Genomic DNA, 46,951 nt, shown 5'->3' on the forward strand with positions numbered 1-46,951 from the left:
ATGCCCGCGAAGAGGCCGGCACAGCCAGCCCAAATCCCTATCTCCGGCACGGCTATTGCTACACCCTGGGCAACACACCGTTTTTATGACGGTCAGCCACGCGAGAGAGCACGATGCCCCAGGCCGCCCACGTATCCCTAGTCCCCGATCCGCAGGGGCAATCCCTGGTCGAGCAGGAAAGCCGCCAGGGTGTCGAACAAGCCTTCGCCCTGTTCAATCAGGTGTCCAGCCAGCTGAGCCAGTCCTACAGCCTGCTCGAAGCCCGAGTCAGTGAACTCAAGGGCGAGCTGGCGGTGGTCAGCGCCCAGCGCATCGATGAGCTGAGCGAAAAGGAACGCCTGGCCAACCGCCTGCAGAACCTGCTGGACCTGCTGCCCGGCGGGGTGATCGTGATCGATGGCCAGGGCCTGGTGCGCGAAGCCAACCCGGCCGCCTGTGAGCTGCTCGGCGAGCCGCTGGTCGGCCAGCTGTGGCGCCAAGTGATCGCCCGCAGCTTTGCCCCGCGCAAGGATGACGGTCACGAAGTCTCGCTACGTGATGGCCGCCGCCTGTCCATTGCCACTCGCTCATTGGATGCAGAGCCCGGCCAGCTGGTGTTGCTCAACGACCTGACCGAAACCCGTCGCCTGCAAGACCAGCTGGCCCGACACGAGCGCCTGTCGTCGCTGGGGCGCATGGTCGCTTCGCTGGCGCACCAGATTCGCACGCCACTGTCGGCGGCGATGCTCTACGCCAGCCACCTGGCTGATCCAGAACAAGAGCTGGGCGCGGAAACCCGCCAGCGCTTTGCCGGCACCTTGAAGGAGCGCTTGCACGAGCTGGAACACCAGGTACGTGACATGCTGGTGTTCGCCCGTGGCGAGCTGCCGTTGAGTGATCGGGTCACGCCAAAAGCCTTGTTCCAGGCCCTGCAGCAGGCTGCCCAGGCGCATGTGCAAGGGCACGCCGTGCGCTGGCAGTGCGACAGCCACCTGGGTGAGCTGCTATGCAACCGCGACACCCTGATTGGTGCATTGCTCAACCTGATCGAAAATGCACTGCAAGCCAGCGATGGTCCGGCGCGACTGAAGGTGCACCTGTTCCGCCGCGAGCGCAGCCTGCACCTGTGTGTAAGCGACGCCGGCAGTGGCATCGATGCCGAGCTGCTCGGCCGCCTGGGCGAGCCGTTCCTCACCACCAAGGCCACTGGCACCGGCCTGGGCCTGGCCGTGGTCAAGGCCGTGGTGCGCGCGCACCAGGGTACGCTGCGCCTGCGCTCGAAGGTTGGCCGTGGTACCTGTGTGCGAGTGGAGCTGCCGTTGATCGACGGGCAGCTGGCGGAGGGCATGTAATGGCGATCAAGGTGCTGCTGGTCGAGGACGACCGCGTACTGCGCCAGGCGCTGGGCGATACCCTGGAAATCGGCGGCTTCGCCTACCAGGCGGTGGGCAGTGCCGAAGAAGCGCTGGAAGCGGTGCTGGAGGAGGCCTTCAGCCTGGTAGTCAGCGATGTGAACATGCCAGGCATGGATGGGCACCAACTGCTGGCCCAGCTGCGCCGCCAGCATCCGCAATTGCCCGTGTTGCTCATGACTGCGCATGCCGCGGTGGAGCGTGCCGTCGAGGCGATGCGCCAAGGGGCCGCCGACTATCTGGTCAAGCCATTCGAGCCCAAGGCATTGCTCAGCCTGGTCGAGCGGCATGCCGCCGGGCGCGTGGCTGAAGAGGAAGGCCCGGTGGCCTGCGAACCGGCCAGTCGACAGTTGCTGGAATTGGCCGCACGGGTGGCGCGCAGTGACTCGACCGTGCTGATTTCCGGCGAATCCGGCACCGGCAAGGAAGTGCTTGCGCGCTTCATTCACCAGCAGTCGCCGCGGGCGGCGCAGCCTTTCGTGGCGATCAATTGTGCTGCCATCCCCGACAACATGCTCGAGGCCACGCTGTTCGGCCACGAGAAGGGTGCCTTTACCGGTGCCATCGCTGCCCAGGCCGGCAAGTTCGAGCAGGCCGAAGGTGGCACCTTGCTGCTCGACGAAATCTCGGAAATGCCAATGGCCTTGCAGGCCAAGCTGCTGCGGGTGTTGCAGGAGCGCGAGGTGGAGCGCGTAGGCGGGCGCAAGCCGATCAGCCTGGATATCCGCGTGCTGGCCACCACCAACCGTGACTTGGCTGGCGAAGTGGCGGCCGGGCGTTTCCGTGAGGATCTTTATTACCGCCTGTCGGTGTTCCCCCTGGCCTGGCGCCCGCTGCGCGAACGCCCGGGTGACATTCTGCAACTGGCCGAGCGCCTGTTGGCGCGTCACGTGGCCAAGATGAAGCACGCCCCGGTGCAGCTGTCGCCCCAGGCCCGGGCCTGCCTGCAGGCGTATGCCTGGCCGGGCAATGTACGCGAACTGGACAACGCCCTGCAGCGGGCGCTGATCCTGCAGCAGGGAGGGGTGATCGAGGCGGCGGATTTTTGTCTGGCAGGCGCCATTCCATTGTCAGCTGGCATCGAGCCATCGCCAGAGGTGGTAGCCGAGGCTGGCGGGCTGGGCGATGACATGCGTCGTCATGAGTACCAGATGATCATCGACACCCTGCGCGCCGAGCGCGGCCGCCGCAAAGAGGCGGCCGAACGCCTGGGGATAAGCCCGCGTACCCTGCGCTACAAGCTGGCGCAGATGCGCGATGCCGGGTTTGACGTCGAGGCCAGCCTGTTCGGCTGACGGGCAATATATACCGCTGCTGGCGCGGTCCCCGTGTGGGAGCGGGCGTGCCCGCGAAGAATTCGACGCGGTGGCGGGCACCGGCTGCGCCGGTGTTCGCGGGCACGCCCGCTCCCACAGGGATCGCGTTGCTCGCCAAGGCTGGCACCTTTGTTGCTTTAGGTTGGCTATCCGCCGCATCACTGTCAAAAAAATGCGGCCGCAGGAGAGAGAAGGGTCATGAGCCAAGGTGTTGAATTCAATCGTCTGATGTTGGACATGCGGGCCATGCAGGCCGATGCCATGTCGCTGCCCAAGGTGGCTGCCGCCCCCGAGTTGGCACCGGGGCAGAGTACCTTTGCCGACATGCTCGGCCAGGCCATCGGCAAGGTGCATGAGACGCAGCAGGCTTCGACCCAGTTGGCCAACGCTTTCGAGATCGGCAAGAGTGGTGTCGACCTCACCGACGTGATGATCGCTTCGCAAAAGGCCAGTGTGTCGATGCAAGCACTGACCCAGGTACGCAACAAGCTGGTCCAGGCGTACCAGGACATCATGCAGATGCCGGTTTGAGGACGGACGTAAACCATGGCTGAAGCAGTCGTCGACAACCCCCCTGCCAAAAGCGGCCCGCCCGCGGCCAAGCCGCCGCTGTTCGGCATGGCGTTTCTGGAAAACATCGCGCAGATGCCCATGCTGCGTCAGATCGGCCTTCTGGTCGGCCTGGCCGCCAGCGTGGCGATCGGCTTTGCCGTGGTGCTGTGGTCGCAACAACCCGATTACCGTCCGCTGTACGGTAGCCTGGCGGGCATGGACACCAAGCAGGTCATGGATACCCTGGCCGCTGCCGACATCCCTTACAACGTCGAGCCCAATTCCGGCGCTCTGCTGGTCAAGGCCGACGACCTCTCCCGTGCGCGCCTGAAACTGGCGGCCGCTGGCGTGGCACCGAGCGATGGCAATGTCGGCTTCGAGCTGCTCGACAAGGAGCAGGGCCTGGGCACCAGCCAGTTCATGGAAGCCACCCGTTACCGTCGCAGCCTGGAAGGCGAGCTGGCGCGTACCGTGTCCAGCCTGAACAACGTCAAGGGTGCGCGCGTGCACCTGGCCATCCCGAAAAGCTCGGTGTTCGTGCGTGACGAACGCAAGCCCAGTGCTTCGGTACTGGTCGAGCTGTACCCGGGCCGTGCCCTGGAAGCCGGGCAGGTGATGGCCATCGTCAATCTGGTTGCCACCAGCGTGCCGGAACTGGACAAGTCCCAGGTCACCGTGGTCGACCAGAAGGGCAACCTGCTGTCCGAGCAGATCCAGGACACCGCCCTGACCCAGGCAGGCAAACAGTTCGACTACAGCCGCCGGGTGGAAAGCATGCTCACCCAGCGGGTGCACAACATCCTGCAGCCGGTGCTGGGCAATGACCGCTACAAGGCCGAAGTGTCCGCCGACCTCGACTTCAGCGCGGTCGAATCCACCTCCGAGCAGTTCAACCCAGACCAGCCGGCGCTGCGCAGCGAGCAGTCGGTCGACGAACAACGTGCCAGCAGCCAGGGCCCGCAAGGTGTGCCCGGCGCGCTGAGCAACCAGCCGCCAGGCCCGGCCTCGGCACCGCAGACCACCGGTGGTGCCGCTACCCCGGCCGCGGCCATACAGCCTGGCCAGCCGCTGGTGGATGCCAACGGCCAGCAGATCATGGACCCGGCCACCGGCCAGCCGATGCTCGCGCCGTACCCGTCGGACAAGCGCCAGCAAAGCACCAAGAACTTCGAGCTGGACCGTTCCATCAGCCACACCCGCCAGCAGCAGGGGCGCATGACCCGCCTGTCGGTGGCGGTGGTGGTGGACGACCAGGTCAAGATCGACCCGGCCACCGGCGACGCCACTCGTGCGCCATGGGGCGCCGAGGACCTGGCACGCTTCACTCGCCTGGTACAGGACGCGGTCGGCTTCGATGCCAGCCGTGGCGACAGCGTGACGGTGATCAACGTACCGTTCGCCGCTGACCGTGGCGAAGAGATCGCCGACATCGCCTTCTACCAGCAGCCGTGGTTCTGGGACATCGTCAAGCAAGTGCTGGGCGTGGTGTTCATCCTGGTGCTGGTGTTCGGTGTGCTGCGGCCGGTACTGAACAACATTACAGGGGGCGGCAAGCAGGCTGCCTCGGATAGCGACATGGAGCTGGGCGGCATGATGGGTCTGGATGGCGAACTGGCCAACGACCGCGTCAGCCTGGGTGGCCCGACAAGCATTCTGCTGCCTAGCCCGAACGAGGGTTACGAGGCACAGCTCAACGCAATCAAAGGCCTGGTGGCCGAAGACCCGGGCCGGGTTGCCCAGGTCGTGAAAGAGTGGATCAACGCCGATGAGTGATAACCGAGCCGTTACCGCCAAGCTGAGCCGCGTCGACAAGGCAGCGATCCTCCTGCTTTCGCTGGGCGAGACCGATGCCGCCCAGGTGCTGCGGCACATGGGGCCCAAGGAAGTGCAGCGGGTGGGTGTGGCCATGGCGCAGATGGGCAATGTGCACCGTGAACAGGTCGAGCAGGTGATGAGCGAGTTCGTCGAAATCGTCGGCGACCAGACCAGCCTGGGCGTGGGCTCCGATGCCTATATCCGCAAGATGCTCAACCAGGCCCTGGGCGAGGACAAGGCCAACGGCCTGGTCGACCGCATCCTGCTCGGTGGCAACACCAGCGGCCTGGACAGCCTGAAGTGGATGGAGCCGCGCGCCGTTGCCGACGTGATCCGCTACGAGCACCCGCAGATCCAGGCCATCGTGGTTGCCTACCTCGACCCCGACCAGGCCGGCGAAGTGCTGAGCAACTTCGACCACAAGGTGCGCCTGGACATCGTCCTTCGCGTGTCGTCGCTGAACACCGTGCAGCCGGCGGCGTTGAAGGAGCTGAACCAGATCCTCGAGAAGCAGTTCTCGGGCAACTCCAACGCGGCGCGTACCACCTTGGGCGGCATCAAGCGCGCCGCCGACATCATGAACTTCCTCGACAGCTCGGTGGAAGGTGCACTGATGGACGCGATCCGCGAGATCGACAGCGACCTGTCGGAGCAGATCGAAGACCTGATGTTCGTCTTCAACAACCTGGCCGACGTCGACGACCGTGGCATCCAGGCGCTGCTGCGCGAAGTCTCGTCCGACGTGCTGGTGGTGTCGCTCAAGGGCGCCGACGAGCGGGTCAAGGACAAGATCTTCAAGAACATGTCCAAACGTGCGTCGGAGCTGTTGCGCGACGACCTGGAGGCCAAGGGGCCGGTGCGGGTCAGCGACGTGGAGACGGCGCAGAAGGAAATCCTCACCATCGCCCGCCGCATGGCCGAGGCCGGCGAGATCGTGCTCGGCGGCAAGGGTGCCGAGGAAATGATCTGATCCACCAGGGCAGGCAAATGAATTTTGCGGCCTGGTGCGGTACTTGTGGGAGCTGGCTTGCCGGCGATGAGGCCGGCCCAGGCACCGCTGCTGTATGGCAAGGGCTTCGCCCTTGATCGCCGGCAAGCCAGCTCCCACAGGGCCCCGCATTTGTCGAACAGGCTTGTTGAGTACCTGAAAACATGTCCACCAAAGAACATCACCCCAGCGACCTGATCCGCGCCCGCGACCTCGAGGGCGTGGACGTATGGGCGCTGCCCAGCTTCGACCCGGAGCCTGAGCCCGAACCGGAGCCGGAACCCGAGGTAGTCGAGGAAGAAGTCGAGGAAGTGCCGCTGGAAGAAGTCCAGCCGCTGACCCTGGAAGAACTCGAGGCCATCCGCCAGGAGGCCTACAACGAAGGCTTCGCCACCGGTGAGCGCGAGGGCTTCCATAGCACCCAGCTCAAGGTCCGCCAGGAAGCCGAAGAGGCACTGAAGACCAAGCTGGAAAGCCTCGATCGGCTGATGACCAACCTGATGGAGCCGATCGCCGAGCAGGACACGCAGATCGAGAAGGCCCTGGTCCACCTGGTGGCGCACATGACCCGCCAGGTGATCGGTCGTGAACTGCGCGGCGATTCCAGCCAGATCACTCAGGTACTGCGCGAAGCGCTCAAGCTGCTGCCCATGGGCGCGGACAATATCCGCATCCACCTCAACCCGCAGGATTTCGAGCTGGTCAAGGCCCTGCGCGAACGCCATGAGGAAAGCTGGCGGCTGCTCGAGGACAGCGCACTGCTACCAGGCGGCTGCCGTATCGAGACCGCGCACAGCCGCATCGACGCAACCATGGAAACCCGCATCGATAAAGCCGTGACACAACTGTTCGACCAGTTGCACGACCATTCGCTGCACCCGGCAGCGCCGGACATGACGATAGACCTGAATAGCCTGCCAGAGCACGCCGTGGGTAGCCCGGATGCATCTTGAGCGCACCAGTTTCGGCAAGCGCCTGGGTAGTTACGCCGAGGCCATCGAGCTGCCGGCCCAGCCCGTCGTCGAAGGCCGCCTGCTGCGCATGGTCGGCCTCACCCTGGAAGCCGAAGGCCTGCGCGCTGCAGTCGGCAGCCGCTGTCTGGTAATCAACGACGACAGCTACCACCCGGTGCAGGTGGAGGCCGAAGTCATGGGCTTTGCCGGGCCCAAGGTATTCCTCATGCCGGTCGGCAGCATCGTTGGCATCGCCCCCGGTGCCCGGGTGGTGCCGCTGGATGACAGCGGCCGCCTGCCCATGGGCATGAGCATGCTCGGCCGCGTGCTCGACGGCGCCGGCCGCGCGCTGGATGGCAAGGGCGGGATGAAGGCCGAGGACTGGGTGCCGATGGACGGCCCGGTGATCAACCCGTTGAATCGCGACCCCATCAGCAAGCCGCTGGATGTGGGTATTCGCAGCATCAATGGCCTGCTCACCGTCGGGCGCGGCCAGCGCCTGGGCCTGTTCGCCGGTACCGGTGTGGGCAAGTCGGTGTTGCTGGGCATGATGACCCGCTTCACCGAAGCCGAGATCATCGTCGTCGGCCTGATCGGTGAGCGGGGCCGCGAGGTCAAGGAGTTCATCGAGCATATCCTTGGTGAAGAAGGCCTCAAGCGCTCGGTGGTGGTCGCTTCGCCCGCCGACGATGCGCCGCTGATGCGCTTGCGTGCTGCCATGTATTGCACACGTATTGCTGAGTACTTCCGCGACAAGGGCAAGAACGTGCTGTTGCTGATGGATTCGCTGACCCGTTTCGCCCAGGCCCAGCGTGAAATTGCCCTGGCCATCGGCGAGCCGCCGGCCACCCGGGGTTACCCGCCGTCGGTGTTCGCCAAGCTGCCCAAGCTGGTGGAGCGGGCCGGTAACGGCGAGCCTGGTGGTGGTTCGATCACCGCGTTCTATACCGTGTTGTCCGAGGGTGACGACCAGCAGGACCCGATTGCCGACTCGGCGCGTGGTGTGCTCGATGGCCACTTCGTGCTGTCGAGGCGGCTGGCCGAGGAAGGCCACTACCCGGCCATCGACATCGAGGCCTCGATCAGCCGGGTCATGCCCCAGGTGGTCGATGCCGACCATTTGCGCCAGGCGCAAAAGTTCAAGCAGTTGTGGTCGCGCCTGTCGCAAAGCCGCGACCTGATCAGCGTGGGTGCCTATGTGGCCGGTGGCGACCCGGAAACCGACCTGGCCATTGCCCTGCAATCGAAGCTGCTGGAGTTTCTGCGCCAGGGCCTGCGCGAGAGCGTGGACATGGCGCAAAGCCGCGAACAGTTGGGGGCGATCTTTGCGCCCCCGGCGGGCGGTTGATAGGCCATGGCGCTGCCCGGACGTGCCGCGCGCCTGGCGCCGGTGGTGGACATGGCCGAAGAGGCCGAGCGCCAGGCCGCCCAGCGCCTTGGGCAGTTCCAGCAGCAGGTGGCTACGGCCCAGGCCAAGCTGGCCGAGCTCGAGCGGTTTCGCGAGGATTACCAGCTGCAATGGATCAATCGTGGCGGGCAGGGGGTAAACGGTAGCTGGCTGGTCAATTACCAGCGCTTCCTCGGGCAGCTGGAAACGGCCATGACTCAGCAGCGCCAGAGCCTGGTCTGGCACCAGAACAACCTCAACAACGCGCGCGGCACATGGCAGCAGGCCTATGCCCGTGTCGAAGGCTTGCGCAAGCTGGTGCAGCGCTACCAGGAGGAAGCTCGGCGGGCCGAAGACAAGCGTGAGCAGCGCTTGCTCGACGAGCTGTCACAACGCCTGCCGCGGCAGAATCACCTATAGCCTGTACTGGCCTCTTCGCGAATTCGCGGAGATCCTGTGGGAGCGGGTTTACCCGCGAAGAGGCCGGGACGGGCAGCCCCCATGCTTGCCACCCCCGCCATCGCCTGCTAAACCTGTAAGGAGTTGCATCCGCCATCATCGAAGGAATCGCTAGCATGGCAGTCGAGACTGATTTTTCGCAGGACGGGAAAAAGCTGACGATAAAGATCAAGGGGCGCTTCGATTTCGGCAAGCACCAGGAATTTCGTGATGCCTACGAACGCCAGCCCAGCCGGCCCGACTCGGTGGTCGTCGACCTGAAGGACACTACCTACCTCGACAGTTCCGCGCTCGGCATGCTGCTGTTGCTGCGTGACCATGCGGGCGGCGATGAGTCGGATGTGCGTGTGGTGCATGCCAGCTCCGACGTGCGCAAGATCCTCGCCATCTCCAATTTCGAAAAACTCTTCGATATCAGTTGAGCGCCGATATGCCGGCCGAACAGGCGTTGACCGTGCTGGTTGCCGAAGACGGTGCCGCCGACCGCCTGCTGCTGGCGCAGATCGTGCGCCGTCAGGGTCATCAGGTATTCACCGCGGAAAACGGCGAGCAGGCGGTGGCGCTGTTCATCGAGCGGCGCCCGCAACTGGTGCTGCTGGATGCGTTGATGCCGGTGATGGATGGCTTCGAGGCGGCACGGCAGATCAAGGCGCTGGCGGGCGAAGCGCTGGTGCCGATCATTTTCCTGACTTCATTGAACGAGGAGGAAGGCCTGGTGCGCTGCCTGGAGGCCGGGGGCGACGACTTCATGGCCAAGCCCTACAGTGCGGTGATCCTCGGCGCCAAGATCCGCGCCATGGACCGCCTGCGACGGCTGCAGGCCACCGTGCTGGAGCAGCGCGACCAGATTGCCCGGCACCACCACCACCTGCTCAATGAGCAGCGGGTGGCCAAGGCAGTATTCGACAAGGTGGCCCACTCCGGCTGCCTGGCCGCGCCCAACATTCGCTATCTGCAATCGCCCTATGCGCTGTTCAATGGCGACCTGATGCTGGCCGCGTTCACCCCGTCCGGCGACATGCGGGTGCTGCTCGGCGATTTCACCGGCCACGGCCTGCCGGCGGCGGTGGGCGCCATGCCGCTGGCCGAAGTGTTCTACGGCATGACTGCCAAGGGCTACGGCATGGCGCAGATCCTGCGCGAGATGAACGCCAAGCTCAAACGTATCCTGCCGGTGGACATGTTCTGTTGTGCGCTGCTGCTCAACCTCAGCATGCAGCGCGGTTCGGTGGAAGTGTGGAACGGCGGCATGCCCGATGGTTATCGCCTGGCAGTGGACGGTCAAGTGCTGTCGGCGCTGACTTCGCGCCACCTGCCGCTGGGTATACTGGATGCCGAGCGTTTCGATGACAGTACCGAAGTGTTGCCGCTGGCGCCGGGCGAGCGCCTGCTGTTGCTGTCGGACGGCGTGCTGGACACCGCCGACGACCGGGAACGCCTGTTCGGTGTGCAGCGCCTGCTCAGGGTGCTGGCCGACAACCGTGACCCGGTGCGGTTGTTCGACGAAGTGATGCAGGCCCTGGAGCGCTTTGGCGGGCGTCCGCGCGATGACATCAGCCTGTGCGACATTCGTATGTTCAGCGCCGAGGAGCGGGTGCCAGCGCCGATGATCTACTCTGATAGCGGCCGCTCCAGCCCGCTGGACTGGTCGCTGGGGTTCGAGGTTCGTGGCCAGAGCCTCAAGCGCTTCAATCCGGTGCCGTACCTGGTGCAGTTGTTGCAGGAGATTCACGGCCTGCGCGCGCGTACCGGCAACCTGCACAGCGTGCTCAGCGAGCTGTATTCCAATGCCTTGGAGCACGGCGTACTGGGGCTGGACTCGCAGCTCAAGTGTGATGTGCAGGGCTTTGCCGACTATTATCAGGAACGCGCCCGGCGCCTTGGAGTGCTGACCGACGGTTACGTACGCATCGATTTCCAGGTTGAACCGCATGCCGGCGGTGGGCGTCTGATGATCGAGGTGCGTGACAGTGGTGCTGGGTTCGATGTGCAGCGGGTGTTGTCGCGGCCCTCGCTGGAGCAGGGGCTGAGCGGGCGTGGCCTGAACCTGGTGCGGCGGCTGGCCACCAGCGCGCACTGGAGTGAGGGCGGGCGTTGCGCGCATGTGGAGTTCGTCTGGTGAGCCACGGGTTGGCTCGGGCATAATCTGGCTTGATCAAGGAGTGAACAAGTGACTGACTTGCATATTGACCACAAGGTACTCAGTGACCTGCGTGCGGTCATGGAAGATGGCTACCTGCAGTTGGTGCAGACTTTTCTCGACGATTCCGAACGGCGCCTGGGCCAGCTGCACGCGGCCAAAAGTGCCGAAGAGCTCGGTTCCGCAGCCCACAGTTTCAAGGGCAGCAGCAGCAACATGGGCGCGTTTGCGTTGGCCGGCTTGTGCCAGCAACTGGAGGAGCGTGCAAGGCAGCGTCCTTTGTATGGCATCGAGGACCTGATCAACCGCATCGACCACGAATTCATCGAGGTGCAGCGCTTCTACCAAAGTGAGCAGCAACGCATTTTGGCGGGTTGATACAAGACTTGGCGCGAGTCTTGCCTGTCTCTGGCTGGATGTTTTTTTTGTTTCTGGCGCGGAGACCGCTCGATGCCTGTCGCACCCAACCCATTGTTGCAAGGCAACGCCATTGCCAACACCTCGCGCTCGGCCCCCGTACAGGCCGACAAGCCGCTGCAGGCGCCGGGCGACAAGGGCGACGGCTTCGGCCAGGTAATGGCCAGACAGGGTCGAGACAAGGCTGCCGGGCAGGACGACAAGGTCGCCCAGACCAAGCCCAAGGACAAGCCCGAGGCGGCACAGGGCGGCAAGAAAGACCCTGCCGACAAACCCGCGGTTGCCGATGACGGCAAACAATTGCCAGCCGACGACCAGGCCCAGGCCGACACCGGCTTGCGCGATGCCAGCCTGGTGGCCGGCCAGGTAACCGACGCCCAGCCTGGCGCACAACTGATCCAGGCCCAGGCCGAAGCGGTGGCGCCGGTGTTGCAGGCCGCCACGGCGCAGGCGCAGGTCACCGCCGAGCTGCCCGAGGAGCCGCTCGCCGAGGAAGCCTTCGACCCTGACTCCGACCCTTTGGCCAACCTGCCTACCCTGCGCCTGGCGCTGGAACAAAGCGCCCAGGCCAAGGGGGCGACGTCGGCGCATGCCTTGGACCCTTCGCAAGCTCAGGGCGAAGAGGGGCAGATGGCCGTCAATACCTTGGCGAATCTGGTCGAGAATGCCGAGGGTGAAACGGGCGAGCCTGGCGACAAGGCCTTTGCTGGCTTGCTCGAAGATGGCCTGAAAGACACCAAGAGCGCTGGCAGCGATACACGCGTAGACGATTTCGCCAACCGCCTGGCCAACCTGACCCAGGCTGCCACGGCCAAGACCGCCAATGCCGTGCCGGCCAATGCCAGCCCATTGCACCAACCGTTGCCGATGAATCAGAACGCCTGGGCCGAGGGCCTGGTCAACCGGGTCATGTACCTGTCCAGCCAGAACCTCAAATCGGCGGATATCCAGCTGGAGCCGGCGGAACTGGGCCGCCTGGACATTCGCGTCAATGTTGCGACGGACCAGTCGACCCAGGTCACCTTCATCAGCGGCCACGCCGGCGTGCGTGACGCCCTCGACAGCCAGGTGCACCGCCTGCGCGAGTTGTTCGCCCAGCAGGGGCTGGCACAGCCGGACGTCAACGTGGCCGACCAGTCGCGCGGGCAGCAGCAACAGCAGCAGGGGCAGGCACAGGGCAGCAACCTGTCCGGGGTGGCGGCGCGCCGGGCCGAGCAGGGTGGGGCAGAGGCAGTCGATAGCGCAAGGCCTGTGGAGCAGCAGGTGGTTGTTGGCGACAGTGCGGTCGATTATTACGCCTGATAACCGTTAGCCTGAGCCGGCCTCTTCGCGGGCGTGCCCGCGAAGAAGGCAGCACCGCAAAACCTGCTGGAACCCATCCTCTGCGAAATCTGGCATAACACTTGCTCAAGCCAAGCCATCCTCCCTTGAACCCCCGATGGACGACGGATTATTGGCATGGCGAAGAGCGAAGCAGTCAAAGACCCCGCCACTAAAGGCAAACTCAAGCTGATCCTGCTGGCAGTCGTCGGCCTGTTGCTGGCGATCGGCCTTTCGGTGGGCGCTACCTGGTTCATCATGCACAAGAGCGAGCCGGCCCCGGCCGCCGATCCTGCAGCCAGCAACGTCAAGCCAGCGGCCATCTACGAAGCGCTGGCCCCGGCCTTCGTGGTCAATTTCAACCAGAACGGCCGCCAGCGCTACATGCAGGTGAGCATCACCCTGCAAGCGCGCAGCCAGGCTGACTTGGATGCGCTCAAGGTGCACATGCCGGTGATCCGCAACAACCTGGTGATGATGTTCTCCGGGCAAGGCTTCGACACCCTGGCCGGCAGCCCGGTGGGGCAGGAAATGTTGCGCCAGAAGGCCACCGCAGTGGTTCAGGAAGTGGCGCAGAAGGAAGTCGGCAAGCCGGTCGTCGACCAGTTGCTGTTCACCAATTTCGTATTGCAGTAGGAGTCCGCAATGGCCGTACAGGACCTGCTGTCCCAGGATGAAATCGATGCCCTGTTGCATGGCGTCGACGACGGGCTGGTGCAGACCGAGAGTGCATCCGAGCCTGGCAGCATCAAAAGCTACGACCTGACCAGTCAGGACCGTATCGTGCGGGGTCGCATGCCGACCCTGGAAATGATCAACGAGCGTTTCGCCCGTTACACCCGTATCAGCATGTTCAACCTGCTGCGCCGCTCCGCCGACGTGGCGGTGGGTGGCGTGCAGGTGATGAAGTTCGGCGAATACGTGCACTCGCTGTACGTGCCGACCAGCCTCAACCTGGTCAAGATCAAGCCGCTGCGCGGTACCTCGCTGTTCATCCTCGACGCCAAGCTGGTGTTCAAGCTGGTGGACAACTTCTTCGGCGGCGACGGCCGCCACGCCAAGATCGAAGGCCGCGAGTTCACCCCCACCGAGTTGCGCGTGGTGCGCATGGTGCTGGACCAGTGTTTCGTCGACCTCAAGGAAGCCTGGCAGGCAATCATGCCGGTCACCTTCGAGTACATGAACTCCGAGGTAAACCCGGCCATGGCCAACATTGTCGGCCCCAGCGAGGCAGTGGTGGTATCCACCTTCCACATCGAGCTGGACGGCGGTGGCGGCGACCTGCATGTGACCATGCCGTACTCGATGATCGAGCCGGTGCGGGAAATGCTGGATGCTGGTTTCCAGTCCGACCTGGACGACCAGGACGAGCGCTGGGTCAAGGCCCTGCGCGAGGACGTGCTGGACGTTGCCGTGCCGCTGACCGCCACGGTTGCCCGGCGCCAGCTGAAGCTGCGCGACATCCTGCACATGCAGCCCGGCGATGTGATCCCGGTGGAACTGCCCGAGCACCTGGTGCTGCGCGCCAACGGCGTGCCGTCGTTCAAGGCGCGCCTGGGTTCGCACAAGGGCAACCTGGCGCTGCAGATCATCGACCCGATCGAACGCCGCTGACGGCGTGCCGGTCGCTCATAACGAATTGAATGCCTGTCGAGGAAACCATGGCTAACGAAAACGAGATCACCTCTGCAGAGGACCAGGCGCTGGCCGATGAATGGGCTGCGGCACTGGAAGAAACCGGTGCTGCCGGCCAGGCAGATATCGATGCACTCCTGGGTGGCGACACCGGTAGCAGCACTGGCGGCGCGGGCCGCCTGCCGATGGAGGAGTTCGCCAGCTCGCCGAAGCCGAGCGAAAACGTCAGCCTCGAAGGCCCTAACCTGGACGTGATCCTGGATATCCCGGTGAACATTTCCATGGAAGTGGGCAGCACCGAGATCAACATCCGCAACCTGCTGCAGCTCAACCAGGGCTCGGTGATCGAACTCGACCGCCTGGCCGGCGAGCCGCTCGACGTGCTGGTCAACGGCACGCTGATCGCCCATGGCGAAGTGGTGGTGGTCAACGAGAAGTTCGGCATCCGCCTGACCGACGTGATCAGCCCCAGCGAACGTATCAAGAAGCTGCGCTGAGTGAAGGGCACGATGCGCGCCATCGCGGCGGTCGCCGCGCTGCTCGCCAGCCAGGCCTGCCTGGCCGCGGCCACACCGGCGGCAACCCCGGCAACCGCGCCTGGCAGCCTCGGTGGGCAGCTGGCGCAGATGGTCTTCGGCCTGCTGTTGGTGGTCGGCCTGATCTTCTTCCTGGCCTGGTTGCTGCGGCGCATGCAAAGCACGGCGGTGAAGGGCGGGCAGGTGATCGAGATCGTCGGCAGCCGGGCCATTGGCCCGCGTGACCGCCTGCTGCTGGTGCAGGTGGGCAAGGAGCAGATCCTGATCGGCCATACCCCCGGCAGCATCGAGACCCTGCATGTGCTGGCCGAACCCGTGGAAGTGCCGGAAAACGCCCGCCAGGCGACGCCGGAGTTTGCCCAGCGGCTGATGGAGCTGATGGGCAAGGACCCTAAGGACAAGAAGTGATGAGTGGCGCGCTGCGTGTGTTGTTGACTCTGGCGCTGCTGCTGGCTGCGCCGCTGGCCCTGGGGGCCGACCCGCTGTCGATCCCGGCCATTACCCTGTCCAATACCGCGGACGGGCAGCAGGAATATTCGGTCAGCCTGCAGATCCTGCTGATCATGACGGCGCTCAGCTTCATCCCGGCGTTCGTCATCCTGATGACCAGCTTCACCCGCATCATCATCGTGTTCTCGATCCTGCGGCAGGCCCTGGGCCTGCAGCAGACGCCGTCGAACCAGCTGCTGACCGGCATGGCGCTGTTCCTGACCATGTTCATCATGGCGCCGGTGTTCGACCGGGTGAACCAGGACGCGCTGCAGCCGTACCTGAAAGAGCAGATGACCGCCCAGCAGGCCATCGACAAGGCCCAGGGGCCGCTCAAGGACTTCATGCTGGCACAAACCCGGCAAAGCGACCTCGACTTGTTCATGCGCCTGTCCAAGCGTACCGACATCGCCGGCCCGGACCAGGTGCCGCTGACGATCCTGGTGCCGGCGTTCGTCACCTCCGAGCTGAAGACCGCGTTCCAGATCGGTTTCATGATCTTCATCCCGTTCCTGATCATCGACATGGTGGTGGCCAGTGTGCTGATGGCAATGGGCATGATGATGCTGTCGCCGCTGATCATTTCGCTGCCGTTCAAGATCATGCTGTTCGTGCTGGTCGATGGCTGGGCCCTGATCATGGGTACCCTGGCCAGCAGTTTCGGCGGCGTCTGACGCCGTCAAGGAGAGCCGCCGATGACACCTGAAGTCGCAGTCGACCTGTTCCGTGATGCCCTGTGGCTGACCACCCTGATGGTCGCCATACTGGTAGTGCCCAGCCTGCTGGTGGGCCTGGTGGTGGCGATGTTCCAGGCCGCCACGCAGATCAACGAACAGACCCTGAGCTTTCTGCCGCGCCTGCTGGTGATGCTGATCACGCTGATCGTCGCCGGGCCGTGGCTGGTGCAGAAGTTCATGGAGTACTTCACCAGCCTCTACACCAGCATCCCGCAGCTGATCGGTTGACGTCCCGATGCTGGAGCTGACCGACACGCAGATCGGCACCTGGGTCGCCACCTTCATCCTGCCGTTGTTCCGGGTGACGGCGGTGCTGATGACCATGCCCATCTTCGGTACCCGCATGCTGCCTGCGCGGGTGCGCCTGTACGTGGCGGTGGCCATCACCGTGGTGATCGTCCCGGCCCTGCCGCCCCTGCCCGAGTTCGACCCGTTGAGCCTGCGCGGCCTGCTGCTGTGTGCCGAACAGGTCATCGTCGGGGCCTTGTTCGGGTTGTCGTTGCAGTTGTTGTTCCAGGCTTTCGTGATCGCTGGCCAGATCGTCGCGGTGCAGATGGGCATGGCCTTCGCGTCGATGGTCGACCCGGCCAACGGCGTCAACGTTGCGGTGATCAGCCAGTTCATGACCATGCTGGTGAGCGTGCTGTTCCTGCTGATGAACGGTCATCTGGTGGCGTTCGAGGTGCTGACCGAAAGCTTCACCACCTTGCCGGTGGGCAATGCGCTGGTAGTCAATCAGTTCTGGGAGATGGCGGGGCGCCTGGGCTGGGTGTTCGGCGCCGGCCTGCTGCTGATCCTGCCGGCTATCGCCGCGCTGCTGGTGGTGAACATCGCCTTTGGCGTGATGACGCGTGCCGCGCCGCAGTTGAACATTTTCTCCATCGGTTTTCCGCTTACCCTGGTCATGGGCATGTTCATTTTCTGGGTCGGCCTGGCCGACATACTTTCCCATTACCAGGCATTGGCCAGCGAAGCGCTGCAATGGCTGCGTGAACTGGCGAGGGCGCGCTGAGCATGGCGGAAAGCGAAAGCGGTCAGGACAAGACAGAAGAACCCACCGACAAGCGCAAACGCGATGCCCGCGAAAAAGGCGAGGTCGCGCGTTCCAAGGAGCTGAACACGGTAGCGGTGACCTTGGCCGGTGCCGGTGGCCTGCTGGCGTTCGGTGGCCACCTGGCCGAGACGCTGTTGGCGATCATGCGCATGAACTTCAGCCTGACTCGCGACTTCGTCGTCGATGAGCGGGCCATGGGTGCACTCCTGCTGGCCTCGGGCAAGATGGCCATCTGGGCGGTGCAGCCGATATTGATCCTGTTGTTCGTGATTTCCTTCGTCGCGCCGATTGCCCTGGGCGGTTTCCTGTTTTCCGGCAGCCTGCTGCAGCCTAAATTCAGCCGCATGAATCCCTTGTCGGGGATCAAGCGGATGTTCTCGATGAACGCGCTGACGGAGCTCGTGAAAGCACTCGCCAAGTTTTTCGTGATTCTGGTCGTGGCGGTGGTGGTACTGGTCAATGACCGCCAGGCGCTGCTTGCCATTGCCAATGAGCCATTGGAGCAGGCGATCATCCATAGCTTGCAGGTGGTGGGCTGGAGTGCGTTGTGGATGTCGGCCGGGCTGCTGTTGATTGCGGCGGCGGATGTGCCGTTCCAGCTGTGGCAGGCGCACAACAAACTGAAGATGACCAAGCAGGAAATCAAGGACGAGTACAAGGACAGTGAAGGCAAGCCCGAGGTCAAGCAGCGAATCCGCCAGCTGCAGCGTGAGGCCTCGCAGCGGCGCATGATGGCGGCTGTGCCCGAAGCCGATGTAATCATTACCAACCCGACGCATTATGCGGTGGCCTTGCAATACGACCCGGAGAAGGGCGGGGCGGCGCCGTTGCTGCTGGCCAAGGGCACGGATTTCATTGCCTTGAAGATTCGCGAGATCGGTGTGGAGCACAAGGTCCAGATCCTCGAATCGCCGGCGTTGGCGCGGGCGATCTACTACTCCACCGAACTCGAGCAGGAAATCCCTGCCGGGCTTTACCTGGCGGTAGCACAGGTGCTGGCTTATGTGTTCCAGATCCGCCAGTACCGGGCTGGGAAGGGCAAGCGGCCAGAGCCGCTGAAGGACGACCTGCCGATCCCGCCGGACCTGCGCCGCGACAGTTGACCTTGTGTCAGGGCTTCTGGCCCTTTCGCGGGCACGCCCGCTCCCACAGGGGCGGCATGCTCCTCGAGAGCAACGCTGTACCTGTGGGAGCGGGCGTGCCCGCGAAGAGGCCGGAACAGGCAACATAAATCCCCCGTCGAGCAAAGTTGGAAGGCTTCTTGCAAAGCCAGCGCCAGGCGCTCCCTGTGCGTCAAAGTTTTGCATCAAGAGGACTCGCGGTGGATCGCACTCAGTTAATCAGCAACGCCCGTAACAACCTGGCCGGGCTCGGTCGGGGCAACCTGGGTGTGCCGCTGTTGCTGCTGGTGATGTTGGCAATGATGATGTTGCCGATACCGCCGTTCCTGCTCGACGTGTTCTTCACTTTCAACATCGCCCTGTCGATCGTGGTCCTGCTGGTCTGCGTCTACGCCTTGCGCCCGCTCGACTTCGCCGCGTTCCCTACCATCCTGCTGGTGGCCACGCTGTTGCGCCTGGCCCTTAACGTGGCTTCCACCCGGGTGGTGATGCTGCATGGCCAGGAGGGCCACGGCGCTGCCGGCAAGGTGATCCAGGCCTTCGGCGAGGTGGTGATCGGCGGTAACTACGTGGTCGGTGCCGTGGTGTTCGCCATCCTCATGATCATCAACTTCGTGGTGGTGACCAAGGGCGCCGGGCGTATCTCGGAAGTGAGCGCGCGTTTCACCCTCGACGCCATGCCCGGCAAGCAGATGGCCATCGACGCTGACCTCAACGCCGGCCTGATCGACCAGGCCCAGGCCAAGCACCGTCGTGCCGAAGTGGCGCAGGAAGCTGAGTTCTACGGTTCGATGGACGGTGCCAGCAAGTTCGTCCGCGGTGACGCCATCGCCGGCCTGCTGATCCTGTTCATCAACCTGATCGGCGGCATGCTGATCGGCATGCTGCAGCACGGCATGAGCTTTGGCGATGCCGGCAAGGTGTACGCCTTGCTGACCATCGGTGACGGTTTGGTGGCGCAATTGCCATCACTGTTGCTGTCCACCGCTGCCGCGATCATGGTCACCCGGGCCTCAGGCTCCGAGGACATGGGCAAGCTGATCAACCGGCAGATGTTCGATTCGCCCAAGGCCCTGGCGGTGTCCGCCGCACTGATGATCGTCATGGGCCTGGTGCCGGGCATGCCGCACGTGGCCTTCCTCAGCCTCGGCCTGCTGGCCGGTGGCGGCGCCTACCTGGTGTGGAAGAAGCAGCAGAAGGCCAAGGCGCAGGCGCTGCAAGAGGCGCAGCGCCAGCAGGACCTGCTGCCCTCGCCACAGCGCGCGCTGGAAACCAAGGAGCTGGGCTGGGACGACGTCACGCCGATCGACATGATTGGCCTGGAGGTCGGCTACCGGCTGATCCCCCTGGTCGATCGCAACCAGGGTGGCCAATTGCTTGCGCGGATCAAGGGCGTGCGCAAGAAGCTGTCGCAAGACCTGGGCTTCCTCATGCCCACGGTGCACATCCGCGACAACCTCGACCTGCAGCCCAGCGCTTATCGCCTGACCCTGATGGGGGTGATCCTGGCCGAGGCCGAGATCTACCCCGACCGCGAACTGGCAATCAACCCCGGGCAGGTGTTCGGTACCCTCAACGGCATTGCCGCGCGCGATCCGGCGTTCGGCCTTGAAGCCGTGTGGATCGATGTCGGCCAGCGCTCCCAGGCGCAGTCGCTGGGCTACACCGTGGTCGACGCCAGCACCGTGGTGGCCACCCACCTGAACCAGATCCTGCAGAAGCACTGCCACGAGCTGATCGGTCATGAAGAGGTCCAGCAACTGCTGCAGGTGTTGGCCAAGGCATCGCCTAAACTTGCAGAGGAGCTGGTGCCAGGTGTCATTTCCTTGTCGGGCCTGCTCAAGGTGCTGCAAGCGTTGTTGTCGGAACAGGTGCCTGTGCGCGATATTCGCAGTATCGCCGAGGCGATCGCGAACAACGCCGGCAAGAGTCAAGATACCGCCGCACTGGTGGCGGCGGTGCGCGTCGGATTGTGTCGCGCCATCGTGCAAAGCATTGTCGGCGTTGAGTCGGAGCTGCCAGTGATTACCCTGGAGCCAAGGTTGGAACAGATTTTGCTCAATAGTCTGCAAAGGGCCGGGCAAGGTCAGGAAGACGGTGTTCTTCTGGAGCCGAGCATGGCCGAGAAGCTGCAGCGTTCGCTGATCGAGGCGGCCCAGCGCCAGGAAATGCAGGGCCAGCCGGCCATTCTCCTGGTCGCCGGCCCGATCCGCGCCATGCTGTCGCGTTTCGGTCGCCTGGCTGTACCGAATTTGCATGTTCTGGCGTATCAGGAAATACCGGACAACAAGCAAGTCACCATCGTTGCCACCGTGGGCCCTAATGGCTGAGGTAGGGGATAATGCAAGTTAAGCGATTTTTCGCCGCCGATATGCGTCAGGCCATGAAGCTGGTCCGTGACGAGCTGGGCGCCGATGCCGCGATCATCGGCAACCGTCGCATCGCCGGCGGTGTCGAGCTGACGGCCGCGCTGGACTACAAGCTGTCCGCCCTGGCCCCGCGTGTGCCCAACGCCGAACTGGAAGAAGAGCTGCGCAAGACCCATACGCGCATCGCCACCGCCCAGGCCGAGCTGGGTCACCGCCAGGACAGCAGCGACAACAACCGCCAGTTGTTCGCCGGGCAGTCGCTGACCGCCGCCGAGCCGTTGATCGAACCGCACGTCGATGCGCCCGAGGCCGCAGCTGCAGCCCCGGCGCCGGCACCGGTCGACCCGCGCCTGTTCGATGCCATGCGCTCCGAACTGTCGGGCCTGCGCGAGCTGCTGGAAGTGCAGCTCGGCTCGCTGGCCTGGAACCAGTTGCAGGGCAGCAAGCCGCAGCAGGCCACTGTCTGGCGCAGGCTGCAGCGCATCGGCCTGTCCGGGCCGATCGCCCGTGAGCTGCTGGACCTGACTGCCGAGATCGACGAGCCACGCCAGGCCTGGCGCATGCTGCTGGCGCACCTTGCGCGGATGATCGAAATCCCCGAAGTCGAGCCGATCGAAGAGGGCGGTGTGATCGCCATGGTCGGCCCGGCCGGCATGGGCAAGACCACCACCCTGGCCAAGCTGGCGGCCCGCTACGTGCTCAAGTACGGCGCGCAGAACCTGGCGCTGGTGAGCATGGACAGTTTCCGCATCGGTGCCCAGGAGCAGCTCAAGACTCTGGGTCGCATCCTCAACGTACCGGTGACCTACGTCGACCCGGGCCAGTCGCTGGCTGCGGCGCTGGAGCCGCTGCTGCGCAAGCGCGTGGTGCTGATCGATACCGCCGGCCTGCAGGCCAGCGACCCGGCCCTGCGCATGCAGCTGGACACCCTGGCCGGGCGTGGCATCGCCGCGAAGAACTACCTGGTGCTGGCCACTACCAGCCAGAAGCAGGTGCTGACTGCCGCCTACCACAGCTACAAGCGCTGCGGCCTGGCCGGTTGCATCCTGACCAAACTCGATGAAACGGCGAGCCTTGGCGACGTGCTGAGCCTTGCCATCAGTCATGAACTGCCGGTGGCCTACCTGACAGATGGGCCGCGCATTCCTGACGACGTGCACCTGCCTCGAGGGCACCAGTTGGTCTCCCGCGCGGTCAATGTGCAGCAACAGGACGAGCCCAGCGAAGAGGCCATGGCCGACATGTTCGCTGATCTCTATCACAACCCACGGCGAGCGGGTTGATGATGAAGCGTGTGCAAGGTAGCTATGCCAAAGGGTACGCAGAATTGCCCTACGTGTGGCCTGAGTCCCAGCGAGACAAGGTAAAGAACAGACATGGGTAGCATGCATCCCGTACAGGTGATCGCCGTGACCGGTGGCAAAGGTGGCGTCGGCAAGACTAACGTTTCAGTGAACCTGTCCCTGGCGCTGGCCGAGCTTGGCCGCAGGGTCATGCTGCTCGACGCCGACCTGGGCCTGGCCAATGTCGATGTGTTGCTGGGCCTTACCCCCAAGCGGACCCTGGCCGATGTCATCGAAGGTCGCTGCGAGCTGCGCGATGTGATGTTGCAGGGCCCCGGTGGCGTGCGCATCGTGCCGGCTGCCTCGGGCACGCAGAGCATGGTGCACCTGGCCCCGGCCCAGCATGCCGGGCTGATCCAGGCGTTCAGCGAAGTCGGCGACAACCTCGACGTGCTGGTGATCGATACTGCTGCCGGTATCGGTGATTCGGTGGTCAGCTTCGTCCGCGCCGCCCAGGAAGTGCTGCTGGTGGTATGCGACGAACCCACCTCGATCACCGATGCCTACGCCCTGATCAAGCTGCTCAACCGCGACTACGGCATGAACCGTTTCCGGGTGCTGGCCAACATGGCGCAGAGTCCGCAGGAGGGCCGCAACCTGTTCGCCAAACTGACCAAGGTCACCGACCGCTTCCTCGACGTTGCCCTGCAGTACGTGGGCGCCGTGCCGTATGACGAGTGCGTGCGCAAGGCCGTGCAGAAGCAGCGCGCCGTATACGAAGCCTTCCCACGCTCCAAATGCGCGCTGGCCTTCAAGGCGATTGCCCAGAAGGTCGACAGCTGGCCGCTGCCGGCCAACCCGCGCGGCCATCTGGAGTTCTTTGTCGAGCGCCTGGTGCAGCCCACCAGCGCGGGACCTGTGCTATGAACGCCAGCGGTTTCAAGATGTACAGCCGGGCGTCGAAAGACGCCCAGTACGAGCTGATCGAGCGCTACGCCCCGCTGGTCAAGCGCATCGCCTACCACCTGCTGGCGCGGCTGCCAGCCAATGTGCAGGTCGAGGACCTGATCCAGGCCGGCATGATCGGCCTGCTGGAAGTGGCCAACAAGTACGACGCCAGCAAGGGCGCCAGCTTCGAAACCTACGCCGGCATTCGCATTCGCGGGGCCATGCTCGATGAAGTGCGCAAGGGCGATTGGGCACCGCGTTCGGTGCACCGCAACACCCGCATGGTCAGCGACGCGATGCGTGCGGTTGAAGCCCGAACCGGTCGTGACGCTAAAGATCATGAAGTTGCTGCCGAACTCCAATTGAGTCTCGATGATTACTACGGGATCTTGAACGATACCCTGGGCAGCCGCCTGTTCAGCTTCGACGACCTGCTGCAGGACGGCGAGCACGAAGGGCTGCATGAGGATGGCGCCAGTGGCCAGGTGGAACCTGCGCGTGGCCTGGAAGACGAGCGCTTCCAGGCTGCCCTGACCGAGGCCATCGCCAACCTGCCGGAGCGTGAGCGCCTGGTGCTGGCGCTGTACTACGACGAAGAGCTGAACCTCAAGGAAATTGGTGAGGTGCTGGGGGTCAGCGAGTCGCGGGTCAGCCAGTTGCACAGCCAGTGTGCCGCGCGCCTGCGCAGCCGCCTGGGGGAATGGCGGGCGCGTTGAGCCCGCTGTCGTTGCAGTCGTTTTCTACGTTGTACCGAATTGTGAATGCGCGCTCGGGGCCGAGCGCGTTTGAGACTGCTTGGAGGTCTACTTGAACAAAGACATGAAAATCCTCATCGTTGACGACTTTTCGACGATGCGGCGGATCATCAAGAACCTGTTGCGTGACCTGGGCTTCACCAACACCGAAGAAGCCGATGACGGCACCACGGCGCTGCCGATGCTGGAGAACGGCCACTATGACTTCCTGGTGACCGACTGGAACATGCCCGGCATGTCCGGTATCGACCTGCTGCGCAAGGTGCGTGCCCACGATCGCCTGAAAACCATGCCGGTGCTGATGGTGACCGCCGAAGCCAAGCGCGACCAGATCATCGAAGCGGCCCAGGCCGGCGTCAATGGCTACGTTGTGAAGCCGTTCACCGCCCAGGTGCTCAAAGAAAAGATCGAGAAGATCTTCGAACGCGTCAACGGCTGAGTCACGTCAGGGGGCGCGCCATGGATTCATCACAAACGTCTTTGGGCGAGTTCGAATCGACCCTGAAGAAGCATGCCCAGGAGCTGGTCGAAAGCCTGGAGCGTGGCCGTTTCGGCGAGGCGGTGCAGCTGATTCACGAGCTGAACCAGACCCGTGATCGCGGCCTGTACCAGGAAGTCGGCAAGCTGACCCGCGAGCTGCATAGTGCCATCGTCAGTTTCCAGATCGACCCGACCATGCCGCAGGCCGAGGAGGTGTCGCAGATAACCGACGCCACCGAGCGCCTGTCGTACGTGGTCAGGCTCACCGAGGGCGCGGCCAACCGCACCATGGACCTGGTCGAGGAAAGCACCCCGGTGCTCAACGACCTGGCCAGCGAGGCCGAGGCCCTGAGCACCGACTGGCAGCGTTTCATGCGCCGCGAAGTGGCTGCGCCGGAGTTCCGAGACCTGGTCAAGCGCGTCGACAGTTTCCTGACGCTCAGCGCCGAAGGTAACCGCAAGGTCGCCGGCCACCTCAACGACATTCTGCTGGCCCAGGACTATCAGGACCTGACCGGCCAGGTGATCAAGCGCGTCACCACCCTGGTCACCGAGGTGGAAAGCAACCTGCTCAAACTGGTGTTGATGGCCAGCCAGGTCGACCGCTTTGCGGGCATCCAGCATGACCACGATCAACTGCGCGCAGAAAAAGATCGAGAAAAACATCCGACTCGGGGTGAAGGTCCGCAGATTCATGCCGATAAGCGTGAAGATGTCGTGTCCGGTCAGGACGATGTCGATGATCTGCTGTCCAGCCTGGGTTTTTAAGGAGCACGTTTGATGAGCTTCGGCGCCGATGAAGAAATCCTCCAGGATTTCCTGGTAGAAGCCGGCGAAATTCTTGAGCAACTGTCCGAGCAACTGGTCGAGCTGGAAAGCCGGCCCGACGATGCCGACCTGCTCAATGCGATCTTTCGCGGTTTCCACACTGTAAAAGGGGGCGCCGGCTTCCTTCAGCTGAACGAGCTGGTGGAGTGCTGCCATATCGCCGAGAACGTGTTCGACGTCCTGCGCAAAGGTGAGCGCCGGGTCGACGCGGAACTGATGGATGTGGTGCTCGAGGCACTGGACACGGTCAACAGCATGTTTGGCCAGGTGCGCGAGCGCGCCGAAGTGACCCCGGCTACCCCCGAGCTGCTGGCCGCGCTGTCGCGCCTGGCCGAGCCGGGCGGCGCAGAAGCCGTCGAGGCGCCTGCCGCTGCGGCACCGGAGCCGGTTGCCGAAGCGCCGGTGGAAGAGCAGGACATCACCGACAGCGAGTTCGAACAACTGCTCGATTCGCTCGATGCGGTCAAGGCACAAGCTGCGGCCGACGAGCAGATGCAGGGCGAGACCGTCAGCAGCGCAGGTGACGAAATCAGCGACGCCGAGTTCGAGTCGCTGCTCGACCAGTTGCACGGCAAAGGCCAGTTCAGCGCCGAGGTTGCCGCGCAGCCGGTTGCCAGCGCGCCGGAAGCGGCCAGCGACGAAATTACCGACGCCGAGTTCGAATCGCTGCTGGACCAGTTGCATGGCAAGGGTACCTTCCAGGCCGATGCCTTGCCTGGTGCCAAGGCGCCGGCGCCTGCTGCAACTGACACCAGTGCAGCCAGCGATGAAATCAGCGAGCACGAGTTCGAGGCGCTGCTGGACCAGTTGCACGGCAAGGGCAAGTTCGGTGGCGATGTTGCCGCCGTCGAAGCCCCGGCTGCAGCCAAGGCGCAAGCGCCGGTCGTGGCCAAGGCCGACAGCCAGCCCGTGGCCAAGCCAGCAGCAGCTGCGCCGGCACCGGCGCCTGCCAGCAAACCTGCCGCAGCACCTCGCGCCCCGGCCCCGGCCGCCGACAAGCATGGTGCCAGTGAAGCGGAAACCACCGTGCGGGTCGATACCGCGCGCCTGGACGAGATCATGAACATGGTCGGCGAACTGGTGCTGGTGCGTAACCGCCTGGTGCGCCTGGGGCTGAACAGCGGTGACGAGGCCATGTCCAAGGCGGTGTCCAACCTCGACGTGGTCACCGCCGACCTGCAGACCGCGGTGATGAAAACCCGCATGCAGCCGATCAAGAAAGTCTTCGGCCGCTTCCCGCGCCTGGTGCGCGACCTGGCCCGCCAGCTCAAGAAGGAGATCAACCTGGAGCTGGTCGGCGAAGAGACCGACCTCGACAAGAACCTGGTCGAGGCCCTGGCCGACCCGTTGGTGCACCTGGTGCGCAACGCCGTCGACCATGGCGTGGAAATGCCCGAAGAGCGTGAAGCCGCCGGCAAGGCGCGCACCGGCCGGGTGGTGCTGTCGGCCGAGCAGGAAGGCGATCACATCCTGCTGTCGATCTCTGACGACGGCAAGGGCATGGACCCCAACATCCTGCGTGCCAAGGCCGTGGAAAAGGGCCTGATGGACAAGGACGCCGCCGATCGCCTGAGCGAGTCGGACTGCTACAACCTTATCTTCGCCCCGGGCTTCTCGACCAAGACCGAGATTTCCGATGTGTCCGGCCGCGGTGTGGGCATGGACGTGGTGAAGACCAAGATCTCCCAGCTCAACGGCTCGATCAACATCTTCTCGGCCAAGGGCCAGGGCTCGAAGATCGTCATCAAGGTGCCGCTGACCCTGGCGATCATGCCCACCCTGATGGTGATGCTGGGCAACCAGGCGTTCGCCTTCCCGCTGGTCAACGTCAACGAGATCTTCCACCTCGACCTGTCGCGTACCAACGTGGTCGACGGCCAGGAAGTGGTGATCGTGCGCGACAAGGCGCTGCCGCTGTTCTACCTCAAGCGCTGGCTGGTCCAGGGCCAGGTGCACGAAGAGCAGCATGAGGGCCACGTGGTGATCCTGTCGGTCGGTACCCAGCGTATCGGCTTTGTCGTCGATCAACTGGTTGGCCAGGAAGAAGTGGTAATCAAGCCGCTGGGCAAGATGCTGCAGGGCACCCCGGGCATGTCCGGGGCCACCATCACCGGCGACGGTCGCATTGCGTTGATTCTCGACGTCCCGAGCATGCTCAAGCGTTACGCCGCGCGGCGTATTTGATTTCGGTGGCGCACCCTGGCGGGTTGCGCCACCTAATGGAGTGTTTATGGCAGTCAAGGTCCTGGTGGTGGATGATTCCGGTTTCTTCCGCCGCCGCGTCTCGGAAATCCTCTCAGCGGATCCGACGATCCAGGTAGTGGGTACCGCGACCAACGGCAAGGAAGCAATCGACCAGGCGCTGGCGCTCAAGCCCGATGTCATCACCATGGACTACGAAATGCCCATGATGGATGGCATCACCGCAGTGCGGCACATCATGCAGCGCTGCCCGACGCCGGTGTTGATGTTCTCGTCGCTGACCCATGAAGGCGCCCGTGTCACCCTCGATGCGCTGGATGCCGGTGCGGTGGATTACCTGCCGAAAAACTTCGAGGACATCTCGCGCAACCCCGACAAGGTCAAGCAACTGCTGTGCGAGAAGGTGCATACCATTTCCCGCAGCAACCGCCGTTTTGGCAGCTACGCCAGCCCCGCGCCGGTTGCCGCACCAGCGCCGGCAGGCAGCAGCCACGCACCCGCCAGCGGTTTCGCCAGCCCGGCAGCGGCGCGTACGCCTGCGCCTGCGCGTGCGGCGGCCCCGGCGGCAGCGCCAGCACACTCGCCGGCACCCAAGCGCAAGCCATACAAGTTGGTGGCCATCGGCACCTCCACCGGCGGCCCGGTCGCCCTTCAGCGCGTGCTGACCCAGCTGCCGGCCAACTTCCCGGCGCCGATCGTGCTCATCCAGCACATGCCGGCGGCGTTCACCAAGGCCTTTGCCGAACGCCTGGACAAACTGTGCCGCATCAGCGTCAAGGAAGCCGAGGACGGCGACATGCTGCGCCCGGGCCTGGCCCTGCTGGCCCCAGGTGGCAAGCAGATGATGATCGACGGCCGTGGCACGGTGAAGATCCTGCCCGGTGACGAGCGCCTGAACTACAAGCCGTGCGTGGACATCACCTTCGGCTCGGCGGCCAAGTCGTATGGCGACAAGGTACTGTCGGTGGTGCTTACCGGCATGGGCGCCGATGGCCGTGAAGGTGCGCGCCTGCTCAAGCAGGGCGGCAGTACGGTGTGGGCCCAGGATGAAGCCAGCTGCGTGATCTATGGCATGCCCATGGCCATCGTCAAGGCCAACCTGGCTGACGCGGTGTACAGCCTGGACGAAATCGGCAAGCACCTGGTGGAGGCGTGCGTCTGATGGACGTACTCAGCCTGATCGGCCTGATCCTTGCCTTTGTCGCCATCATCGGTGGCAACTTTCTCGAAGGCGGCCATGTCGGCGCCCTGATCAATGGCCCGGCGGCGCTGATCGTACTGGGCGGCACGCTGGCGGCTGCCTTGCTGCAGTCGCCGCTGTCGTCGTTCAAGCGTGCCTTGCAGATTCTGCGTTGGATCCTGTTTCCGCCACGGGTCGACCTGGCGGGCGGGATCGACCGCGTCGTCAACTGGAGCCTGACCGCGCGCAAGGAAGGCCTGCTGGGCCTGGAAGGGGTGGCCGACGGCGAGCCTGACCCTTATGCGCGCAAGGGCCTGCAGTTGCTGGTGGATGGCGCGGAGCCGGAGGCTATCCGCAGCATTCTCGAAGTCGACTTCCTGACCCAGGAAAGCCGTGATATCCAGGCTGCCAAGGTGTTCGAGAGCATGGGCGGCTACGCGCCGACCATCGGCATCATCGGTGCGGTGATGGGCCTGATCCACGTGATGGGCAACCTGGCCGACCCGTCGCAACTGGGCAACGGCATTGCCGTGGCCTTCGTCGCGACCATCTACGGGGTGGCCAGCGCCAACCTGGTGCTGCTGCCGATCGCCAACAAGCTCAAGGCCATCGTCATGCGCCAGTCGCGCTACCGCGAGATGCTGCTAGAGGGCCTGCTGTCGATTGCCGAGGGTGAGAACCCGCGCTCGATCGAGCTGAAGCTGCAAGGCTTCATGGAGTAACCCATGCGTCGCCGTCGTCATACCGAGGAACACGAAAACCACGAACGCTGGCTGGTGTCGTACGCCGACTTCATTACCCTGCTGTTCGCCTTTTTCGTGGTGATGTACTCGATTTCCTCGATCAACGAGGGCAAGTACAAGGTCATTTCCCAGGCCTTGCTCGGGGTGTTCAACGACCCCGAGCGCAGCATGAAGCCGATCCCCATCGGTGAAGAGCGGCCGCTGAGCGTGCGCCCGGCCGAGCCGTTGGTGAAGGACAGCGAGCAGACCGATGCGGGACTTGGGGCGAGCAGTGTCGACCCGCTGAAAACCATCAGCGATGACGTGCGCGATGCCTTTGGCGACCTGATCAAGAGCGACCAGATGACTGTGCGCGGCAATGAGCTGTGGATCGAGATCGAGCTCAATTCCTCGTTGTTGTTCGGCAGTGGCGATGCCATGCCCAGCGACAAGGCGTTTGCCATCATCGAGAAGGTGGCGGGCATTCTCAAGCCGTTCGCCAACCCGGTGCATGTCGAGGGCTTTACCGACAACCTGCCGATCCGCACCGCGCAGTACCCGACCAACTGGGAGCTGTCATCGGCGCGGGCGGCGAGCATCGTGCGCCTGCTGGCCATGGAAGGGGTCAACCCGGCACGCATGGCCTCGGTCGGCTATGGCGAGTACCAGCCGGTGGCCAGCAACGACACTGCCGAAGGCCGTGCGCGCAACCGCCGCGTGGTGCTGGTGATTTCGCGCAATCTCGAAGTGCGCCGCAGCCTGACTGGAACGGGCAGTGCAAATGCCACGCCGGATGCCGCATTGCGTCGGGCTGGCACACAAAGTGCACCAGCATCGCCTGCGACGGTGGCGGGGCAGTGATCCGTCAATTCCCCGACGTTGCTATGAACACGATGTTGAAGATGGCGCTGTCCCCTGTGGGAGCGGGCATGCCCGCGAAGCAGACGACGCGGTGAATGGCACCGGCTGCGCGGGTGTTCGCGGGCTCGCCCGCTCCCACAGGAATCGTGCAGGCTTTTAAAGAGTTGTTTTCTACAGTGTCCCTGCCAAATCAATAGATAGAGTTTGCTTGATGAGAGTCTGGGCAGTAGCCAATCAAAAAGGTGGCGTCGGCAAGACCACCACTACCATCGCCCTGGCCGGCCTGCTGGCCGAGGCCGGCAAGCGTGTGGTCGTTGTCGACCTCGACCCGCACGGCTCGATGACCAGTTATTTCGGGCACAACCCCGATGCCCTGGAGCACAGCTGCTACGACCTGTTCCTGCACAAGGGCGCGGTACCCGAGGGCCTGCCCGGGCAACTGCTGCTGCCCACCAGTGACGAGCGCATCTCGCTGTTGCCGTCGAGCACCGCGCTGGCGGTGCTGGAGCGCCAGTCACCGGGGCAGAACGGCCTGGGCCTGGTGATCGCCAAGAGTCTGGCGCAGCTGTGGCAGGATTTCGACTTTGCCCTGATCGACAGCCCACCCTTGCTCGGCGTGCTGATGGTCAATGCCCTGGCAGCCAGCCAGCAGCTGGTTATCCCGGTGCAAACCGAATTTCTCGCGGTCAAGGGCCTGGAGCGCATGGTCGGTACCTTGGCCATGGTCAACCGTTCGCGCAAACAGGCGCTGCCGTACCAGATAGTGCCGACCTTGTTCGACCGCCGTACCCAGGCCTCGCTGGCCACGCTCAAGCTGCTGCGAGACACCTACGACCAACATGTGTGGCAGGGCTACATCCCGGTGGATACGCGCCTGCGCGATGCCAGCCGCAAGGGCGTCACACCCTCGCAATTCGACAGCAAGAGCCGCGGCCTGATTGCCTATCGGGCGCTGCTCAAGCACCTGCTGACCTACAAGACTGCAGCGCAGGTGGCCTGATGACCCAGACCCGGCAAACCAGCAACCGGCCACAGATGGCCCTGCAGTCGTACCTCGACGGCCTGCTGCAGGAGGCTACCGAAGACGAAGACCTGTTCGAGGCGCCAGCGGCGGCGGACGAGTTCGCCGAGGCCGTGCGCGAAGAGCAGGCGCGTGATGCCTTGCAGCAAGCCAGGCCTGCGCCAGCCGAAGCAACCGTCAGCCCCGCACCACGGCCATTCGCCGAGCCCAGGCTGGCGGTGCTGCCCCGTGTGATGCCGGTGGAAGCGCCGGTGGTGACGGTGGTCGAGCGCGAAGTGGTGGCCGAGGCAAGCATCCCGGTGCTGGTCGAAGAGCAAACCGTGGAACCGGCAGTGCCGCTGGTGGATGTGCACCTGCCGGCGCCGCAGGTGCCTGTGCCCCCGGCCACGGTCGATGGCCGCCCGGCCTGGGCCGCCGAGCCGTTCGAATGCCTGCTGTTCGATGTGGCCGGGCTGACCCTGGCGGTGCCGCTGGTGTGCCTTGGCTCGATCTACACCCTGGCCGGCCAGGAACTGACACCGCTGTTCGGCCAGCCCGACTGGTTCCTCGGCATCCTGACCTGCCAGGCAGGCAACCTGAAGGTGCTGGATACCGCGCGTTGGGTGATGCCCGACCGCTACCGGGATGATTTTCGCCAAGGCCTGCAATACGTGATTTCCGTGCAGGGCTACGAATGGGGGTTGGCCGTGCACCAGGTCAGCCGCTCGCTGCGTCTGGACCCGTCCGAGATCAAGTGGCGCAGCCAGCGTGGCCAGCGCCCGTGGCTGGCCGGCACGGTGATTGAACACATGTGTGCACTGCTCGACGTCGCGGCACTGGCCGAGCTGATCGCCAGTGGCGCGGTCAAGCAGATGCACGCCAAACAGAAATGACACCGAACACACCGCCGATGGCGGATTTTGAGGGTAGGGGAATGAAAAAGTCGTCTGCACAAGGTTCCGAAGATCCGATCCTGCAGTGGGTTACCTTCCGTCTGGACAATGAGTCCTACGGCATCAACGTGATGCAGGTGCAGGAAGTGTTGCGCTACACCGAGATCGCCCCGGTGCCGGGTGCGCCAAGCTATGTGCTGGGCATCATCAACCTGCGCGGCAACGTGGTGACCGTGATCGACACCCGCCAACGCTTTGGCCTGATGCCGACCGAAGTCACCGACAACACCCGTATCGTCATCATCGAGGCCGACAAGCAAGTGGTCGGGATCCTGGTCGACAGCGTGGCCGAGGTGGTGTACCTGCGTCAGTCCGAGATCGAGACCGCGCCGAACGTGGGTAACGAAGAGTCGGCCAAGTTCATCCAGGGTGTTTGCAACAAGAACGGCGAGCTGTTGATCCTGGTCGAGCTGGACAAGATGATGACCGAGGAAGAATGGTCCGAGCTGGAGAATATCTGAGTTGATCCTAGAGGTTGCTGTCATCTTCCTGGCGCTGGTCTGGGCGCTGAGCCTGTGGTTTTTCCTCAACTACAGCAAGCGCCAGCGCGAGCTGGCTGCGCAGCAGGCAGCGGGTGATGCGCTGCGTGACCAGCGCATCAAGGACCTGGCCAAGCGCCTGGACGACTACCAGAACGGTACCGTGCGCATGGGCGAGGCGCTGCATGACCTGCGCGTGGCGGTTGCTCCGCTGCCAGACAAGATCCAGCAGCTGGAGCAACGCGACCCGCACAACGTCACCTTCACCCAGGCGGCCAAGCTGGTGGGCATGGGGGCCAGCGTGGCCGAGCTGACCGAAAGCTGCGGCCTCACCCAGGCCGAGGCCGAGCTGATGAGCAAGCTGCATCGCAGCAACTGATTGCCATGAGCATTGGGCGGCCATCTGCTGCAGCGGCCGTGCAGGCTCGCTCGGCAGTCAGTAGCCCTGTGCGTTCCCCGCCATTGCGACCTCTTCCAGTGGCAGCAAGCGCAGCTCTGCACGCCGTTGTGCTGCTTCATCCAGCAGCGCGTCGTAATTCAGGGTGTGCATGTTTGCCAGGTCTGCCACCTGCCTGAAGGTGTACAGCTCAGGTAGGCGTTGGTCGATCACGTGGTTGAGCACCGCAGGCCCGGTCAGCGTGTTGAGCCTTTCGGTATAGGCCTGGAATGCCGCCGTATGCTGTCGCGGCGGCTTGGGGACCTGGTAGAACGCCTGGCCCTCCGGTGTGAGGTAGCGGGTCAGGATCTCGTCGGATATGGCATTCAGCACCGGATTGCCAGCACGGCTACCAATCATGCTGGTGTTGTAGCTGGTATACATGCCCAATTGCGCATTGCACACCGGGCTCCTCAGCAGCAGCCCGTCGAGGGGCGTGGTGAGCGGTACGCTGTCGATCTTTGCCCGCAGCTGCCCGGTTGCGTCCGGCTCGACCAGCAGATGGTCGTCAATATCCAGGTAGATGCCCCCTTCGCTGTGCAGGACGCGGTAGCGCAAGATGTCCGAGGCCGAGGAGAAGTTGCTCGCCACACCGCCATTCCCTTCCAGCGCAGCCTGGTACTGGCCGAAGTATTCACTTGCCTCGAACTGGCGATAGAAGGTCTGGTGCTCCAGCACCGCCACCTTCAGCCCCTCGGCGATGCGGGGCTGCAGCAGGGTCATGTTGCGTTCGAATGCCTGAGGGTTTGCATTGGAGAGGTAGAGCTTGAGCGTGAAATCGCTGTTGCGCAGTGCCTGTACGTTGTTGTCGAGCGCAGCCAGGTAATCACCGGCGATCGTCCTGTCACCCAGCCAGATGTGAAAAACCTGCCTGGGGACGGGTATGCCTGGTGCGGTCCCCAGGGCGTCGAGGTCGACGGGCAGCTGCAGATCGATACCCAGTGCCCGCAGCGTACGCGAGCGCGATGCCGGGCTGATTTCCCGCGACGGGTCCGTATCGGGCAGCAGCCGGCTGATCGAGGGCTGCAGCGGGTCGGTGCTGGCCACATAGTGCTGGGCGCCGCGTGTGCCGTTGGGGTACTTGAGCACGAAACTGTCCTGTCGGGCGTCGTAGTAGAGTGGGTGGGGGCCGTTGCCCGCATCGCCGATCAGTTCGTCACCCGTGCCGAATGCCCTGCGCCGCGTTACGCAGCGGGCAACGTGTGAGTCGGCGCCGGGCCAGGTGGCAGCCACTTGGTCACCTGCTTCTGCGAGGTCCTGGAAATAGGGTGTCATCGCCGGGCCGGGCCAGCGTGGCGGCGATACCGGGCTCAGCGGGTAACCTATGCGGCCATTGAGCCTCACCGGTTTGATGAAGCCAATAGGGCGTCGGCCGAACAGCGCCTTGCTCGCCTTGACCCCGCGCGCCAGCCCCGGGGCTGCGTTCAGCAGGCCGAACACGGCCTGCTCGGCACCTTCGAGCTGTTGGTCCGGATGCTTGTCATGCAGTGCCTGGTCCAGGCCTACTGTAAATTGCGCAACCCCGGCCACGACAGCCAGGGGGACCAGTTCGGGAACCACCAGCAGAAACGGTGTGGCCAGGTTCATGGTCAGGTAGAAATAGCTGCGCCATGCGGCCTTGGTCACTTCACTGTCGCGCGTGATCAGGAAGCCGGCGTCGGATTGGCTGCGTTGACGTTGGGCCACCGTCAATGCGTCGAACAGGTTGTGTTCGACGCGTGGGCTGTAAGTGTCCGGCTTGTAGTTGATCAGGGTATGCGGGTTCCATACCCTGACCAGGCGATACACACTGGTTGCAGGCCGAATGATCTGGCGGGGCGGAAAATCGGCCAGGCCCCGAAGCACCCGACGCAACCCCGACCGGCCAATCCTGTCCGGAACATCGCAAGCCCTGAAGTGCGCAAGCAGGGCAGCCCGCTTGGCTGCATCGCGGCATTGCCTTGCAAGCCACGCACGCATGGCGCCCGGGTTGGCGAACTCATGCAGCGGTGTCGAATTGCCCGGGATGTACAGCAGGGTGAGGTGACTGCGGATATCGCTCAGGCAGAGGATGTCGCTTGATGGGTAACCATTGATGTTAAGCAGCCTGGCATCTACCCCGTTGGCACTTAGGCTTGCGCCGTGGTGACGGCGTTCCACTCCAGCCGCCCGCCACGCCAGGCTGCGCCCATGTTCGCTGAGGTTGCCACGCAAGGCTTGCCGGTTGCAGGCAGCGAGGAATGCGATGCACGCGCTGGCGCTGTACTGGCTGGCGGTACCGGCCCAGAAGTCATCGAGCTGGCGTTTGAATACGTTCTGGAAGTCGAGCTGCCAGATGAAAGCCTGGAAGGTCGTGGCGTCTACCTGGACATAAGTGCCGGCGTCGTAGCGCATGGGTGCGGTCTGGCGGAAAAGGCCATGGAATTCGGTGTGCACATCAATGTCATGGGCCAGGCCGCTTCCGGGCAACTCATCGACGATAGTCACCTGGCCGTGACTGAATTCCTGGGCCCAGCGCGCTCGACCGTGCAGCAGGGACAGGTCTGGCAGTGAACCGAGCAGGTCGATGGCAGCCGTTCCGCCTTTTAGCAGCAGCTGCGCGATTTGCTCGGCAGCCTTGGAATAGCCGCTTTGCTGCCAATTGCTCAGTAGTGCTTCGGTCAGGCTCATTTGTTGGACGACCTTGGCCAGCCAACCCCGCTTGGGTACGAATTTGCAATGCAAGGTCACCGCAAGTGTGTTGTCGGGTTCCAGGTCCAGTTGCTGCTGGCGTGCCCAGTCGCGGATGGCGGCACTGGCATTGCGGTCCGGGCGTGGCACGGAACCCAACATTGCCTTGACGTAATCTTGGCCGGCTGCGCCGACCACGGGTTGGCGCTGGGTCATGTTCGGCTCCAGGAATGGTTGCCACCGACCTTGGAGAACCGGTTCAGGGGCAGCAGCTTGCGAACCGCCTCGCACATGCGCGGCAAATCGACGAACTGGTAGGCGTTGATGCGCGGTATCCCATAGAGATTGATGAGCTGTCGCAGAAGACGCAGGCTAGGCAGTTGCCTATCGACCACGTCGCTGAGCAAGCCAGGGCCGGTGAGATAGCTGAGGCGCTTGGCGTACAAATAGAAGTTCGCCGGGTCGTCGGCAAGGCTGGGTTTGCTGTCGTAGAAGTCGCGATTGAGCTGGTAGCGTGCGTACATCTCTTCGGAAATGGCCTCCAGGGTGGGGTTGCCGGGGTGGCTGCCGATAAGGCTGGAGTTGTAGAGGCAGTTCATGCTCATCTTTTCGTTGGACATGGGCGGTGCCAGAAGCAGCCCATTGGCGTCGGTGCTCAGCTCGACCTGGTCGATGGGCTCACTGGCGTCACCTTCCGGTCGCCCGTCGATGATCAATGGGTATTCGCCTGGTGCCAGCAACGTGTCATCGACGTCCATGTACAAGCCACCTTCGTGGTGCAGCATCGGGTAGCGCAGCACATCGCATGCCGATGCATAGTTGCGGGCGACACCGCCGTTGCCATCCAGGGCAGCGTCGTACTGCGTGTAGTACCTGCTTTGGCGGAAAGCCCTGAAGAAGGCCTGCTCTTCCAGCGGCAGCACCTGCAAGCCCGGGGCATGACTGGTCAGCAGGTCCAGGTTTTCGGCATAGGCCTGCCGGGCTGTGCTGGAAAGGAACAACCGGATGCTGTATTCGCTGCCTTGCAACCGCGCTGCGTTCTGGCCCAGGTTGGCCAGCAGTTCCGGGCCGATGACCTGGTCACCGACCCACAGGCAGGAGATGTGCTTGGGTATTGGCCAACTGCCCGGCGCTCTGGCCGGCACCTGTAGCGGCAATGGCAGGTCCACGCCCAGCGCCCGCAGGGTTCGGACGCGCATTGCATTGGTTGCCACACGCCCTTGCGGTGCAGGTCGCAGGTCTCTGCTGCCGGGTACCGCCACGAAGCCGAGGGGGTCGACCTGGTTCACATCCTCGGCCTGGATGAACACGTCCCTTGCCATGTCGTAGATGACCAGGGTGTTGTAGGTATCGATGCTGGCTGCGAGCTTGTCTGGTTCACCATCGTACTGCGGTGTGCGAATGACTGCGTCGGCAACTGCCTGATCGCTGTCCGCCAGGGGCTCGATCGGGTCGGTGACATGGAAATAGCGGGCGCCCTCGGGTTCGGGAAAGCGCGGTGGATACAGCGGGCTCAGTGGGTAGCCGATCTGATCACGCAACCGTGTCGGTGGGGCGAAGCCCTCGGTCTTGAATTCGAATAGCGCCGAGGCCCTCGAGGCCCCGTCTGCCGCCAGTGGCAGCGCGTTGAACAGGCCCCATGTGATGTTGTCGATGCCACCCTGGCGCTGCTGCAATGACTTGCCATTGATCGCCTGGTCGAGCCCCAGGCCAAACTGGGCGATGCCGCCGACGGCCAGCAGAGGCGCCAGGCCCGGCACCACCATGCAAAGTGGCGCAAGCAGGTTGAGCGTGGTGGTGAGGTAGCCACGCCATCTGGCCTTGGTAACCTCGCTGTCAGCAGTGATCAGAAATGCGGCATCGTCGTAGCTGCGCTGGCGCTGGCGCTCGGCCAACGCTTGGAACAGGTCACCCTTGATCCTGGGGTTGTATTTGGCGGGCCGGTAGTTGACATAGGTTTGCGGTGGCCAGGTGCCGTCGTCGTTGAAATAGCCGTGTTCGGGCGGCAGCAGGTGACGCTCAGGGAAGGCGCCCAGCCCCTCCATGGCGGTGTCAAGGCCGCTGAAATCAAGGCCTTGCGGGTAATCGGCCAAGCGAAAATGCTGTTTCAGGGCCTGGCGCCTGGCCGGGTCTTTGCATTGTTCGCCGACCCAGGCCTTCAATTCTCGTTCGCTGCTGAACGTCAGCAATGGTGAGCTATTGCCAGGTACGTACAACACCGTCAGATCGGTGGCGGGGTCGTTCAGGTACAGCAGGTCGGTCGCGGCATAGCCATAAATGCTCAACGTGCTGCGCCGCAGCGTGTCGCGCCGTGGCATCAGTCCGGCCGCTTGCCAGATCAGTTGCCGCGCCGGCTCGCTGAGGCTGCCTTCGTTGACCTGTTTATTGCAAGCTGCGATGAAGTTGAGCTTCAGCGCCAGCCTGTGACTGCGCAGATGGTCTCGCCAGTAGGCATCCAGCGCCGCCTTGAAAGGATGCTGGAAATCCAGTTGGGTGATGAAGTGCTGGAAGGCTTCGGCGCTTACCGGCAAATGGGTGGAAGCGTCGTAGCGTTGCGGGGCAGTGCGCCGGAACAGGCCGTTGAATACTTCGAAGGGTGCCCCGTAGTGATTGAAGGCGGGTGCCGGGAGGGTGTCCACCAACCGTAGCGGGCCTGTGGGCAATGTACCTGCCCACGGTGCTTGCAGCAGCTTGCCGAACACGTCATTGGCCGCCTCGCCCTGCCAGTTGCCCAGCAGTGCCTGGGTCAGGCTGATACGTTGGCTGATTGCGGCCAGCTGGCCACCTGCACCGTCAGGGCAGTAGTGGAGGGTAACGACGTCAAGCTGGTTTGGGTCCAGGTCATGGCCTTGCTGCGCGAGCCATTGGCGGATGGCGCGGTTGGCTTCTTGATCGGGGCGAGGCACATGGCCGAGGTGGTCTATAACGTAATGCGTGCCCATCACGTTGATGCGAGTCGAATGCATGGGGGTACCTTGCGCTGAGAGGAAGCCGGCAAGGTTGAAGCAGGGGTACGTAAAAGCGGTGGTAGATATGTCGGTACGCGGCCTGGCCGATCTCGTCACCCCCCGGCCCTCCGGCGCTGATGGCATTTTGGTCGTGCATGTCACTATCCTTCCGCTTCCTGTCCGGTTCCCTTCTTACCCGGCGTCGCCCTTAAACGTTTAAATCCCTGCTTGTACGCACAAGGGATTTACGCAATGAACACCCTCTCTTCAAAGCAGGTGGCCCCCGGCGAGCCACAGTTGCAGTGGTTGCGCCAGGCCGACAGCGATACCGCGCCGGCCATCATGCAACTCATCAACAGCACGGTTGGCGATGGCGGTGTTCTGGGTTACGAGCACGAGATGTCTGCCGGGCAGAGCGTCGAATTCACTGCCGCGTTGCAAGAGCGCATCCATGGCGGCAATACCCACGTCTTGCTCGGCCAGGCAATGGCCGGGCCTGCCTGCCTGGTCATTGTTTCGCGCAGCAGCATGCCGAACTGCCGGCATATTGCCGACCTGAGCAAGGGCGTGGTGCATCCGGCCTATCGCGGGACCGGCCTGGTGGCAAGGGCTTTCAGGGAAGTCGTGCGCCTGTGCCAGGCCCAAGGTATCGAGCTGTTGACCCTGGATGTACGCGAGGGCACCCGGGCGCACCGGTTATGGCAAACCTTCGGGTTCCAGACCTACGGCGTGCTGGACGACTACGCACGGGTCGACGGCGTGAAGCACCGCGGCCATTACATGGCCCAGTCCGTGGAAGGCCTTACGCTGCGACTCAACCTGAACTGACTTGCCCTTCGTTGACACTGCCTGCGGCCATCGCCGTCAACGGCACCCGCCTTTCTGACCCAAGGAACACCCCCAATGGCCTTATCTACCGCAGACTTTCGCGATCAGTTGGAGCAGAAGCTGCACCACCATCTGACCTTGTCCCACCCGATTTTCAAGGAACTGCTTGCGCCTGAGGGCAACAGGCCGCTGCTGCGCAAGGTCGCGCTGCAAGGCTACCAGCTCACCAAGTATTTCCTGACCTATGTCGAGCACTTGTTCTTCCATTGCCCGCTGCCCGCTCACAAGCGGGCGCTGATCACCAATTGTTTCGAAGAAGAAACCGGTCGGCTGTCCCGCACCGACAATCATGTCGTGCTCATGCAGAACTTCCTGAGGGCGCTCGGTATCAGCGATGCCGAGCGTGATGCCGAGCAACCGCTGCCAGCTACATGGGAGTTGATCGATTTCCGCCTGCAAGCGGTACGTGACCCGGCGCGTTATCACATTGGTGCGGCAGCAGTGATGATCGCCAGCGAGGGGCAGAACCTCGAGACCGTCGCAGGTGATGCACGGCATGTGCTGCTGGGGCGTGCCTATGGCCTGGCCGAACAAGACTTGCTGTTCTTTTCGGTACACCAGAAGGAAGACGTGGGCCATGTCAATGAAGGCCTGGACCTTGTCTCGCAGTTGTGCACCACGGCGCAGATGCAGGAAGAGGCGTTGCAGGCGGTAGACCACACCTGCCAGCTGTTCTACGCGATGTACGAAAACATGTACCAGGCGTATTGCCGAGCTCCGCAAGCCGAGGCGGTGTAATGCCCACACGATAAGGATTGCCCATGAAACAGAAATTCAGCTCTACCTTGATCGTCTCGGTGCTGGTAGTCGGCTTCGTGGTGATGTTCCTGTCCAGCGCCTTGAAGGGGTTGTACCAGGTCTACTTCGTCGACCTGGCCTCCCACTTTGGCGAGGGGCGCGCAGCCTTGGCCACGGCAGGATCGCTGTTCGTCCTGACCATCGGCCTGGTATCGCCTGTGGTGGGTTGGTTGAGCGACAGGGTCGGCCCCTTGAGCACGGTGGCCCTGGGCAGTGTCAGCGGCGGGGTGGTGCTGCTGGGCGTGACCTTCGCGGGCTCGCACCTGCTGGTGTTCACCCTGTTGTATGGCCTGCTCGGCGCCTTTGCCCTTGCTGCGATGACCTATGTACCCATGGGTATTCTGGTCGATCGCCTGGTCGCCGAACGGTTCAAGGCCTTCGCTTTCGCATTCGTCACCAACGGCACCTCCATCGGCTTCATCGTGCTGTCGCCGTTGTGGATCATGCTGCAGCAGAGCGTGCCCTGGCAGTCGGTGTTCTCCTGGGTTGGCCTGATCTTCCTGGTGCCTCTGAGCCTGGCGCTGTATTGGGTATCCCGCACCGTGCCGTTGAAGCCGGACCCGCAGGCGGCAAAGGTCAGGCATCCGGTGACGTTTCTGCTGCGTGATCCGCGCTTCTTCGTGCTGGCCCTCAGTTTCGCCAGTTGTGGTGCCACCATGGCGTTCATCGATGTTCACCTGGTGTCGTTCTGGCAGGGTGAGGCGCTGCCCAGTTCGGTACAGGCCAGCGGCCTGAGCCTGTTAGGTGTGCTGGAGCTGGTCAGTGGCCTGCTGGCGGGCTGGTTGGCCACCCGCTACAACAAGGGGCTGCTGCTGATGATGTTCTACCTGCTGCGAACCGCTGCGGTCATCGTGCTGCTGACCACGCCTGGGCCTCTCGGAACCTACGTGTTCGCTGTGCTGTTTGGCGCCAGTTACCTCGGAACGGTGGTGCTCACGTCTGCCTTTTGCTTCGCGCTGTATGGCGCCGAAATCAAAGGCAAGGTGTTCGGGATGCTGTTCCTGGTACATCAACTTGGCGCGTTGGTTGCCACGCAGCTGGGCGCACTGGATTTCGACCGGCATCAAAGCTATCAGCTGACCTTGGCCGGCCTGGCCACGGCCACGGCGGTGGCTGCCCTGGCATCGTTGTGGCTGATAGCGGTTCGCCCATCAAGCGAAACCCTGGCCGCTCAACTCGCCGAACCTGAATAGTCCACCAATCAATTGCCCATTGTTCAATGCAAACAAGGAGGCGCAAACCCATGCAATCTACCGTGATTGGCCTGGATGATTTCAACGCAACTGATTTCAATGCAACCAGGGCGCTGCATGCTCACCGGGTCAGTGACCTGTCCGATGTGTTCTGCGAGCCTTTGGCCATGACGTCCGCCTATACCTTCGCTTCAGCGAGAGAGGCTTGCGAGCGCTTCAGCGGGCAACAGCAGGGCAATGTATACAGCCGGTTCACCAACCCGACCGTTCAAGCGTTTGAAAGCCGTGTGGCAGCGTTGGAAAACGCTGAAAGCGCAGTGGCGTTCGCTTCCGGCATGGGCGCTTTCACCGCGCTTTGTCACGCCTTTCTCCAGCAAGGTGACAACATTGTCTGCAGCCGTGACGTGTTCGGCACTACCGTCAATGCCTTCAGCTACTACATGGCCCGGTTCGGGATCGAGGCCCGGTTCGTCGATTTGACAGACCTGGCGCAGTGGACTTCGGCAATCGACGGCAGGACCCGTCTGGTGGTGTTGGAGTCGCCCTCCAATCCGCTGCTGAAAATCGGTGATATCCGCGCCATAAGCTTGCTGGCACATGAAAAAGGCGCGTTGCTGGTGGTGGACAACACCTTGCTTACCCCGGTTTTTCAGCGGCCCCACACACTGGGAGCGGACCTGGTCATCCACTCCGCCGGCAAGTACATGGATGGCCAAGGGCGTGCCTTGGCGGGCGTCGTGACCGGTTCGCAAAGCCTCATTCAGGTGTTGCGGGGTGTTCTGCGTACCTTGGGCATTTCCTGCAGCCCGTTCAACGCCTGGCTGCTGCTCAAAAGCCTGGAAACCCTTGAAGTCAGGATGATGCGGGCGCAGGAGAGCGCCTTCGAGCTGGCCCGCTGGCTTGCCCATCAGGACCTGGTGACGGCGGTGCATTACACCGGCCTCGAGCACCACCCCCAGCACGCATTGGCATGCCGCCAGCAGGACGGCCATGGCGGGCTGTTGGCTTTCGAGATCGTCGGGGGCCAGGCCGCAGCCTGGCAATGGATTGACCAACTGCGTTGCGTGGCGCGCTGTACCAACATTGGCGACACCCGCAGCATGGTCACGCATCCAGCCACAACCACACATGGGCGGCTGGACGCACAGGCGCGGCATCAGGCGGGTATCACGGATGGTTTGATCAGGTTGTGCGTCGGCCTGGAGCGTGTGGACGATATCAAGGCCGACCTGCAACAGGCTTTCCACGCCGTGTCCTTGCAATCATCCATGACAGTGCCGGTCGGCTGTGCCCGGAACGCGGTGTTCAATGACTGAACTGCTCGCTTCAGGATTCGGCATTGGCGTGTTCGCCGTGGGGGTGCAGATCCTTGCACTGATCGCGGTGTATGGCACGGCCTGCGTTAAGGAAGTGCGCTTCTATGCCGTGGCTTTCGCGCTGGCGAGTTGCGTGATGACGGGCATGGCGATGCTCGACCCGTTGGCATTCACCCAATGGCATGTCGACGGCCTGGCAGTACTGGCGATGTGCGGCTGATGCCGGGCGCCGTCAATTTTCGATAACGGGTGCCGGTTCAACACCCGCTCATGACGTTCAGGGGTAACCAGATGTTCAAAGTAATGGCCATCAGCTTGGTGCTGGGCTGCGCCCTTCAGTTCGCAACGGCCCGGGCTGAGGTCGCCGCTGGCGACAGCGGCACCGTTGCCACGGTCAGCAAACGGCTGGTCTCTTTCTATAGTCAGCCACTGCCATCCGCTGGCAAGGCGATACCGATTCGGGTTCCGGCTGTGTTGTCGCTGCCGGCCAAAGCCGCGGGGCCGGTACCGGCCGTGATCATCCTGCATGGCTCGGCGGGGATGGATTCGCGCGGTCCGTTGCATGGCGGTGACCTGAATGCCCGCGGCATCGCAACGCTGGAGTTGGACATGTGGGGCGCGCGCAGGCTCACAGGCGGTGCACAAGGGCGGCCGCCACGTGTGCACGATACCCTGCCGGACCTGGCAGGCGCCCTGGCTTACCTGGCCAAGCAGCCTGGCGTCGACGGCCACCGCGTGGGGGTGCTCGGGTTTTCCTGGGGGGGCGTACAGGCCATGCTCGCCGCCTCTGCACCCATCAATGACGAGCTGGAGCAAGCCTCAGGCGTACGCCCCATCTCGATGGCCGCGTTCTACCCCGTGTGCTGGGGTTACAACCATGTGCCGGGTTATACCTTCAAGCACCTGGCCCCGGCGCGCTTGCTGGTGCTGGTAGGGGAAAACGACCAGTACGACGATGACCCGGGTGCCTGCCCGTCGCTTATTTCAACCCTGCCCAGCGAAGACCAGGCGCGGGCGCAGGTGCTGGTTTACCCCGGCGCAGAGCACGGTTTCAATGGGCTGGAGGCCGCCCAGGAGTATCAGGACCCGTTCCTGCATCGTGGCCAGGGCGGCGTGGGGCGTTCGGCACCTGACCCGGCAGCGCGCGACGCTTCGCGCCGGGCCGTGGTGGAGTTTTTCACCGAAAGCTTCGCCCCGACTGCGATAAGCGAGCGATAGCAGTCGAAATCTAGGCGCCCTCGTGGGCCAGAGCATGGCGAAACTGCAGTGGCGGTTGCGGCATTTCCTGACGCCATGCCAGGCGAAAGGCATGGCTGCTGCCGTAGCCGCAACGTTCGGCGATCTGTTCCACGTTCAGGTGGCTGCTGCGCAAAAGTTCACGGGCCAGGTCGATGCGTTGAGTGCGCAGGTAGCTCTGCAGCGTTTGACCGGTATTATCGCGGAACAGCCGCGCCAGGTGCCGGTAGCTGACATTGAACTGGCTGGCCAGTTGTTCAAAGCTGAAGTGGGTACCCAGGTGTGCATCGATGTAGTCCTGGGCCGCATGCACCAACGGGTGGATGTGGTTGCGCGCCAGGTCAGCCGCGCGCAGTTGCACATCTTCGCCAGCGCGGCGACGGTAGATGACCAGCTCCTGCGCCACCTGGTTGGCCACTACCTTGCCAAATTCCAGGCTGACGATGTGCAACGCCAGGTCGGTTCCGCTGGAAACGCCTGCCGAGGTGAACACGCCATCGTCCTCGACGAACAGGCGGTTCTCCAGCACCTTGGCTGCTGGGTAGCGCGACCGAAGCAAGTCGACATAACGATGGTGCGTGGTGCATTGCCGGCCATCCAGCAAGCCAGCTTCGCCCAGCAGGAACGCACCGGTGCATATGGAGCACAGCTTTATATCCGGCGTTTGCCTGACCACCTTCGCCAGCCACAGGGCGGTGGCGGTCAATATCGCTGTTTCGGCGGGTGTCGCAGAGAGCTTGTTGCCTACCACGAACAGCAAGTCCTGCGGTGCGAGCCGCTCAGGCAACTGGTGCAGGCCACTCAATGTCACGCCCTGGAAACTGCTGACTTGTTGTCTGGCGGCTATGCAACGTACGTTGACCGGTGCCAGCTGGAGTTCTTCGAGGCTCGCCATGATTTGTAACGGGCCGCCGAGATCAAGGATGTGGGTGCCCGGGAGCAGCAAGAACCAGATGGTACGCATTACAGTATTCCTTACATCGCCAAGCGCCTGACCTTGAACGGCACGTTACCAAGATGGCGCAAAAAGGCAATTTGCATGAATACCATGGCGGTCAGGCGCCTTCGCCTCCGGGCAGCAGCCTTCCGAGCAGCGGTGGGGTTGCCTCTGGGGTGGCCGGTTCGTCATCGAAGCCCGCGGGCACTTTGCCCCGCAGGTGCCAGGCAAAGGCGATGATTTCGGCAATGGTCAGGTACAGCGCCTCCGGTATCTGGTCCCCCAGCTCCAGGCGCGCCAGCAGGCGCACCAGCTCGGCATTTTCGTAGATCGGCACTTCGTGCTCGCGGGCCAATGCCAGGATGGCCTCGGCCAGCGCATCGTCGCCCTTGGCGGTGAGGGTAGGGGCTTGCTGCCCGTCGTAGAACAGGGCAATTGCCTGCCGTGCAGGTTGGTGCGTCATGCGTTCTCATCCACCCAGCGTTGTTCTACCCGCGTACGCGGGCCTTGTGGCGGGATACCAGGATGGCATTCCAGATCACCCACATCCAGGCCCCGCGCCAACAGGCGTTCGCGCAAGCTGCCGAGCTGGCTGTCGATCAGCCGGGCTGTCGCCTCGCGTTCCGCCCAAAGCTGGCCACCCAGGCGGCCTTGGCTCAGTTGTGCCTGGACCTGCACCGGGCCAAGGGGCGAGAGGTCGAAAGCCAGCTCGATACGCCACAGGGCTTGCAGTGGGTCGGCTGATTCCTGTTGGCGGTCGGCCTGCTGTTGTGGCGTTTCCTCGCGCTGCAGCTTGACCTGCAACGGGATGAACTCCTGGCCGTGACGGATCGGCACTTCGGTTTGCCAGGTGGTCTGCAGGTTGCCATTTTCCAGCGTACCGGTTTGTTGAAGGCTGCTCATGGCATGGCTTTGCAGGCGCGAAACCGCGGCGGCGGCCAGGCGCAGGAGTTGCTGCAGGTCGCCTTCGTCTTCCATGGCCTTGAGCAGGCGCGATGGCAGCGGGAATGCGCCCGGTTGCGGCTTGGGGCTGACCCGTTCGAGCATGCCCAGCGCACTGCGGGCCAGGGCCGGCATGGTGACGGCCAGGCTGGCGGGCGCCAGGTTGGGTGCTCCGGGTACGCTCGCCGGTGCGACGGCGATCAGCCGCAGCAAGTGCGCCTTCAGGTCGGTGGCGACGCTGGCCGGGAAGCCGCCCAGCAGTTTGGCTTCGAGAAAGGCACCGCTGTTGTTCAGGGCTTGAGCCACTGCCTTGGCATCACCCAGTTGCCGGGCTTCCGGCAGGCTGGCCAGCAGGCGTTCGGCGCTTGCTCGCAGTTCGCCATCGGCGCCCGGATCGCGCGCCACCTGTTGCAGGGCATTGAGCAACCCGGGCAGCGAAGCCTGGCGGTTTTGCTGGGTCAGCAGCTGCTGGGCAATGCTGAGCTGGTCCTGGCGGCCACTGAGCGGTACAAAGCGCAGAGACTGGTCGCCCTGCACCAGCGCGCTGAGCAGGCTGCCGACGGCCAGCGGTCGCGGGCTGTCCACGCTCAAGGTAGCGCCGGCCTGGGCACTGTTCAGCAGGCTGACCAGCGCCCGGTAGACGGCGGGCTGGCCGGGCGCCTGGGCCAGCGCCTGGTTAGTCAGGACCTTGCCCTGCAGCAGGGTGCCGACCGGCACCTTGCTGGTGTCCAATTGGGTGAGGGTGGCGACCTGGCTGGCGCTGGCCTGCTGCAGCATGATCGCCAGGCGGTTGCTTTCGGTCTGGCTGACGGTGACCTGGCTGCCCTGGGGCAAGGGCTGGCTGGCGCTGGCTTGCAGCTGGGTCTGGGTGCCGTTGGCCTGCATCAGCCGCAGCACCAGCTGGAAATCCTGGCCCACCTGGCGCAACGACATGACCTCGGCCTGTGCGGTTTCGCCGGGGGCCATCAAGCCGGGCTGCGGTTGCGTCAGGCGCAGCAGTTCGCCGGTCATGCCTGCCTTCAAGGCCTGGGGGCTGATCGCGGTTTGTGCGCCGAGACTATTGATTTCAGTCATGATTGTATACAACCTGTCGAACCCGCCCTCTTGGCAGCGCGGCGGCGCGTGTAATAATGCCGACCGTCCGTCGTTGCCAGTATAACGGCAGCGAGTGGGGCGACTTGAGATACAGGGCTTCAGTGCCGTGTCGCCTGCTTCGCGGGCATGCCCGCTCCCACAGG

General features: G+C 63.7%; 45 protein-coding genes. 40 read left to right on the forward strand and 5 right to left on the reverse strand.

Annotated features, from left to right (window positions below; translation table 11 throughout):
* Window positions 1-113: 113 nt before the first annotated feature.
* The 34 genes from ACK1U9_RS03105 to ACK1U9_RS03270 all read left to right on the forward strand — a co-directional run bounded on the left by ACK1U9_RS03105 (window position 114) and on the right by ACK1U9_RS03270 (window position 32,749).
* Window positions 114-1,331: a sensor histidine kinase gene (locus ACK1U9_RS03105; protein WP_085601618.1), complete on the forward strand. Its 1,218-nt coding sequence runs from the start codon at window positions 114-116 to the stop codon at window positions 1,329-1,331.
* A complete protein-coding gene (locus tag ACK1U9_RS03110; protein ID WP_196188138.1) occupies window positions 1,331-2,686 on the forward strand; it encodes a sigma-54-dependent transcriptional regulator in 1,356 nt (451 codons plus the stop codon). Before ACK1U9_RS03105 ends, ACK1U9_RS03110 begins: the two co-directional genes overlap by 1 nt.
* A gap of 219 nt (window positions 2,687-2,905) precedes the next feature.
* On the forward strand, window positions 2,906-3,238 hold the full coding sequence (gene fliE, locus ACK1U9_RS03115; protein ID WP_013973606.1) for a flagellar hook-basal body complex protein FliE: 333 nt from the start codon (window positions 2,906-2,908) through the stop codon (window positions 3,236-3,238).
* 15 nt (window positions 3,239-3,253) lie between these two features.
* Entirely contained in the window at window positions 3,254-5,032 is a 1,779-nt protein-coding gene (fliF, locus tag ACK1U9_RS03120; RefSeq protein WP_046614587.1) for a flagellar basal-body MS-ring/collar protein FliF, read from the forward strand.
* On the forward strand, window positions 5,025-6,044 hold the full coding sequence (gene fliG, locus ACK1U9_RS03125; RefSeq protein ID WP_003257289.1) for a flagellar motor switch protein FliG: 1,020 nt from the start codon (window positions 5,025-5,027) through the stop codon (window positions 6,042-6,044). Before fliF ends, fliG begins: the two co-directional genes overlap by 8 nt.
* 182 nt (window positions 6,045-6,226) lie before the next feature.
* Entirely contained in the window at window positions 6,227-7,015 is a 789-nt protein-coding gene (fliH, locus tag ACK1U9_RS03130; protein ID WP_108480242.1) for a flagellar assembly protein FliH, read from the forward strand.
* Window positions 7,005-8,363 (forward strand): flagellar protein export ATPase FliI, encoded by a 1,359-nt coding sequence (gene fliI / locus ACK1U9_RS03135; protein WP_046614585.1) that lies wholly within the window; start codon window positions 7,005-7,007, stop codon window positions 8,361-8,363. Before fliH ends, fliI begins: the two co-directional genes overlap by 11 nt.
* Before the next feature lie 6 nt (window positions 8,364-8,369).
* Window positions 8,370-8,822 carry a flagellar export protein FliJ gene (gene fliJ / locus ACK1U9_RS03140; RefSeq protein WP_046614584.1) on the forward strand — a complete coding sequence of 151 codons (453 nt, stop codon included), beginning with the start codon at window positions 8,370-8,372 and terminating at the stop codon, window positions 8,820-8,822.
* Window positions 8,823-8,977: 155 nt separating this feature from the next.
* Window positions 8,978-9,283, forward strand: a complete 306-nt coding sequence (locus ACK1U9_RS03145) for an STAS domain-containing protein (protein WP_013973600.1) — start codon at window positions 8,978-8,980, stop codon at window positions 9,281-9,283.
* An 8-nt stretch (window positions 9,284-9,291) separates the two neighbouring features.
* On the forward strand, window positions 9,292-10,983 hold the full coding sequence (locus tag ACK1U9_RS03150) for a fused response regulator/phosphatase (protein WP_046614583.1): 1,692 nt from the start codon (window positions 9,292-9,294) through the stop codon (window positions 10,981-10,983).
* 48 nt (window positions 10,984-11,031) lie between these two features.
* A complete protein-coding gene (locus tag ACK1U9_RS03155) occupies window positions 11,032-11,379 on the forward strand; it encodes an Hpt domain-containing protein (RefSeq protein WP_108480241.1) in 348 nt (115 codons plus the stop codon).
* Between the two features lie 72 nt (window positions 11,380-11,451).
* On the forward strand, window positions 11,452-12,720 hold the full coding sequence (locus ACK1U9_RS03160) for a flagellar hook-length control protein FliK (protein ID WP_108480240.1): 1,269 nt from the start codon (window positions 11,452-11,454) through the stop codon (window positions 12,718-12,720).
* A gap of 156 nt (window positions 12,721-12,876) precedes the next feature.
* Window positions 12,877-13,374, forward strand: a complete 498-nt coding sequence (gene fliL, locus ACK1U9_RS03165; protein ID WP_025340078.1) for a flagellar basal body-associated protein FliL — start codon at window positions 12,877-12,879, stop codon at window positions 13,372-13,374.
* Between the two features lie 9 nt (window positions 13,375-13,383).
* The gene (gene fliM / locus ACK1U9_RS03170) at window positions 13,384-14,352 is read left to right on the forward strand and encodes a flagellar motor switch protein FliM (RefSeq protein WP_013973595.1); all 969 of its coding nucleotides are present in this window, start codon (window positions 13,384-13,386) and stop codon (window positions 14,350-14,352) included.
* Between the two features lie 47 nt (window positions 14,353-14,399).
* The gene (fliN, locus tag ACK1U9_RS03175; RefSeq protein ID WP_046614701.1) at window positions 14,400-14,870 is read left to right on the forward strand and encodes a flagellar motor switch protein FliN; all 471 of its coding nucleotides are present in this window, start codon (window positions 14,400-14,402) and stop codon (window positions 14,868-14,870) included.
* A 12-nt stretch (window positions 14,871-14,882) separates the two neighbouring features.
* A complete protein-coding gene (gene fliO, locus ACK1U9_RS03180) occupies window positions 14,883-15,317 on the forward strand; it encodes a flagellar biosynthetic protein FliO (protein ID WP_046614700.1) in 435 nt (144 codons plus the stop codon).
* Window positions 15,317-16,072 carry a flagellar type III secretion system pore protein FliP gene (fliP, locus tag ACK1U9_RS03185; protein ID WP_003257293.1) on the forward strand — a complete coding sequence of 252 codons (756 nt, stop codon included), beginning with the start codon at window positions 15,317-15,319 and terminating at the stop codon, window positions 16,070-16,072. Before fliO ends, fliP begins: the two co-directional genes overlap by 1 nt.
* 21 nt (window positions 16,073-16,093) lie before the next feature.
* Complete coding sequence (gene fliQ, locus ACK1U9_RS03190; RefSeq protein ID WP_046614580.1) at window positions 16,094-16,363, forward strand: flagellar biosynthesis protein FliQ; 270 nt, start codon at window positions 16,094-16,096, stop codon at window positions 16,361-16,363.
* Window positions 16,364-16,370: 7 nt separating this feature from the next.
* Window positions 16,371-17,147 carry a flagellar biosynthetic protein FliR gene (gene fliR, locus ACK1U9_RS03195; RefSeq protein ID WP_046614579.1) on the forward strand — a complete coding sequence of 259 codons (777 nt, stop codon included), beginning with the start codon at window positions 16,371-16,373 and terminating at the stop codon, window positions 17,145-17,147.
* 2 nt (window positions 17,148-17,149) lie between these two features.
* The gene (flhB, locus tag ACK1U9_RS03200; protein WP_046614578.1) at window positions 17,150-18,292 is read left to right on the forward strand and encodes a flagellar biosynthesis protein FlhB; all 1,143 of its coding nucleotides are present in this window, start codon (window positions 17,150-17,152) and stop codon (window positions 18,290-18,292) included.
* Between the two features lie 218 nt (window positions 18,293-18,510).
* A complete protein-coding gene (gene flhA / locus ACK1U9_RS03205; protein WP_025340073.1) occupies window positions 18,511-20,640 on the forward strand; it encodes a flagellar biosynthesis protein FlhA in 2,130 nt (709 codons plus the stop codon).
* 11 nt (window positions 20,641-20,651) lie between these two features.
* Entirely contained in the window at window positions 20,652-21,962 is a 1,311-nt protein-coding gene (gene flhF, locus ACK1U9_RS03210; protein WP_046614577.1) for a flagellar biosynthesis protein FlhF, read from the forward strand.
* 93 nt (window positions 21,963-22,055) lie between these two features.
* Window positions 22,056-22,889, forward strand: a complete 834-nt coding sequence (fleN, locus tag ACK1U9_RS03215) for a flagellar synthesis regulator FleN (protein WP_039612698.1) — start codon at window positions 22,056-22,058, stop codon at window positions 22,887-22,889.
* Window positions 22,886-23,626, forward strand: a complete 741-nt coding sequence (fliA, locus tag ACK1U9_RS03220) for an RNA polymerase sigma factor FliA (RefSeq protein WP_046614576.1) — start codon at window positions 22,886-22,888, stop codon at window positions 23,624-23,626. Before fleN ends, fliA begins: the two co-directional genes overlap by 4 nt.
* Before the next feature lie 103 nt (window positions 23,627-23,729).
* Complete coding sequence (locus ACK1U9_RS03225; protein WP_161551427.1) at window positions 23,730-24,104, forward strand: chemotaxis response regulator CheY; 375 nt, start codon at window positions 23,730-23,732, stop codon at window positions 24,102-24,104.
* A 20-nt stretch (window positions 24,105-24,124) separates the two neighbouring features.
* A complete protein-coding gene (locus tag ACK1U9_RS03230) occupies window positions 24,125-24,913 on the forward strand; it encodes a protein phosphatase CheZ (protein WP_046614575.1) in 789 nt (262 codons plus the stop codon).
* 12 nt (window positions 24,914-24,925) lie between these two features.
* Window positions 24,926-27,157, forward strand: a complete 2,232-nt coding sequence (locus tag ACK1U9_RS03235) for a chemotaxis protein CheA (RefSeq protein WP_284385756.1) — start codon at window positions 24,926-24,928, stop codon at window positions 27,155-27,157.
* 46 nt (window positions 27,158-27,203) lie between these two features.
* Window positions 27,204-28,337, forward strand: a complete 1,134-nt coding sequence (locus ACK1U9_RS03240; protein ID WP_085601623.1) for a protein-glutamate methylesterase/protein-glutamine glutaminase — start codon at window positions 27,204-27,206, stop codon at window positions 28,335-28,337.
* Complete coding sequence (locus tag ACK1U9_RS03245; protein WP_085601624.1) at window positions 28,337-29,077, forward strand: flagellar motor protein; 741 nt, start codon at window positions 28,337-28,339, stop codon at window positions 29,075-29,077. Before ACK1U9_RS03240 ends, ACK1U9_RS03245 begins: the two co-directional genes overlap by 1 nt.
* A gap of 3 nt (window positions 29,078-29,080) precedes the next feature.
* Entirely contained in the window at window positions 29,081-29,938 is an 858-nt protein-coding gene (motD, locus tag ACK1U9_RS03250; protein ID WP_449109693.1) for a flagellar motor protein MotD, read from the forward strand.
* Between the two features lie 211 nt (window positions 29,939-30,149).
* Window positions 30,150-30,938, forward strand: coding sequence for a ParA family protein (locus ACK1U9_RS03255; RefSeq protein WP_025340066.1), 789 nt, complete (start codon window positions 30,150-30,152; stop codon window positions 30,936-30,938).
* Window positions 30,938-31,831: a CheW domain-containing protein gene (locus ACK1U9_RS03260; protein ID WP_153671525.1), complete on the forward strand. Its 894-nt coding sequence runs from the start codon at window positions 30,938-30,940 to the stop codon at window positions 31,829-31,831. Before ACK1U9_RS03255 ends, ACK1U9_RS03260 begins: the two co-directional genes overlap by 1 nt.
* Window positions 31,832-31,872: 41 nt before the next feature.
* Window positions 31,873-32,352: a chemotaxis protein CheW gene (locus ACK1U9_RS03265; RefSeq protein ID WP_003254393.1), complete on the forward strand. Its 480-nt coding sequence runs from the start codon at window positions 31,873-31,875 to the stop codon at window positions 32,350-32,352.
* 1 nt (window position 32,353) lies between these two features.
* Complete coding sequence (locus ACK1U9_RS03270; protein WP_023663283.1) at window positions 32,354-32,749, forward strand: DUF2802 domain-containing protein; 396 nt, start codon at window positions 32,354-32,356, stop codon at window positions 32,747-32,749.
* Window positions 32,750-32,806: 57 nt separating this feature from the next.
* Here ACK1U9_RS03270 and ACK1U9_RS03275 read toward each other — a convergent pair whose 3' ends face one another.
* Window positions 32,807-35,671 carry a dermonecrotic toxin domain-containing protein gene (locus ACK1U9_RS03275; RefSeq protein ID WP_449109694.1) on the reverse strand — a complete coding sequence of 955 codons (2,865 nt, stop codon included), beginning with the start codon at window positions 35,669-35,671 and terminating at the stop codon, window positions 32,807-32,809.
* Window positions 35,668-38,421: a dermonecrotic toxin domain-containing protein gene (locus ACK1U9_RS03280; RefSeq protein ID WP_449109695.1), complete on the reverse strand. Its 2,754-nt coding sequence runs from the start codon at window positions 38,419-38,421 to the stop codon at window positions 35,668-35,670. The genes ACK1U9_RS03275 and ACK1U9_RS03280 overlap by 4 nt, the downstream gene beginning before the upstream one ends.
* Window positions 38,422-38,655: 234 nt before the next feature.
* On the opposite strand from ACK1U9_RS03280, the gene ACK1U9_RS03285 reads away from it, so the two are divergent.
* The 6 genes from ACK1U9_RS03285 (at window position 38,656) to ACK1U9_RS03310 (ending at window position 43,816) form a co-directional block, all read left to right on the forward strand.
* Window positions 38,656-39,231, forward strand: coding sequence for a GNAT family N-acetyltransferase (locus ACK1U9_RS03285; RefSeq protein ID WP_449109696.1), 576 nt, complete (start codon window positions 38,656-38,658; stop codon window positions 39,229-39,231).
* Between the two features lie 75 nt (window positions 39,232-39,306).
* Window positions 39,307-40,029 carry a TenA family transcriptional regulator gene (locus ACK1U9_RS03290; protein ID WP_085691635.1) on the forward strand — a complete coding sequence of 241 codons (723 nt, stop codon included), beginning with the start codon at window positions 39,307-39,309 and terminating at the stop codon, window positions 40,027-40,029.
* A 23-nt stretch (window positions 40,030-40,052) separates the two neighbouring features.
* The gene (locus tag ACK1U9_RS03295) at window positions 40,053-41,282 is read left to right on the forward strand and encodes an MFS transporter (RefSeq protein WP_046614566.1); all 1,230 of its coding nucleotides are present in this window, start codon (window positions 40,053-40,055) and stop codon (window positions 41,280-41,282) included.
* Between the two features lie 62 nt (window positions 41,283-41,344).
* Complete coding sequence (locus tag ACK1U9_RS03300) at window positions 41,345-42,598, forward strand: aminotransferase class I/II-fold pyridoxal phosphate-dependent enzyme (RefSeq protein ID WP_435780263.1); 1,254 nt, start codon at window positions 41,345-41,347, stop codon at window positions 42,596-42,598.
* Window positions 42,591-42,818 (forward strand): hypothetical protein, encoded by a 228-nt coding sequence (locus ACK1U9_RS03305; RefSeq protein ID WP_046614564.1) that lies wholly within the window; start codon window positions 42,591-42,593, stop codon window positions 42,816-42,818. Before ACK1U9_RS03300 ends, ACK1U9_RS03305 begins: the two co-directional genes overlap by 8 nt.
* Before the next feature lie 71 nt (window positions 42,819-42,889).
* A complete protein-coding gene (locus ACK1U9_RS03310) occupies window positions 42,890-43,816 on the forward strand; it encodes a dienelactone hydrolase family protein (RefSeq protein ID WP_085601633.1) in 927 nt (308 codons plus the stop codon).
* Window positions 43,817-43,826: 10 nt separating this feature from the next.
* On the opposite strand, the gene ACK1U9_RS03315 is transcribed toward ACK1U9_RS03310, so the two are convergent.
* The 3 genes from ACK1U9_RS03315 to fliK all read right to left on the reverse strand — a co-directional run bounded on the left by ACK1U9_RS03315 (window position 43,827) and on the right by fliK (window position 46,787).
* Entirely contained in the window at window positions 43,827-44,798 is a 972-nt protein-coding gene (locus tag ACK1U9_RS03315; RefSeq protein WP_080958442.1) for a GlxA family transcriptional regulator, read from the reverse strand.
* 91 nt (window positions 44,799-44,889) lie between these two features.
* Complete coding sequence (locus ACK1U9_RS03320) at window positions 44,890-45,234, reverse strand: EscU/YscU/HrcU family type III secretion system export apparatus switch protein (protein WP_108480231.1); 345 nt, start codon at window positions 45,232-45,234, stop codon at window positions 44,890-44,892.
* On the reverse strand, window positions 45,231-46,787 hold the full coding sequence (gene fliK, locus ACK1U9_RS03325) for a flagellar hook-length control protein FliK (protein WP_046614561.1): 1,557 nt from the start codon (window positions 46,785-46,787) through the stop codon (window positions 45,231-45,233). Before fliK ends, ACK1U9_RS03320 begins: the two co-directional genes overlap by 4 nt.
* Between the last annotated feature and the right edge of the window lie 164 nt (window positions 46,788-46,951).

It is taken from the genome of Pseudomonas sp. XP1 (assembly GCF_053557675.1).

Bases quoted from the DNA above. Each gene is read 5' to 3' on its own strand.
- ACK1U9_RS03295 (WP_046614566.1), top strand. From the start codon at position 40,053: ATGAAACAGAAATTCAGCTCTACCTTGATCGTCTCGGTGCTGGTAGTC.
- fliF (WP_046614587.1), top strand. From the start codon at position 3,254: ATGGCTGAAGCAGTCGTCGACAACCCCCCTGCCAAAAGCGGCCCGCCC.
- ACK1U9_RS03245 (WP_085601624.1), top strand. From the start codon at position 28,337: ATGGACGTACTCAGCCTGATCGGCCTGATCCTTGCCTTTGTCGCCATC.
- fliN (WP_046614701.1), top strand. From the start codon at position 14,400: ATGGCTAACGAAAACGAGATCACCTCTGCAGAGGACCAGGCGCTGGCC.
- ACK1U9_RS03240 (WP_085601623.1), top strand. From the start codon at position 27,204: ATGGCAGTCAAGGTCCTGGTGGTGGATGATTCCGGTTTCTTCCGCCGC.
- ACK1U9_RS03235 (WP_284385756.1), top strand. From the start codon at position 24,926: ATGAGCTTCGGCGCCGATGAAGAAATCCTCCAGGATTTCCTGGTAGAA.
- fliP (WP_003257293.1), top strand. From the start codon at position 15,317: ATGAGTGGCGCGCTGCGTGTGTTGTTGACTCTGGCGCTGCTGCTGGCT.
- fliM (WP_013973595.1), top strand. From the start codon at position 13,384: ATGGCCGTACAGGACCTGCTGTCCCAGGATGAAATCGATGCCCTGTTG.
- fliJ (WP_046614584.1), top strand. From the start codon at position 8,370: ATGGCGCTGCCCGGACGTGCCGCGCGCCTGGCGCCGGTGGTGGACATG.
- fliO (WP_046614700.1), top strand. From the start codon at position 14,883: ATGCGCGCCATCGCGGCGGTCGCCGCGCTGCTCGCCAGCCAGGCCTGC.
- fliE (WP_013973606.1), top strand. From the start codon at position 2,906: ATGAGCCAAGGTGTTGAATTCAATCGTCTGATGTTGGACATGCGGGCC.
- fliK (WP_046614561.1), bottom strand. From the start codon at position 46,787: ATGACTGAAATCAATAGTCTCGGCGCACAAACCGCGATCAGCCCCCAG.
- fliA (WP_046614576.1), top strand. From the start codon at position 22,886: ATGAACGCCAGCGGTTTCAAGATGTACAGCCGGGCGTCGAAAGACGCC.
- ACK1U9_RS03275 (WP_449109694.1), bottom strand. From the start codon at position 35,671: ATGACCCAGCGCCAACCCGTGGTCGGCGCAGCCGGCCAAGATTACGTC.
- ACK1U9_RS03225 (WP_161551427.1), top strand. From the start codon at position 23,730: ATGAAAATCCTCATCGTTGACGACTTTTCGACGATGCGGCGGATCATC.
- fliH (WP_108480242.1), top strand. From the start codon at position 6,227: ATGTCCACCAAAGAACATCACCCCAGCGACCTGATCCGCGCCCGCGAC.
- flhF (WP_046614577.1), top strand. From the start codon at position 20,652: ATGCAAGTTAAGCGATTTTTCGCCGCCGATATGCGTCAGGCCATGAAG.
- ACK1U9_RS03105 (WP_085601618.1), top strand. From the start codon at position 114: ATGCCCCAGGCCGCCCACGTATCCCTAGTCCCCGATCCGCAGGGGCAA.
- ACK1U9_RS03310 (WP_085601633.1), top strand. From the start codon at position 42,890: ATGTTCAAAGTAATGGCCATCAGCTTGGTGCTGGGCTGCGCCCTTCAG.
- ACK1U9_RS03110 (WP_196188138.1), top strand. From the start codon at position 1,331: ATGGCGATCAAGGTGCTGCTGGTCGAGGACGACCGCGTACTGCGCCAG.
- ACK1U9_RS03230 (WP_046614575.1), top strand. From the start codon at position 24,125: ATGGATTCATCACAAACGTCTTTGGGCGAGTTCGAATCGACCCTGAAG.
- fliI (WP_046614585.1), top strand. From the start codon at position 7,005: ATGCATCTTGAGCGCACCAGTTTCGGCAAGCGCCTGGGTAGTTACGCC.
- fliQ (WP_046614580.1), top strand. From the start codon at position 16,094: ATGACACCTGAAGTCGCAGTCGACCTGTTCCGTGATGCCCTGTGGCTG.
- ACK1U9_RS03145 (WP_013973600.1), top strand. From the start codon at position 8,978: ATGGCAGTCGAGACTGATTTTTCGCAGGACGGGAAAAAGCTGACGATA.
- ACK1U9_RS03315 (WP_080958442.1), bottom strand. From the start codon at position 44,798: ATGCGTACCATCTGGTTCTTGCTGCTCCCGGGCACCCACATCCTTGAT.
- ACK1U9_RS03265 (WP_003254393.1), top strand. From the start codon at position 31,873: ATGAAAAAGTCGTCTGCACAAGGTTCCGAAGATCCGATCCTGCAGTGG.
- ACK1U9_RS03150 (WP_046614583.1), top strand. From the start codon at position 9,292: ATGCCGGCCGAACAGGCGTTGACCGTGCTGGTTGCCGAAGACGGTGCC.
- ACK1U9_RS03280 (WP_449109695.1), bottom strand. From the start codon at position 38,421: ATGCATTCGACTCGCATCAACGTGATGGGCACGCATTACGTTATAGAC.
- ACK1U9_RS03260 (WP_153671525.1), top strand. From the start codon at position 30,938: ATGACCCAGACCCGGCAAACCAGCAACCGGCCACAGATGGCCCTGCAG.
- ACK1U9_RS03160 (WP_108480240.1), top strand. From the start codon at position 11,452: ATGCCTGTCGCACCCAACCCATTGTTGCAAGGCAACGCCATTGCCAAC.
- fliL (WP_025340078.1), top strand. From the start codon at position 12,877: ATGGCGAAGAGCGAAGCAGTCAAAGACCCCGCCACTAAAGGCAAACTC.
- ACK1U9_RS03255 (WP_025340066.1), top strand. From the start codon at position 30,150: ATGAGAGTCTGGGCAGTAGCCAATCAAAAAGGTGGCGTCGGCAAGACC.
- fliR (WP_046614579.1), top strand. From the start codon at position 16,371: ATGCTGGAGCTGACCGACACGCAGATCGGCACCTGGGTCGCCACCTTC.
- ACK1U9_RS03320 (WP_108480231.1), bottom strand. From the start codon at position 45,234: ATGACGCACCAACCTGCACGGCAGGCAATTGCCCTGTTCTACGACGGG.
- ACK1U9_RS03290 (WP_085691635.1), top strand. From the start codon at position 39,307: ATGGCCTTATCTACCGCAGACTTTCGCGATCAGTTGGAGCAGAAGCTG.
- fleN (WP_039612698.1), top strand. From the start codon at position 22,056: ATGGGTAGCATGCATCCCGTACAGGTGATCGCCGTGACCGGTGGCAAA.
- ACK1U9_RS03305 (WP_046614564.1), top strand. From the start codon at position 42,591: ATGACTGAACTGCTCGCTTCAGGATTCGGCATTGGCGTGTTCGCCGTG.
- flhB (WP_046614578.1), top strand. From the start codon at position 17,150: ATGGCGGAAAGCGAAAGCGGTCAGGACAAGACAGAAGAACCCACCGAC.
- fliG (WP_003257289.1), top strand. From the start codon at position 5,025: ATGAGTGATAACCGAGCCGTTACCGCCAAGCTGAGCCGCGTCGACAAG.
- ACK1U9_RS03285 (WP_449109696.1), top strand. From the start codon at position 38,656: ATGAACACCCTCTCTTCAAAGCAGGTGGCCCCCGGCGAGCCACAGTTG.
- motD (WP_449109693.1), top strand. From the start codon at position 29,081: ATGCGTCGCCGTCGTCATACCGAGGAACACGAAAACCACGAACGCTGG.